Consider the following 57,494-nt stretch of genomic DNA (forward strand, 5'->3'; position numbering starts at 1 on the left):
CCACCACGTCGACGACGGTGACGTACCGCCGGGCACCACGACGTTCCACACCGACGTCCCCGAGTGCGCCCGTGCGGCCCGGGCCGACGCGGGCGACCGTGCCGTCATGGTGCACGGCGCGGGCGCGGCGCAGGCCCTGCTCAGGGCGGGCCAGCTCGACGAGCTGGAGATCCACCTCGTCCCGGTCCTGCTGGGCGCCGGCCGCCGGCTGTTCGACGCCGGGGACGGCCGGCGCGTCGAGCTGGAGCTGGTCCGGCGGCTCGACGGCCGCGACGCGACCCACCTGCGCTACCGCGTCCGGCACTGACCGTACCGAGGCCGCTCAGCCCGGGACGTCGCCGAGCAGGTAGCGCACCGCCGTCTCCCCCAGGTCGGCGACGAACGCGGCGTCGCCGACCGGCTCCGGCGTGGTGAAGCCGGGACCGTAGGCCAGCCGCAGGATCGTCGTCGAGAACGTCGAACCGAAGCAGCTGCGCACGGCGCGCTCCGGGTCGTCGTGCGTGATCGCCTCCCGGGCGCGCAGGACGACGCCGGCGAACAGGCCGGCGAGCTCGTGCACGTAGTGCCCGCCGCGCGCCTGGACGTCGGGGTGGACGCCGGAGACGAGCACGACGGCGCGCAGGAAGCGCCGGTGCCGCAGCGAGATGCCGACGAGCTGGGCGACGGCCTCGCGGACCAGCGCAGCGGGAGCCAGCCCGGACCAGTGCGCGGCGTCGGAGAAGACCGCCTGCTCGGCGCGGATGCCGGCGATGCCGTGCTCGTAGACGGCGAGGAACAGCCCGTCCTTGCTGGTCGTGCGCGCGTAGATGGCGGGAGGGGCGACCTGCGCGCGCTCGCAGACCGCCGCGATCGTGAAGGCGTCGTAGCCGCCGTCCTCGAGGAGCCCCACGCCGGCGTCGAGCACCCGGTTCCACGCCTCGCGGCTGCGGCGCTGCTTGGGCGGGCGCACCTCGAGGTCGGCGGACGGGATCGAGTCGGCAGCACCCATGGCGCCCATCCTCCCCGGCTGGAGCGGGCACTACAGTCCGCCGTCAACAATAGCGCACGCTACTGTTTCAGTCGACACGACGGAGCGTCCCGTGACCCCTTCCTCCCCGTCCGCCGCCCGTGGCCGCGTCGCGGTCCTCGGTGCCGGGCCGGCCGGCATGGCCGCCGCGCTCGGAGCGATCAGGGCCGGCCACGACGTCGTCGTCTACGAGCGCTACCGGGAGGCACGGCCGGCCGGCAACATCCTCAACCTGTGGCCGCCGCCGCTGAAGGCGCTGCGTGCGCTCGGCGTGGACACCGACGACCTCGGCGCGCCGACTCACTCGGAGTTCCGCAACGTCCGGGGCCGGGTCCGCGTCGACGTCAAGCTCGACGAGGACGTGCAGCGGGCCTTCGGCGGTGGCTTCATCGGCCTGCTCCGCCCGGAGCTCTACGAGCGGATGCTCGCCGCGATCCCGGGCGGGGTGATCCGCTTCGACCAGCAGGTGGACCGGATCGAGCAGGACGACCGGGCCGTCACGCTGCACTTCGCCGACGGCAGCAGGGCCGAGCACGACGTGCTGATCGGGGCCGACGGCATCGACTCCCTGGTGCGCCGCACCCTGTGGGGCGACGCGCCCAAGCGCGAGCACCGGCTGCACATCTTCGGCGGCTTCACCTTCGCCGAGGTCCCGGGGACCGTGCCGAACACGTGCGTCCTCACCCACAGCCGGACGACCCAGGGCAGCTGGACGTCGATCCGGCACAAGGGCCGTGACGGCCACCAGTGGTGGGTGCTCACCGCCACCGACCCCGAGGCCCCGGCTCCGGCGGACCTCAAGGCGTCGGCCACCGAGCTCGCCGCGGAGTTCCCCGCTCCGCTCCCCGGCCTGATCGCCGCGACGGAGCCGGAGAACGTCCAGCGCTGGGTGCTGCGCGACCGCCCCCCGCTGAAGCAGTGGTCGAAGGGGCGCGCCACGCTCGTCGGCGACGCCGCGCACCCGACCTCCCCCTACGCCGCGTACGGCGCCGGCATGTCGATCGAGGACGGCTACTTCCTCGGCCGGGCCCTCCGCGGCGTCGACCTCACCGACCTCGCCGCCGTCCAGCGGGCGCTGCAGTCCTACGAGGCCCCGCGCAAGCCGCACACGGCCAGGCAGGTGCAGATGGCCTGGGTGCTCGGAAAGGTGTTCCACCACGCGCCGGCGCCGCTGCGGGCGGTGCGCGACTTCGTCTTCGACCACACGCCGTTCCTGCAGAAGGTGGCCGGCGACTCCAACCCGCGCGAGATCAACAAGCAGCTCGCGCTGATCGGCGACTGAGCCGTGCTCGTCGTCCTCGGCAGCGCCACCGCCGCTCCGGGGCGGGGCGGCCGCGGTCCGGGACGTCCTACCGCGGAGCCGACCGGAGCTCTCAGCCGGGAGGGATGTTCTGGTTGACGTGGAAGACGTTCCCGGGGTCGTGGCGGCGCTTCACCTCGACGAGCCGCTGGTACTTCGCGGGTCCGAAGACCGTGCGGGGGTCGAAGCCGCGGTGGCCGGCCGGCTCGAGGCCCTGGAAGTTGGCGTAGTGGCCCCCGGTCGCGAACGGCTCCATGTCGGCGGACATGCCGCGGACGAACCCGACCCGCTCGTCGTCGTCGGCCGGGTCGGTCCAGAACCCGTAGATGTTGAGCCAGAACCGGGCGGCCCGGTTGGGGAACGGCGTGGCGCCCTCCGCCACCCGGCCGAACGCGCCACCCATGTGGTGGACGTCGAACGCGGTGCCGGACCAGGTCTGCTCCGTTCCGCGGCCGACCAGCACGTCGACCACGTCGGCGTCCAGCCGGTCGAAGGAGGTGTTGCGCCAGTACGCCCGCGATCCCTTGGGGAACAGCGGGTCGAAGACGGCCTGCCACTCGACCCACCGCATGTCGCCGATCTCCTCCTGGTCGGGCGGGGCGAGCGCGCGCAACCGTCCGACGTGGGCCTCGCCCGCGGCACGGTCGGGTGAGGCCCACGCGAAGCCGATGAACAGCAGGGGCTCGTCCCCCATCTCGGCGACGGGTGGCGGGGTCAACGTCGTCGTGATCGCCTGCATCGCGTCCGGCAGGTCGCGCGTCCACTCCTCCAGCGCCGCCCACGCCTGCCGCCAGCGGTCCGGCCCGAACACCAGGTTGCCGGCGAACAGCTGCGGGCCGTGCCGGTGCCCGCGGAAGGTGAAGGCGGTGACCACCCCGAAGTTGCCGCCGCCGCCGTGCAGGGCCCAGAAGAGCTCGGGGTCGTGCGTCTCGTCGACGGTGAGCTGCCGCCCGTCGGCCGTCACCAGGTCCACCGAGACCAGGTTGTCGGCGGCCAGCCCGTGGGCCCGGGTCAGCCAGCCGACGCCCCCGCCGAGGGTGAGCCCCGCGATCCCGGTGCTCGACACCACCCCCATCGGCACGACCAGCCCGTGCGGCTCGGTGGCTGCGTCGATGTGGGCCAGGGTGGCACCCGCCTCCACGCGCACGGTCGCCGTCGCCGGGTCCACCGTCACGGCGGACAGGTCGGCGAGGTCGAGCACGATCCCGTCGTCGACCGAGCCGTTGCCTGCGACGTTGTGCCCACCTCCGCGCACGGCCAGGGCGAGCCCGTGCTCCCGGGCGAAGGCGATGGTGGGTGCGACGTCGTCCGCGCTCGACGCCCGGACCACGGCGGCCGGTCTGCGGTCGATCATCCCGTTCCAGATGGCACGGGCCTCGTCGTACCGCGGGTCGCCCGGCGCGGTCACGGTGCCCGCCACGCGGGCACGGAGATCGTCCAGCTCATGGCGCAGCGTGGAAGTGGTCACGGCACGTCCCCCCGGCACTCGGCCCCCCGCGGGGCATCATGCTTCGCCGGGTGGCCGGGAACGGTCAAGGTCGGACGGTGAGGTGACCTGCGGCCGAGGAGATCCGCCGGAGGCTGTCACGGATCGGCCGCGGCCGGTGTCTCCATGTCGAGACCAGCAGCGAGGAGGAGACATGACCAGCACCACCCGCGTCCCCCCGGCCGAGATCACCGGCGTCTACGGCGCCGTCCTCAAGGGGGTCAGCAGGAAGATGCTCGGCGAGGTGCCCGAGGCCCTCGGCGTCCTGTGGCACCACCGGCCGGTGCTGCGGTTCAGCTTCGGCCTGGGCCGGAGGTCCGCGCGGTGGCACGCGTGCGACGAGGACCTGAAGTCCTACGCCCACATGGCGGTGGCGGCGCTGATCGGCTGCTCGTTCTGCCTGGACCTGGGGTACTTCGAAGCGCACAACAAGGGGCTCGACGAGGCCAAGGCCCGCGAGGTGCCGCGGTGGCGCGAGTCCGACGTGTTCACCCCGCTGGAGCGCGACGTCCTGGAGTACGCCGAGGCCATGTCGCAGACGCCGCCGACCGTCACCGACGAGCTCTCCGCCCGGCTCCTGGACCGGCTGGGCGCGCCGGCCCTCGTCGAGCTCACCACGTTCGTCGCGCTGGCCAACCTGTACGCGCGCTCGAACGTCGCCCTCGGCATCGAGGCCGCGGGCCTCGCGGCCTCGTGCGGCCTGGCGCCGCTGGCGCGGCCGGACGGGGCAGTGCAGCCGGCATGACCGACGACCCGTTCGTCGCCCACCGCAGCCTGCTGTTCACGGTCGCCTACGAGATGCTCGGCTCCGCCGCCGACGCGGAGGACGTCGTCCAGGAGGCCTGGCTGCGGTGGGCTGACCTCGGGGACGCGGCCCGGGCCGACGTCCGCGACCCGCGGGCCTACCTGGTGCGGATCGTCACCCGGCAGGCGCTCAACCGGCTGCGCACGCTGGCCCGGCGGCGCGAGGAGTACGTCGGCGAGTGGCTGCCCGAGCCGCTGCTCACCAGCCCCGACGTGGCCGAGGACGTCGAGCTCGCCGAGAGCGTCTCCTTCGCGATGCTGACCGTGCTGGAGACCCTCGGCCCCACCGAGCGGGCGGTGTTCGTGCTCCGCGAGGTGTTCGAGACGCCGTACGACGAGATCGCCGAGACGATCGGCAGGTCGCCGGCGGCGGTGCGGCAGATCGCGCACCGCGCCCACGAGCACGTGGCCGCGCGGCGGCCGCGGGTGCAGGTGAGCCGGGCCGAGCGGGAGGCCGTCGTGGCACGGTTCCTGGCCGCGGTCCGCGGCGGCGACCTGCAGGGGCTGCTGGCTGTGCTGGCGCCCGACGTCGTCGTCGTGGCCGACGGCGGCGGTGTGGTCGCCGCGGCCCGCCGCCCGATCCAGGGTGCCGCCCGGGTGGCCGCACTCCTGGCCGGCCTGGTCCGGCTGCCGGTCAGCCTGGAGGTCGTGCCGGTGTGGCTCAACGGCGGCCCGGCGGCACGCATCGACGTCGACGGCGAGCTGGACACCGTGGTGAGCCTGGCGATCGAGGACGGCCGGATCACCCGGGTCTACGCGGTCCGCAACCCGCACAAGCTGGCCCGGGTGGACGAGGAGGCCGAGCTCAGCCGGTGACCGGGCGCGGATGAGTAGTTCGGCGGATGTCCCGGACGGGCGGGCCGGTCAAGGTGGAGCCGTCCCGGTGCCCCTTCCGGGACGACCAGAGGGCCCCTCGCGGCCTGCGTTTCTCGGGAGTCGTCATGATCGTCGTGTCAGCAGCCACCGGTCAGTACGGCCGGCTCGTGGTCGAGCGCCTGCTGGAGCGCGTGCCCGCGGCCGAGGTCGCCGTCGCGGTCCGGAACCCCGCGAGCGCCGCGGACCTCGCCGAGCGGGGGGTCGACGTCCGTCTCGGGGACTACGACCGGCCGGAGAGTCTCCGGACGGCGTTCGACGGCGCGGACCGGCTCCTGTACGTCTCCGGTACCGACCTGGGCGCCCGCATCCCCCAGCACCGCAACGTCGTCGCCGCCGCGCTGGACGCGGGTGTCGGCGGCATCGCCTACACCAGCGGGCTGGGGGCCGACGTGGTCGAGGAGGGGGTCCTCGGCGAGCACCACGCCGGTGAACAGGCGATCCTGCGGTGCGGGCTGCCCGCCACCGTGCTCAGGCACCCCATCTACTCGGACTTCTTCATCAGCCCCGACCTCGCCGCCGCGATCGAGACGGGCGAGCTGATCAGCAGCACGCGTGGGCGCGGGCTGAACACGGCGACCCGCGCCGACCTCGCCGAGGCGGCCGCCGTCGTCCTCACCGACGGGAACCGCTTCGGGAGGGCCTACGACTTCACCGGCCGGCTCTGGACGTACCCGCAGCTGGCCGCCGTGCTGACCGGGCTCAGCGGCCGCCCGGTGGTCCACCGCGACGTCGACGAGGACGAGGGGATCATCGGGATGCTGGGGATCGGCCCGTTCATCCGCACCGGCGGGTTCGAGTACCAGACCGGGGATCTCGAGGCGGTCCTCGGTCATCCGGCCACCAGCCTGGAGGACGCCGTCGCGGCGGCGCTCCCGGCCCGCACTCCGGCCTGAGCTGAGCCGGCGGCGGCACTACCCGTCCGCGCGGATCGTCCCCCGCACGGTGCGGACGGCGAGCTGGCTCCGGTTGGCCAGGCCCAGCTTGGTGAGGATGTGCTGGACGTGGTTCTGCGCGGTGCGCTCGGAGAGGTGGAGGCGGCCAGCGATCTGCCGGTTCGTCAGGCCCTCCGCGACGAGGGCGGCCACCTCCCGCTCCCGGGCGGTGAGCGGATCGGCCCGCCCGCCGTCGAGCCGCCGGGCCAGGTCGCGGGCCCGGTCCGCCCACGGGCGCATGCCGAGCGCCGTGGCCCGCTCCGCCGCGTCGGCGGCCAGCCGCCGCGCACGGGTGCGGTCACCGGTCCGGCCGCGGCGGGCCAGCACGGCCGCCAGCTCGTACCCGGCCTGGACGGCGAACCCGGCCGCGCCGTTGGCCGTGGAGGCCCGGACGGCCGACTCGAGGTCGGCGATCGCCTCGTCGTGCCGGCCGAGGTGGCCGGCGGCCATCCCCAGGTACAGGTCCACCGGGCCGTCGTAGGCGATGGCGCCGGCTCCGCTGACGGCGTGCTGGCCGCGGAAGGGGGCCAGCCGCTCGCGCAGGACCGCGACGTCGTCCCGCAGGTCGAGGGCGATCGCGGTGCCGATCCCGAAGGTGAAGCAGACCGTCGTGGTGTGCGGGATCGGCCGCCAGCCGGCGGGTGGCCCCAGCCGGCGGTGGACCGTGGCGGCCTCCGGCAACCGACCGGTGACCGCCAGCAGGTACGCCGCGGCGGCGGAGAAGATCACCTCCTCGGTCGGGAAGTCCAGGTCACCGCCGTCGGCACCCGGACGGCCCGGCGGCCGCAGCCCGGTCAGGTCCGCCTCGTCGCCGGTGTGCAGTGCGACCCCGGCCAGCAGGCCGGTGCGGTTGATGACCGCCGACCCGTGACCGGTGGCGGACGGCGGGAGCGCGGCCAGGGCGTCGTCGGCCAGCCGGCGCGCGTCGGCGAAGCGGGCCCGCGACTGGGCCAGCACGGCGCGGCACTGCAGCACGTGCCACCGCGCCACCGGGCTGCGGACCTCCTCGGCGCACTGCGCCAGCGGTCCGATCTCCCGGTCCACGGCGGTCAGATCCCCGTGCTGGAAGGCGACGTCGATCCGCCACAGGTGCGCCCACATCCGCGTGCGGGGGTCCCGGGTGACGCTGCCGAGCGCGGCCATGCGCTCGGCCAGGTCCGACCGCTCGTCGACGCCGTCCGGACCCGTCGCCACCAGCTGCCGGGCGCGGATCGCGGCCGCCAGGGTGGACGGGTCGCCGGACGCCTCGGCCGCGGTGAGCGCCTGCCCGCTGGCGGCGCGCGCGGCATCGACGTCGCCCAGGTACATGCAGGTGTCGGAGAGGGTCGCCAGCACCCTGGCCCGGAGCGCGGAGGGGTGGGGTTCCATGCCGGCCAGCGCCTCCTCGCACCACCGGCGGAGGGTCACCTCCGACTCCACGTCGGGCAACCCGCCCTCGAGCACGACGGCCGCCTCCGCCAGCAGGTCGGCCCGTCCGAGCCGGCGGGCGATGGCGGCGGCCTGGCGGCTGACGGTCGGCCGTTCGGAGAGGTCTCCGGCCAGTCGGAGCGCCGTGCCGGCGTCGATCAGGAGCCGGCACCGGAGGCCGTCGTCGAGGTCTCCCGCGCCGACCGTCACCGCGAGGCGGTAGAGCCGGGCGGCCTCCTCGTAGGCCAGGCGGTGCCCGGCCTCCTCCGCCGCCCGCCGGATCCAGGCGGCGGCGCGGGCGCGCTCGCCCGCCACGGCGGCGACCGCCCAGTGCCGGGCGAGGTCGGCGAGCCGGCCGTCCGACGTCCCGTCGAGCGGGGGCTCGAGGGCCTCGGCCGCGCGGCGGTGCAGTCGCACCCGCTCGGACGTGCCGAGGTCCGCCTCCACCGCGTCGTGGACCAGGTCGTGCGGGAACCGGAACCGCCCCGCCACCGCGGTGGCCTCCACCATCCCGGCCGCCGCCGCCTCGTCCAGCACGGTCAGGCACGCCAGCACCGGGACGTCGAGCACCCGGGCGACCGTGGGCGCGGCGAACTCCCGCCCGATGACCGACGCCGCGGCCAGCGCCCGCGCCGAGCCGGCCGACAGCCGCCCCAGCCGCGCCGCGATCGCCGCCCGCACGCCGTCCGGGACGGGCGCGTCCGCGGCCCCCGCCCGCGGGTCCCCCAGCGTCCGGGCGACCTCGCGGACGAAGAACGGGTTGCCCCCGGTCCGGGCGTGCACCCGCTCGACGTCGCCGTCGCTGAGGCTCCGTCCGAGGAGCGCGGTCAGCTGGGCGCCGACGGCCGGGGCGGGGAGACCGCGCAGGTGCAGCACCTCGGTGACCGGCTCGAGTCGCAGCTCGGTCACGACGGGCGCGACCGGCTCGGTGTCCCGGTGGGTGGCGACGACGAGGAGCCGCTGGCCGGCCATCGTCCCGACGACGTGCCGGAGCAGCAGGAGCGAGGCCGGGTCGGCGCGGTGGAGGTCGTCGAGGACGACGAGCACCGGCCGGGCGCGGGTGACCTCCCGCAGGAGCCGGGCGACCGCGTCGAACGACCGGAAGCGCGTGACGTCGGAGGGGCCGACCTCGGTGCGGCCCGGCCCGTCGGGGAAGAGGTCGGGTGCCAGGGAACCGAGGTCCGCCTCCAGCCGGGATGCCGCGGCGACGGCCCGGAGGTCGACGGAGTCGGCCAGCGCGCGCAGGACCTGGCGCCACGGCCAGAACGGCGGGGCCCCCGTCGCCTCAGCGGTCGCACCCCAGGCCGTGGCGACGTCCCGGGAACCGGCGAGCGCGCCCAGTTCCTCGGTGAGCCTCGTCTTGCCGATCCCCGGCTCGCCTCGGCACAGCACGAGGCGCGCCCGGCCGGCGATGGCCCCGTCGAGGCAGTCGACGAGCAGGGCGAGCTCGTGCCGTCGTCCCACCAGTTCGGTCCGCATCGCCCCGCCTCCAGGGCTCCCTACGCCCAGCGGCGTCCCGTGGGCTGCGGACCAGGGGACACCGGTGTCCCCGAGCAGCCCAGGGCACATCGTCCCCCTCGGGCACGGGTGGCCCCCCACGGCACGGTCGCCGTGGGGGGCCCGTCGACTGCGGAGGTGCGTCAGGAGACCGGCGCCCGGGGCGTGGACCAGTCCCACTGCGGCTGCCGGTACTGCACCGACGGGTCCTCCGGCCGCCGGGACGCCCGGACCAGCAGGCGCGCGGCGGGGACGGTCAGCACCGAGCCGACGACCAGCGCGGCCCAGCCGACGCCGCCGAGCGCGGGTGCCTCGGCACCGATCCGGGCCTCGACGTCCACCCCCGCCGAGCCGTCGGCGTTCATCACCACGAAGGCCCACTCGCCGTCCGCCGGCTCCCAGGTGACCTCCTGGGTGCCCGCACCGGCGGCCGCCGCGATCCAGAAGTCCTGGTCGCCGGGGAGCGCCGCCGGCGCGCCGCCGGGCAGCTCGTCGCTGCGGCTCGCCGGCCCGTCGAAGCCCAGGCCGTCGACGACGGTCCGCTGGACGCCGTCGAGGTACTCCGCCACGTCGGTGGCCGCGGCGACGCCCACGAACACCTCGCCCGCTCCGGTGCCGGTCACCTCGAGCCGGGCGGTGCCCAGGCTGTCGGGCAGGGGCAGCCAGTCGGGTGCGGCGGCGAGGTCGATGCGGTCGCTCACCAGCGCGTGGCCCGCGGACGTGAAGCCGTCCCGCGGCGAGACGACGAAGCCGTCCGACCGGTCCAGCGAGTGGGCCCACAGCAGGGTCCCTCCGCCGGCGAGCAGCCCGAGGCCGGGCAGGAGCAGCAGGGCGCCCGCGAGGCCGGCGGCGACCCGCCGGGTGCGGGTGGTCCGGCGGGACGGCGCCGGCCAGCCGGGGGGCGCGGGCCAGGCCTGCGCGGTCGGCCACTCGGGTGCGGGGTCGGTGGTCATGGCGTCCCTCCAGTGGGGATCGACGGGTCGAGGAGCGCCGGGAGGGCCGAAGTGGCCACTTCGGCCCTCCCGGTCGGAGCGCTCGAGCGGGCGCAGGGGGTGAGCCGGCTGGAGGTTCCTGTGCCGGGGTCGTGCAGGACCACCCTCTCCGCCGGCGCGGCCCGCCACGAGCCTCGGACGGAGCGATCGGGGGCCCCGCGCGAGTGGTCCGTCCGGAACCGCCGGCACCCCGCGCCGGCCCGTCGCCTCCCTCGCGCGAGGGACCCCGGCCGACTCCCAGGGGTGTCGCCTTCCGCCGCCCGCGGGGACACGATGGGAGGTGTCGACGTCGACGACCCCGATCGCGGCCCCGTCGCGTGCGCGCCGGCCCTGGAGCGGCACCCGCGGGGACGCGGTGCTCGCCGTCGCCATGGCCGTCGTCTCGGTCGGCCTGGTCCTCGCGATGCCTGCCGGGCCTCCCTACGAGCCGACGGACGCGGTCACGCTCGTCGTCGCCGCCGCCGGGCCGCTGGCGCTGATCTGGCGCCAGACGGCGCCGCTGGTGGCGCAGGCCGGAGCCAGCCTGGCCATCGTGGCGACGGCGGCCGCCGGCTCACCGATCGACTTCCTCGCCTGGCCGGCCTGGTTCGCCCTGTTCAGCTGCTTCGTGGTCGGCGGGCGCCGGCTCCGGGCGGCGGCCACCGCCCTCGCGGCGCTGGGCGTCGCCGGCTACGTGGCCTTCGACCACGGCGACCCGGTGAGCGCGCTGCCCTCGATCATGGTCAGCTTCCTCGTGGCCACGCTCGCCGGAGCCCTCGCCAGCCGGCAGACGCGCGCGGTGGCCGCCGAGGCCGCCCACGCGGCCGAGAGCCGGAGACAGGCGCTGGAGGCCGAGCGCCTCCTCGCGCAGGAACGCGGCCGGCTGGCCCGCGAGCTGCACGACTCGCTCGGGCACACGGTCAACGTGATGGTCCTGCAGGCCGGCGTCGGACGGCGGGTGTTCGCGGACAACCCGGCCTACGCGCACGAGGCGCTGGGATCCATCGAGACGGCGGGGCGGGCGGCGCTCGACGAGCTGAACCGGCTGCTCCGGGTGCTCCAGCCCGACCGGGGCGGGACGGCGGAGCCGTTCGCGCCGACGCTGGCCGACCTGGAGGAGATGGCCGAGCGGATCCGGGCGACCGGCCGTCAGGTGGAGCTGCGGACCAACGAGGTCGAGGTACCGGCCGGAGCCGCCCGGGCGGTCTACCGGATCGCCCAGGAGGCCCTGACCAACGCCGTCCGCCACACGCCGTCCGGCCGGATCCGGATCGAGCTGCGGCGGAGCGGTTCCCAGCTCCTGCTCGAGGTCCTCAACGAGTGCCCGCCGCTCCCCGCTCCGGTACCGGGGCACGGGCTGGTCAACATGCGCGAGCGGGCCCGGCTCGAGGGCGGCGAGCTGGAGGCCGCGCCGGTGGACGGCGGGTTCCGGGTGCGCGCGGTGCTGCCCGTCGGCGCGGCGGTGGCCCCGTGATCGGCGTCCTGCTCGCCGACGACGACGTCCTCGTCCGCAGCGGGCTGCGCGCCCTGCTCGACGCCGAGGAGGACATCACGGTCGTCGGCGAGGCGGCCGACGGGCGGGAGGCCGTGGAGCGCGCCCGCACGCTGCACCCCGACGTGGTCCTCATGGACGTCCGGATGCCGCGGGTGGACGGCGTCCAGGCCACCCGGGAGATCGCCTCCTGGCCACGGCGGCCGAGGGTGCTCGTCCTCACCACGTTCGACCTGGACGACGTGGTCGACGACGCCCTGGAGGCGGGGGCCGACGGCTTCCTCCTGAAGCGGGCCACACCGGAGCAGCTCATCGACGGCATCCGGACCGTCGCCGCCGGGGACGCACTGGTCGCGCCGGCCGTCACCCGCCGGCTCCTGGCCGCCTACGCCGGCCGGCGGGCACCCGACCGGGAGCGGCTCCAGCTGGCCGCGCACCTCACCGAGCGCGAGGCCGACATCCTCCGCGCCATCGCCGACGGCCTGTCCAACGCCGAGATCGCCGGCCGGGTCTGGCTCTCGCCGGAGACGGTCAAGACGCACGTCAAGAGCATCCTGGCCAAGCTCGGCGTCCGTGACCGCACCCAGGCGGTCGTGTGGGCCTACCGGACCGGCTTCGTCGACCCCTCGGCGGGCGACGACCAGCGGCGCTAGCGACGGGCGCCGGCGGCGGTGGCCCGGTCACGGGAAGAGCGGGTCCCGCTTCCAGAAGAGGTCGTGCCGGGTGATCTTCCCGTCGACGACCTCGGTGATGCTGACGCCTTCGCCCTCCAGCCGGTACGGCCGCTCGTTGCCGCCGCGGTCGGTGAAGGTCTTGTCCCTCGTGGTGCCGCTCGGCTCCCACACGGTGATGACCGCACCGGCGTCGGCGACCATCCGCCGGACGGTGAAGCGGAGGCCGTCGTAGAGGGCCTGGTACTGGCGGATGTGCTCCGCGAACGCGTCGGCGCCGCTGAGCCGCTCCAGCCCGCCCACCACGTCGGTGTCGGTCGAGAAGAACAGGCCGTCGTTGGAGACGTAGCCCTCGTCGATGATGTCGCTGACCGCCGCCGCGTCCGCGGCGTTCCAGCCCTCCTCGAAGAAGCGGCGGACGATCGCCTGCCGGGCGTCCTGCTCCACTGCCACTCCCCCCTCCGACTCCTCCGGACGCTAGGGCGGCGGCGTCACCGGAACGTCACGGCGCCCCCGCCGGCGAGTCGCCACGCCGGGAGTGCCCGCTGTCGCCTTGTGGCGCGAGCGCGAGGCGAGGACGCTGTGTCGCCTTCCCCGCCTCTCCCGCCTTTCCGCTCTGGACGGTCGACATGGCGCTCTTCACGGTCGGCACGGTGCGTACACGCGAGCGCGCTCCCCGCGGGCCGGTGCCCGCACTCGTCCCGGTCGTGCTGCTGGCCCTGAGCCTGCTGGCCGGTACCGCGCCCGCGGCGACCGCCGCGCCCTCGGCCGGCCACGCAGGCCCGGCCGCCTACACGGCCGAGCTGACGGCCGACCAGCTCGCCCTCGTGATGGCCAGCGGCGTCGAGCGCCGCGAGGTGCTGACCGCCCCCGGCTCGGCACCCGGCTCGATGCGGGTGGAGATCGTGCTGGGCCGGCGCGCGGCGGCCACGCTGATCGCGCAGGGGGTCCCGTTGCAGGCGCGCGCCGCGGCCGCCCGGGCCGCGGCCGCGACCGGCGTGTTCCGCCCGTGGAGCGGGGCGGGCGGGCTCCGGGAGGAGTTCGTCGCGCTGGCGGCCGCGCACCCCGACCTGGTGGAGCAGGTCGTCATCGGCCGGTCGGTCAACGGCCAGGAGATCCTCGCGTTCAAGGTGACGGCGGACGCCGGGCTGGTGCCCGACGGGCAGCGCCCCGCCGTGCTCTACGCCTCGGCGCAGCACGCCCGCGAGTGGATCACCCCGGAGATGACCCGACGGCTCATGCGCCACGTGCTGGACGCATCCGGCAGCGACCCGGAGATCCGCGGTGTGCTCGACCGCACCGAGCTGTGGTTCGTCCCGGTGCTGAACCCGGACGGCTACGACCACACCTTCACCACCGACCGGCTGTGGCGGAAGAACCTGCGGGACAACGACGGCGACGGCGCGATCACCGGGGTGGACGGCGTCGACCTCAACCGCAACTTCGCGACCCGGTTCGGCTACGACGAGGAGGGCTCCTCCTCGGCGCCGGAGAGCGAGACCTTCCGCGGTCCGGCCCCGGCATCCGAACCGGAGACCCAGGCCCTGGACGGCCTCATGCGCCGGATCGGCTTCGAGTTCCTCGTCAACTACCACTCCGCGGCGGAACTCCTGCTCTACGGCACCGGCTGGCAGGTGGCCACCCCCACGCCGGACGACGTGCTCTACGAGGCCATGGCCGGGGACGACGCGAACCCCGCGGTCGCCGGCTACGACCCGGACATCTCGGCCGAGCTCTACACCACCAACGGCGAGACCACCGAGCACGCCCAGCAGGTCTACGGCACGCTGGCGTTCACGCCGGAGATGTCGACCTGCCAGACGGCCAGCGGCGCCGACCCGGCGGACCCCTTCGAGCCCGACGCCTGCGCCAGCGTCTTCGAGTTCCCCGACTCCGAGCCGCTGGTGCAGGCGGAGTTCGCCAAGAACCTGCCCTTCGCGCTCGCGGTCGCCCGGTCGGCGCAGGACCCGTCCCACCCCGTCTCGGTCGTGGGCCGCACGGTGCCGGACTTCGTCCTCGACCCGTTCACCGTCTCCTACGGCAGCCCCCAGACGGTCGCCGTCACCGCCCGGCGCGACCTGCGCACGCTCGACCTGCGGTACCGCGTCTCCGGCGGCGCCGAGCAACGCGCTCCCGTGCAGGAGTGGGAGGGTGGCGAGCGCTACGGCGACGAGGGCGACGTCTACTACGCCGAGTTCCGCGGCGAGGTCACCGGTGCCCGAACGGGCGACACGGTGGAGGTGTGGTTCACCGGCGTGCGGCCCGACGGCGGTCCGGTGAGCAGCGAGCGGTTCACCTACACCGTGGCCCGGGAGGGCGGGGAGGTGCTCGTGCTGGCCAACGAGGACTACGAGGGCTACAACCCCGGCACCCCGGGTGCGGTCACCGCCCCCCGGTACGCCCAGCAGCACGTCGACGCGCTGACGGCGGCCGGCACGAGCTCGGCCGTGTGGGACGTCTCGGCCCAGGGCGTGCCGCACGACCTCGGGGTGCTCGGCCACTTCGACAGCGTCGTCTGGTACCTCGGCGACAACCGGCTGACCCAGGACGCCGAGGACGTCGTGACCGTGGTCCTGGGGGAGGAACTGGAGGACGCGGCGGTCGCCGAGCGCCAGCAGTTCCTGACCCTCGCCGTCCGGGACTACCTCAACGGTGGCGGCACCCTCGCGCTCACCGGTGAGACGGCCGCGTACCACGGCACGCTGGGCACGGCGATCGGCGGCATCTACTACGGCCTGGACGGCGCGCCGGAGCAGGACTGCGTGGTGACCGGCGATCCGTTCAGCGACTGCCTGCTGCTCGCCGACGACTTCGCGCAGTACTACCTGGGCGCCTACACCCGGTCGCCGCGGGCGGCGCCGCAGACCGTGGAGGCGACCGGGGTGCCGATCACCGGCACGAGCACGACGGTGCCCGGCACGCCGACCAACGCCGTCGACGAGGCCGGGACGTTCCTGCCGACCAGCGCCGTCCTCCCCGTGGCGCGCTTCCCCCAGTTCGCGAGCGCCGTGTCGGCCCTGTACCGGGGCGGGTCGCCGAGCAACCTGGAGACGTTCGAGGGCAGCTGGTTCGCCGCCGCGGCGCACGCCGACGGCGCCTACATGCGGCTCAGCCGCACGGTCGACCTCACCGGGGTCACCGCCGCGCAGGCGCCGGCGCTGGAGTTCGCGCTGTCCCACGACGTCGAGGCCGGCTACGACAACGTCATCGTCGAGGCCCACCCCGTCGGCACCGACGCCTGGACGACGCTGCCGGAGGCCGGCGGGCGGAGCGACACCACTCCGCCGGCGGAGTGCGAGTCCGGGGCCCTGCTCGAGCTGCACCCGTTCCTCGGCCACTACCTCACGGGCGGCGCTCCCTGCACGCCGACCGGGACCACGGGCGCGTGGAACCGGATCACCGGCACCTCCGCGGGCTGGCAGGAGGTCCGGTTCGACCTCTCCGCCTACGCCGGCGGGCAGGTCGAGGTGGCGATCAGCTACGTCACCGACCCGTTCATCGGCGGAGCCGGGGTGTTCGTGGACCGCACGCGGGTGACGATCGGCGGCACGGAGGTCGAGCCGGAGGCCTTCGAGACCGGCCTCGGGCCGTGGGCGACACCCGGCGCCCCGGCGGGCAGCCCGGGGAACGCCGACGACTTCCAGCGAGCGCAGTCACAGGTGGGGGCGGCGATCACCACCGACGACACCGTACTGCTCGGGTTCGGCATCGAGCAGGTGCCCGCCGCGGACCGGGTGACCCTGCTCGGGGGGATCGTGCAGCACCTGACCGACGCGACACCGCCCGTGGCGCGCTGAGCCGGCCCGCCGCCCCCGCGGAGGCGGACCAGGGACGCGTGCGCGCACCGCGGCACCGATCAGCCGGGAGCGTCGCGATGCAGGTCGGCGGTCAGGGCGTCGAGCAGCCGGCGGTGCGCCTCGGCCAGCGCCGACAGCTGCCGTCGCAGCCGGCGCACCTCGGACTCGAGGGCCTCGAGCCGGGCGGACGGCACCGGAGCGGACGGCACCGCGGCCGGCGCGGTGGGAGCCTCCCGCCCGGGCGCCGACGGCACCGGCTGCGGAACGGACGGGGTCGCCGGCGCGGAGGAGCGCGCCGCCTCCGGATCCCGCGGAGTCCGGGGCGGGGATCCTCCCGACGTCTCCGGGGAGCGCCGGGCCGCGCCCGCCGGGATCCGCCAGACCGTCCGCTGTCCCTGGAGCACCTGGTGCCCGGCGAGGGTGCCGGCCCGCAGCTGCGCCCGGATGGCGGCAGGGGTGACCCGGCGGAGCTGGGCCATCTGCTCGACCGTCAGGAAGTCCCCGTCGCCGCCGACGGCCGCCCCGTCATCGGCCGGCGGATCGGTCATGGTGCGCAAACCCCCTCGTCCACTGTTGCGCAACAGTCTTCCGCAGAGCCGTACCGGGAACAACGCGGCACAGCCAACCCCACAGCGTTTACGCAATGGACCAGCATTCGCCTCTTTGCGTAACTGGGGTCGATCGCCCTCCGACACCCTTGCGTAATACTCCCCTTCGTTGCGCAACTCGGGGACATCCTCCCCCGAGCAGCCGCGCGTGTGCGGACGGCTTCCGGGGTGAACCCCCCGAGTGGGACGAGAGCCGACCGGCACCGGTGAACTACCGGGACGGGCCCCGCGAGTCGCGCCGGGCTGCCCCGCGGCCCGTGCCAGGATGCGGGGGAATGATCAACGCGAGTCGAGGAGGTCCCTTGGCGACCAGCACCACGGCCCCCACCCGGGCCCGCCGCACCTCCCGTGAGCCGGGCTTCTACACCCGCGCACAGGTCGAGACCGACCTCGGGCTGACGGCGACCGAGCTGGACACCTTCGAGCGCGCCGGCGTCCTCGGCGCCGAGCAGCGCCGCAGCCGCGGGGACACCCGTCCGGTCCTGTACTCGACCAGCGACCTGGCCGTCGGCCGCTTCGCGATGGCCGCGCACCGGCTCGGTGTCCGCGGCGAGCAGCTGCGCCGGCTCAGCGACGCGCTGCGGCTCAAGCGCAAGCGGCTGCGGCCCGGCTGGAACGGTCTGGTCGTCATCGACCGGGACGGCGACGTCGAGCTCCTCGACGACCCGAGCGGCCTGGTGGAGTACCTGCGCGACTACCCGGAGCCGGTCGCCTCGCTGCTGGTGACCACGCTGACCGTGCCGGACGTCGTCACCGACGCCGCGTGATGCGGGCCGCCGTCGTCCCGAGAGGGACGTCGTGAGCTGACATCCCTCCAGAAACGAGACGTGGCACCAGCCCCAAGCTGATGCCACGCACGCCCGACGGACTCTGAGAGCCTGCGGAGTCGACACCACGAGGCTAGCAGTGGTCCGTCCGGGATGTCTTCGTTGTTCCTTCAGGACGCACGTGTCCGCTCCCGCGGTGCCGTGCGCCCTGCGCCCGGAAAGACGCCAATGACGCCCCACTCCGCTCCCCCGCGCCCGGGGGACAGCACGCCGACGGTCGCCCGGCCGTCGCTCGTCTTCGAGGTCACCAAGACCATCGCGGCCTACACCACAGACGGGCTCGCTCCCGGTGGCGGGCTGAAGGTGACCGTCATGCCCGAGGCCGCCCTGCAGCTGCAGAAGGCGCTGGGTGTCCGGTTGTTCTCGGCGCTGTTCACCCTGATCTGCATGGCCGGCGACGACGGCTTCCGGCTCGTCGTCGACACCAACGCCACGAAGCTCGCCGAGCAGCTGGGCTGCAGCCGGCAGAAGGCCGGCGAGCTGGTCACCCAGCTGGAGCAGGCCGGCTTCCTCGACCGCCAGCAGGCCCGCGGCGTGGGCGGGCGTCCCGACCGGTTCGGCCGCGGCCGGTACGTGCTCTGCCCCGAGCTGTACCGCGCGGTCGAACGCCGGCAGACCCTCACGCACAGTGACCGCCCGCTGGGTGACCCCTCCACCGTCGTCACGGGAGCTGACACCGGTGTCCCGACAGCCGGTGTCGGGAAAGCTGACATCGGGCCGACCGGTGTCAGCGAACCTGACGTCGGGCTGGAACCCGCAGGTCGCACCGGTGACAGGTTCTCCGACACCGGCGTCCGCAGTCACCGTCATGAGGATGGGATGAATGACGATCATTCATCCCTCTCGTCCGCCGACGCGCGGCTGACGCCGCCGTCGACCGGGTCTGCGCTCGACGGGTCCCGTCCGGCGATGCCGCCGGCAGCGACCGCCGTCGCCGGGCTGCCGATGGCCGAGGTGGTCGCCCTCCTCGGGCAGTGGGGCGTGTTCGACGCCGAGTCCGTAGTCCGGACCGCCGACCCGGACGTGCTCGACGCCGCCCTGCGGGAGATCTCCGCGCGGTTCTCCGAGATCAAGAACCCCGGTGCCTACCTGCGCAGACTGCTCGCGGGCGGGGGTCCTGCGGCGCAGCGGCCCCGGGCGGCGGACGCCGCTCCCCCGCCGGTGACCGCACCGGTGCCCCTGCCGCCGGCCGCCGTCGTGGGCCCCGTGGACGATGCGGTCGCTGCGGTGACCGGCGCGCGCCGGCTGCCGGAGCTGACCGGCGCGCAGCTCGTCGAGGTCTACGCGCAGCTGCCGGAGGACGCACGAGCCGCGGTCGACCGCGCGCTCGGCCGGATGGCGGAGGTGGCCGGCTCCGGGTGGTGCAACGTGCCCGGGTTGATCCGGCCCCGGCGGCTGTACCTGGTCGGGGTGCTGGAGCGGCTGGGGCTGCTGGACGCCGGCTGACCCGTCTCAGTCGTGTCCTCCGTGTGTGGACGAGAACCAGCCGTCGACGACGTGCTCGGCCACCCCGCGGCCGAGGTGCCGCCCGTCGTTCAGCCGACGCGCGGCTGGTCGAGCGTCGGTTCGCCGTCGCCCTCGACCGTCACGACCGCGTTGTGTAGACGGCCGTCGACACGAGGCCGAGGTAGAACTGCGCCACCGGCGCGGCCTTCTGGCCCTCGACACCGATGGTGCGCCAGGCGATCGCGTTCCAGGCGAGGACCACCCCCGGGTCCCGTGAGCCGCGCGGACCGTCGGGGTGGGCGGCCGCCGCGGGCGGAAGTCCGAGGAGGAGCAGGGCTGTCGCGACGACGACGCCGCGACGACGTGCAGGAGTGGAGCGAGCCATGGTGTTTCCCGATCCGCATCGTCGGTCGGAGGATGTCGGCCGGCAGCGCGGCCGGTCCGGTGCCCGGGTCGGCGGGTCGCGGGCGCCCGGGGGGCGAGTCTCGACGGCCTGGGGGTCGACCTCGGGGCGAGGTACCCCGGGCGACCGCCGGGGCGAGGTACCCGGGCGACCGCCGCGGCGAGCCCTGCGCGACGCGCTGACCGGTGCAGAGCCGGCGCTCCCCCACCGATCCCACGTCGCCGGACGAGACGTTCCTCCGTGCAGCGCGCGCGAGACGGTGCGTTTTCGGAACGATGGCTCTCCCGACCTGACGCGACCAGAGCCGTTGGACTCTGACCGGTCGTGGCCGCTGCGCGGGGCCGGCGCGGCGGGGGTTGTGCCGATCCCCACCCCCGAGGAGCCTCGGGCGATGGGAGACGCTCGATCAGGCGCCGTCCGGACCGCCGACGACGTGGTGGAACTGGACGCGGCCTTCTTCGCCGATCCGTACGCCCTCTACGCCCGGCTCCGCGCCGAGGGCCCGGTCGCGCGGGCGCGCACGCCGGTGGGCCTCCCGGTCTGGATCGTGACCCGCTACGACGACGCGCGGCGGGCGCTCAACGACCCGCGCCTGGCCAAGGACGCCACCGGCTTCGCCAGGGTGCTGGACCGGCACCCCGTGCCACCGGAGCGCCGCGCCGTGTTCGCCCAGGAGCTCGGCCGGCACATGCTCAGCTCCGACCCGCCGGACCACACCCGGCTGCGGAAGCTGGTGAGCCGGGCCTTCACGATGCGCGCGATCGCCGGGATGCGACCGCGCATCGAGGCGCTCGCCGCCGACCTCGCCGACCGGATGGCCGCCGGGCCGCCGGAGGTCGACCTGCTCGACGCCTTCGCCTTCCCGCTGCCCATGAGCGTCATCTGCGACCTGCTCGGGGTGCCCGACACCGAACGGACGACGTTCCGCCGGTGGTCCAACACCCTGCTGTCCTCCGACGGCACCGGCGCCGACCGCACCGCCGCGGGTCTGGCCATCGCGCAGTACCTCGGTGGCCTGGTGGCGGAGAAGCGGGCGCGGCCGGCCGACGACATGCTGTCGGCGATCGTCGCCGCCTCGGACGACGCCGACCGGCTCTCGGCCGACGAGACGGTGTCGATGGCGTTCCTGCTGCTGGTGGCCGGTCACGAGACGACGGTCAACCTGATCGGCAACGGCGTGCTCGCCCTGCTCCGGGCTCCCGACCGGCTCGCCGAGCTGCGCGCCGACCCCGACCTGGTCCCGCGCGCGGTGGAGGAGTTCCTCCGCTTCGACGGCCCCGTCAACCTGGCCACCTTCCGCCACACCACCGAGCCGGTGGAGATCGGCGGGTGCACCATCCCGGCCGACGAGGTGGTGCTGGTCGCCCTGGCGTCCGCCGACCGCGACCCCGACCGGTTCCCGGCCGCCGACGACCTCGACCCGCACCGCGACACGACCGGTCACCTGGCCTTCGGCTTCGGGCTGCACCACTGCCTCGGCGCACCCCTGGCCCGGCTGGAGGGTGACGTCGCGTTCCGGACGCTGCTCGCCCGGTTCCCCGACCTGGCGCTGGCCGCCGGGCCGGACGAGCTGAGCTGGCGCACCAGCATCCTGATGCGCGGGCTGACCCGGCTGCCGGTGCGACTCCGGGGCTGACCTCCGCGGGCGGACCTCAGAGGTTGATCATGTGGCCGGTCAGGCCGTGGAACGCCTCCTGCAGAGCCTCGCTGAGCGTCGGGTGGGCGTGCACGTTGCGCGCGAGCTCCGTGGCGGTCAGGTCCCACTTCTGCGCGAGCGTCAGCTCGGGCAGCAGCTCGGTCACCTCGGGGCCGATCAGGTGGCCGCCGAGCAGCTCGCCGTAGGTCTCGTCGGCGATGAGCTTGACGAAGCCACCGGGGTCGGCCAGGCCCTGGGCCTTGCCGTTCGCGGTGAAGGGGAACTTGGCGACCGTCACCTTCCAGCCGTTCTGGTCGGCCAGTTCCCGCGCCTGGGCCTCGGTCCAGCCGAAGCTGGCCACCTGCGGCTGGCAGAACGTGGCCCGCGGCATCATCACGTAGTCCAGCTCCTGGGTCTCCGCGCCCGCGATGGTCTCGGCCGCGACGACCCCCTGGGCCTCGGCCACGTGCGCCAGCATCAGCTTGGCCGTGACGTCGCCGATCGCGTAGGCGTGGGGGACGTTGGTGCGCATGTGGTCGTCGATCGCGATGGCACCGCGATCGGTCACGTCCACACCCAGCTTCTCCAGGCCGTAGCCGTCCACTCGCGGCCGGAACCCGATCGCCTGCATGACCTTGTCCGCCTGCAGGTCCCGGGTGCCCTTGGCGTCGGAGACGGTGACGGTGACGGTGTCCCCCGAGTCCTCGATCCGCTCGACCTTCGTGGAGGTCAGGACCTCGACGCCCAGCTTGCGGTAGCGCTTGGCGAGCTCCTTGGAGACCTCTTCGTCCTCCAGCGGCAGCACCCGGTCGAGGAACTCGACGATGGTGACCTTCACGCCGTAGTTGGCCATGACGTAGGCGAACTCGACGCCGATGGCCCCCGCGCCGGCGATGATCAGGCTCCGCGGGAGGTCCCGCGTCATGATCTGCTCCTCGTACGTGACCACCCGCTCCGACAGCGAGGTGCCCGGGAGCAGCCGGGTGGCCGCGCCGGGCGCCAGGATGACGTTGTCGAAGGTGACGTTCTCGAAGCCGCCCTGGGTCAGGGCCACGTGCAGGCTGTGCGGGTCGGTGAAGGTCCCCCAGCCGTCGAACTCGGTGATCTTGTTCTTCTTCATCAGGAAGTGCACGCCCTTGACCCGGCCGTCGGCCACCACGCGGCTCCGGTCGTAGGCGGCGCCGAAGTCGAAGGAGACCTCACCGTTGATCCCGAAGGTCTTCGCCTCCGTCGTCACCAGGTGGGCGAGCTCGGCGTTGCGCAGCAGCGCCTTGGACGGGATGCAGCCGACGTTCAGGCACACCCCGCCCCAGTACTTCTCCTCGACGACGGCAACGCTCTTCCCGAGCTGTGCAGCCCGGATCGCCGCCACGTATCCCCCAGGGCCCGCACCGAGGACGACCACGTCGAAATGAGGCATGCCCGGAGCCTAGGTTCGCGGCCGCGATCCTGCGCCCCGTGCGTGGCGCCGGACTCCGGTGGCCGGCGCCACGCCGGAGGTCAGGCGCGGTGCACGCGGTCCGGGTCGGTGTCCGCCCGCCGGAGCGCCGCGATCCGCTCGAGGGCGTAGTGGACGCCCGGGTAGGTCACCCACTGCTCGGTCGGCGTCGCCTCCTCGGGCACGTCGTCGTCGGCGGGCGGGCGCGGAACGGGGATGACCGGGCGGGTTCCGCGGGGGTCGCTGTCGCGCCGCCCGGCGGACGTGCTGGGCATCGTCATCGGGATCTCCTGTCTCTCTGTGGTGGGGCCCGGACCGACCCCGGGCGGAGTCGGGTGCGGGCTGCTCCCCCGCTGGGCGCGGGCGGTCGCCAGGGCCTCGCGGAAGCCGTGCGCGTACCAGAGCGGGGCGTTGAGCAGGACCCCGGTGGGGGCGGTCCCCGCTCCGGCACCCCAAACGAGGCCGGCGAACTCCTCCGGGTCGAGCCCGTGGCACACCGGCCCCGCCGCGGCCGGCTCGCCGTCCGGCTCGACGTCGACCGCCAGGCGCCCGTCCGCACGGCCCAGCGCGAGCGCCACCTCGAGGGCGTGCTGGTACGTCGGCTCCGGCGGTGTTCCGCCGGCAGGACGCTCGCCGGGTGCCACGCCGGCGGATGGGCTGCGGTCCATGCCATCAAGAGGCGGCGCGGGGTTCCGGTGATACAGCGCGGGCGGACAGGTCTAGGCGGCCCGGCGGTTCCGGTGTCCCATGGGCCCCATGTCCGCCGAACACGTGGTCGTCGGGACCGGCCCGGTCCGGCCCGAGGACGTGGTGTCCGTCGCCCGCGACGGCCGCGGCGTACGGCTGGACCCCGCAGCCCTCGCGGAGATCGCCCGGAGCCGCGCCGTCGTCGACGCCCTGTCCCGGGACGACCGGCCGCACTACGGCGTCTCGACCGGCTTCGGAGCGCTGGCCACCCTGCACATCCCGGTCGAGCAGCGCGCCCGGTTGCAGCGCAGCCTCATCCGCTCCCACGCCGCAGGCTCCGGGCCCGAGGTGGAACGGGAGGTCGTGCGGGCACTGATGCTGCTGCGGCTGTCCACCCTGGCGACCGGCCGCACCGGCGTCCGGCCGCAGACGGCGCAGGCCTACGCGGCGGCGCTCGACGCCGGCCTCACGCCGGTCGTGCACGAGTACGGGTCGCTCGGGTGTTCCGGTGACCTGGCCCCGCTGGCCTCCGTCGCGCTCGCCCTGATGGGCGAAGGGCGGCTCCGGGACGACGCGGGTGCGCTGCGCCCGGCCGCGGAGGCGCTGCGGGCGCACGGCATCGATCCCGTCCGGCCGGCCGAGAAGGAGGGGCTGGCACTGGTCAACGGGACCGACGGGATGCTCGGGATGCTGGTCCTCGCGCTCGCCGACCTGCGCCGGCTGCTGACGACCGCCGACGTCGCGGCGGCCATGAGCGTCGAGGCCCTGCTCGGCACCGACGCCGTCTTCGCCGCGGACCTCCAGGCGCTGCGGCCGCACCCGGGGCAGGCGGACTCGGCCGCCAACCTGCGCCTGCTCCTGCGCGGCAGCGGCGTGATGGCCAGCCACCGCGGGCCCGAGTGCACGCGCGTCCAGGACGCCTACTCGCTGCGGTGCGCCCCGCAGGTGCACGGCGCGGCCCGCGACACCGTCGCCCACGCCGCCGCGGTCGCCGACCGCGAGCTCGCCGCCGCCATCGACAACCCGGTGATCACCCTCGACGGCCGGGTGGAGTCCAACGGCAACTTCCACGGCGCGCCGGTCGGCTACGTCCTCGACTTCCTCGCGATCGCGGCCGCCGACGTCGCCGGGATGAGCGAGCGGCGCACCGACCGCTTCCTCGACGCCGCGCGCAGCAACGGGCTGCCGCCGTTCCTGGCCGACGCACCCGGGGTCGACTCCGGGCACATGATCGCGCAGTACACGGCGGCCGGGATCGTCGGCGAGCTCAAGCGGCTCGCCGTGCCGGCCAGCGTCGACAGCATCCCCTCCTCCGCGATGCAGGAGGACCACGTCTCGATGGGCTGGGCGGCCGCCCGCAAGCTGCGGCGCGTGGTCGACGGGCTCACCCGCGTCCTCGCCGTCGAGGTCCTGACCGCTGCCCGGGCCCTGGACCTCCGGGCCCCGCTGCAGCCGGCCCCGGCGACGGCCGCCGTCCGCGACGCGGTCCGCGCCGCCGGCGTCGGCGGTCCCGGACCGGACCGGCACCTCGCACCGGAGATCGAGACCGTCGTCGGCCTGGTGACCGACGGGGCCCTGCTCCGGGCCACGGGACTGCCCCTGACCTGACCCCGCCGAGACGAGGAGAGCCACCATGGACGGCGCACGACCCGTACGGTCCCCGCGCGGCACCACCCTCACGGCCCGGAGCTGGCAGACCGAGGCCCCGCTGCGGATGCTGCAGAACAACCTCGACCCCGACGTCGCCGAGCGCCCCGACGACCTGGTCGTCTACGGCGGCACCGGCCGTGCCGCGCGCGACTGGCGCAGCTTCGACGCCATGGTGGCGACCCTCACCACGCTGGCCGACGACGAGACGATGCTCGTCCAGTCCGGCCGCCCGGTCGGCGTGCTGCAGACCTCCGAGTGGGCGCCCCGGGTGCTGATCGCCAACTCCAACCTGGTGGGCGACTGGGCCACCTGGCCGGAGTTCCGGCGCCTGGAGCACCTGGGCCTGACCATGTACGGCCAGATGACGGCGGGGTCCTGGATCTACATCGGGACGCAGGGGATCCTGCAGGGCACCTACGAGACCTTCGCGGCCGTGGCGGCCAAGCGGTTCGGCGGCACGCTCGCCGGAACCCTGACGCTGACCGGCGGCTGCGGCGGGATGGGCGGCGCCCAGCCGCTCGCGGTCACCCTGAACGGCGGCGTCTGCCTGGTGGTCGACGTCGACGGCGCCCGGCTGCGCCGCCGCGTCGAGCACCGGTACCTCGACGAGGTGGCCGACGACCTCGACGACGCCGTCGCGCGCTGCCTGGCCGCCAAGCGCGACCGGCGGGCGCTGTCGGTCGGGCTGGAGGGCAACGCGGCCACGGTGGTCCCCGAGCTGCTGCGCCGCGGCGTGGAGGTCGACGTCGTCACCGACCAGACCTCCGCGCACGACCCGCTCAGCTACCTGCCGGAGGGCGTCGACCCCGGCGACTGGCACGACTACGCCGAGGCCAAGCCCGAGGAGTTCACCGACCGCGCCCGCGCCTCGATGGCCCGGCACGTGGAGGCGATGGTCGGGTTCCTCGACGCCGGGGCCGAGGTCTTCGACTACGGCAACTCGATCCGGGACGAGGCCCGCCAGGGCGGCTTCGAGCGGGCGTTCGCGTTCCCCGGCTTCGTGCCCGCCTACATCCGGCCGCTGTTCTGCTCCGGCAGGGGCCCCTTCCGGTGGGCGGCGCTCTCCGGGGACCCGGCCGACATCGCCGCGACCGACCGCGCCGTCCTCGACCTGTTCCCCGACGACGACCACCTGCAGCGCTGGATCCGCGCGGCACAGGACAAGGTCGCCTTCCAGGGGCTGCCGGCCCGGATCTGCTGGCTCGGGTACGGCGAGCGCGACGTCGCCGGCCTCCGCTTCAACGAGCTGGTCGCCTCCGGGGAGATCTCGGCGCCGATCGTCATCGGCCGCGACCACCTCGACGCCGGCTCCGTCGCCTCGCCGTACCGGGAGACGGAGGCCATGGCCGACGGGTCGGACGCCATCGCCGACTGGCCGCTGCTCAACGCCCTGGTCAGCACCGCGTCCGGCGCCACCTGGGTGTCCATCCACCACGGCGGCGGCGTCGGCATGGGCCGGTCCATCCACGCCGGGCAGGTCAGCGTCGCCGACGGCACCGACCTGGCCGCCCGCAAGCTGGCGCGGGTGCTGCGCAACGACCCCGGAACGGGCGTCCTGCGGCACGTCGACGCCGGCTACGAGCTCGCCGCGCAGGTCGCGGAGGAGCGCGGTCTCCGGGTTCCGATGACGGAGGGCCCATGAGGGCCGACGTGGCCACTTCGGCCCCTGGGGACGCCGGGTGAGCACGTTCGCGGCGATGTGGGCGGACCTGGCACCCGTCGGGCGGGACGCCGCCACGGGCGGGTACCGCCGGTTCGCCTGGACGCCCACCGACGCCACGCTGCGCGAGTGGTTCGGCGGCGAGGCCCGGCGGCGCGGTCTGGACGTCGTGCCGGACCGGGCCGGCAACCTCTGGGCGTGGACGGCGGACCCCGACGCCGGGGAGCCCGGGCTGGTGCTGGGCAGCCACCTCGACTCCGTGCCCGACGGCGGCGCCTTCGACGGACCGCTGGGCGTCGTCTCGGCCCTCGCCGCGCTCGACCGGGTCGACCGGGCCGCGCTCCGGCGGCCCGTCGGCATCGCCAGCTTCGCCGACGAGGAGGGCGCCCGGTTCGGCGTCGCCTGCGCCGGCTCCCGGCTGCTCACCGGCGCGCTCGACCCCGACCGGGCACGGGCGCTGACCGACGACGACGGCACCACCATGGCCGAGGCGATGGACCGCGCCGGGGTCGACGCCGGGAGCGTCGGCCGCGACGACGCCGCCCTCCGCCGGATCGGCGCCTTCGTGGAGCTGCACGTGGAGCAGGGCCGCGCGCTGGTGGACGGTGCCGAGGCCGTCGGCGTCGGGTCGTCGATCTGGCCGCACGGCCGCTGGCGGCTGGACCTGCGCGGCCGGGCCGACCACGCCGGCACCACCCGGCTGGCCGACCGGCAGGACCCGATGCTCGCGCTGGCCGCGACGGTCCTCGAGGCCCGGGCCGCGGCCGCGCGGTACGGCTCGCTGGCCACCGTCGGCAAGGTGCGGGTCCGACCCAACGGCGTCAACGCCATCCCGTCCGAGGTCACCGCCTGGCTCGACGCCCGCGGTCCGCTGGACGACGAGGTGCGCGCCGTGGTCCGGGACGTGGGCCGGGCGGCGGGCGCCGAACCGGTCGAGGAGTCGTGGACGCCGGCCACGCCCTTCGACCCCGCGCTGCGCGACCGGCTGGCCACCCTCCTCGGCACCGACGGGGGCTCCTGCCCGGTGCTCGCCACGGGGGCCGGCCACGACGCCGGCGTCCTGGCCGCGGCCGGCGTCCCGACGGCGATGCTGTTCGTCCGCAACCCGACCGGCGTCAGCCACTCCCCCGCCGAGCACGCCGACCCGGACGACTGCGCCGCCGGGGTCGCCGCGCTCGCCCGGGTGGTCGAGGACCTCGCGTGCTGACCACCTGGTGGTGCGAGTCCGCGCAGCTGGACGACGGCCCCGGGGCGGGCGTCCGGGTCGTCGTCGACGGCGGCCGGATCACCGCGGTCGGGCGAGCGCCCACGCCCGCGGCCGGGGACCACGTGCTCGCCGGCCAGGTGCTCCCCGGCCTCGCCAACGCGCACTCGCACGCCTTCCACCGGGCCCTGCGCGGCCGAACGCACGACTCCGGCGGCACCTTCTGGACCTGGCGCGAGCGCGTGTACGCCGTCGCCGCCCGGCTGGACCCCGACCGCCACCTCGCCCTGGCGCGGGCGACGTACGCGGAGATGGCCCTGGCCGGCGTCACCTGCGTCGGCGAGTTCCACTACCTGCACCACCCGCCCGGCGGCGGGCGGTATCCCGATCCCAACGCGATGGCCGAGGCGCTGGTGCAGGCCGCCGCCGACGCCGGCGTCCGGCTGACCCTGCTGGACACCGTCTACCTGACCGGAGGGCTGTCGGCCGGCGGGTACCTGCCCCTGGACGAGGTCCAGACGCGGTTCTCGGACGGGGACGCCGAGGCCTGGGCCGAACGGGTGGCCGCGCTCCCCGAGCGACCGGGGATCCGGATCGGCGCCGCCGTGCACTCCGTGCGCGCGGTGCCCGCCGCGCAGCTCGGCCGGGTCGCCGAGGCGGCCCGAGGCCGTCCCCTGCACGTGCACCTCTCCGAGCAGCCGGCCGAGAACGAGGCCTGCCTCGCCGTCCACGGCAGCACCCCGACCGCGCTCCTGCACCGGCACGGCATCCTCGGCCCGAGCACCACCGCCGTGCACGCCACCCACCTGACCGACGACGACGTGGTCCTGCTCGGGTCCAGCGGCACGACGGTCTGCGGATGCCCCAGCACCGAGGCCGACCTCGCCGACGGCGTCGGCCCGTTCCGCCGGCTGCGGGACGCCGGCTCGCCGCTGTGCCTGGGCAGCGACCAGTCCGCGCTCACCGACCTGCTTGGCGAGGCCCGGCTGCTCGAGAGCCACCAGCGGCTGGTCACCGGCGAGCGCGGCCGGTTCCGCCCGGCCGCGCTCGTCGCCGCGCTCACCGTCGACGGGCACCGCGCCCTCGGCTGGCCCGACGCCGGCCGGATCGCGCCCGGGCAGCGGGCCGACCTGGTCGCCGTCCGCACCGACACGCCCCGGACGGCCGGCTGCGCCCCCGACCAGCTGGTCATGGCCGCCGGGGGCGCCGACGTGCACACCGTCGTGGTGGACGGCCGGGTCGTCGTCGAGGAGGGCCGGCACGTCCTGGGCGACGTGGGCCACCTGCTCGCCGCGGCCATCGATCCGCTGTGGGACGACGCGTGAACCGACCCCGGGTGAGCACCCTGGTCACCGGCATCGCGGAGCTCGTCACCAACGACCCCGCCGCCGGGGCCGGGCCGCTGGGTCTGGTCGCCGACGCGGCCGTGGTCGTCGAGGACGGCGCCGTCGCCTGGACCGGGTCGCGGCGGCACGCCCCCGCGGCCGACGCTCGGATCGACGTCGGCGGCCGCGCGGTCGTCCCCGGCTTCGTCGACAGCCACACCCACCTGGTCTTCGCCGGCGACCGGGCCGCCGAGTTCGAGGCCCGGATGGCCGGCGCGCGCTACGACGGCGGCGGCATCTCGGCCACCGTCGCCGCGACCCGCTCCGCCTCCGACGACGTCCTGCGCGGCCGGCTCGGCGGCCTGGTGGCCGAGCTGCGCGGCCAGGGCACGACGACGGTGGAGGTCAAGAGCGGCTACGGGCTGACCGTCGAGGACGAGGCGCGGTGCCTGCGGCTGGCCGCGGAGGTCACCCCCGAGACCACCTTCCTCGGCGCGCACGTGGTGCCGGCCGAGTACGCCGGCCGCACCGAGGACTACGTCGCCCTCGTCACCGGTCCGATGCTCGACGCGTGCGCCCCGGTCGCCCGGTGGATCGACGTCTTCTGCGAGCCGGCCTCCGCGCACGCCTTCGACGGCGCGGCGGCGCGGGCCGTGCTGGAGGCCGGCCGGGCCCGCGGGCTGCCGCTCCGGGTGCACGCCAACCAGCTCGCGCCGGGCCCCGGCGTGCAGCTGGCGGTGGAGCTCGGCGCGGCCAGCGCCGACCACTGCACCCACCTGACCGACGCCGACGTGGACGCGCTCGCCGGTGGGACCACGGTCGCGACGCTGCTGCCGGGCGCCGAGTTCTCCACCCGGTCGCCGTACCCCGACGCCCGGCGGCTGCTGTCGGCGGGGGTTCCCGTGGCCCTGGCCACCGACTGCAACCCGGGCAGCAGCTTCACGACGTCGATGCCGTTCTGCATCGCGCTCGCCGTCCGGGAGATGGGGATGACGCCGGTCGAGGCGCTGTGGGCAGCGACCGCCGGCGGAGCGGCGGCGCTGCGGCGTCCGGACGTCGGGCACCTCGGTCCCGGCGCCCGGGCCGACCTCGCCGTCCTCGACGCGCCGTCCTACCGGCACCTGGCCTACCGCCCCGGCGTCCCGCTCGTCCGGGCGCTCCTGCCGGACGACAGCGGCCGCCCGGCCGACTCCTGACTCCGAACCGCCGGCGGGAACGAGCACTGGCAGTCGGCCGCGTCACTCCGTAGGCTGCGGAGGTGCACGGACGACGGATTCCCTGCGGGCTCGCCGCGAGCTGACTCTCGCGACGGCGGGTCCGGCGACACCACGACGAGAGAACCCCGTCCGATCGCAGAAGCCCGTGGGGCTCGGAGAATCCAGTGTTCCGTCACCACCGCCATGTCGCCGTCGACCACAGCCTGAAGGTCTTCGTCACCGTTTCCGACCTGATCAGCGTGCAGCGGGTCGTCATGATGCTCAACGGGCGCAACCACCAGATCACCCGGCTGGAGGCCGAAGAGGCCGGCCAGGGGCAGTGGCGCCTGTGCATCGGGTGTACCGCCGACGACGACGAGGCCGACCTCATGCAGGCCCGCCTGGAGCGCCTCCCGAGTGTGCTGACCGTTCGGCTGGATAGGGGCATCCGGCTCGCGGCACAGAACTGACCGCTGCCGAGTCCGGCCCGGCGTGCGACTCGTCGGGGCTCCGGGGACTGCCCGACGGGTGACGAGCCCGGGCGCGCCGCCGTCCCACGCGATCCGCTGCTGACGCGGACGCGTGGGACGGCTCGGTGCGATCGATGAGCGCCCCGGTCAGTCCAGGCCGGCCATCAGCCCGTCGACGTCGACATCGCCGGTGACCATCCCGTACTCGGTCAGGAGGTCGACGTAGAGCTCGATCATGTCGCGCGGCACGTCCGCGGCCAGCTGGGGGAAGACCATCTCGTTGATGACGTCCTCGGAGATCTCGGTGTAGTCGCCCACCGCGGCCCGCAGCTCGTCCGGGTTCTCCTGGGCGTACTCCACCGACTGCGCCAGGGCCCGCTGGAACGCCGCGGCCGTGTCCCCGTCCGACTCCACGAAGGACTCCGTCGTGAAGTACACCGCCCCGGTGAGCGAGGGAGTCGTCTCCTCGTAGGGGGTGGCCACGACACGCGCGTTCCCGCCACCGAGGATCTGGGTCGCGAAGGGCTCGATGACGAACGCCGCGTCGACCTGCCCGGAGTCCAGCATCGCCGGCATGTCCGGGAACGGGATCTCGACGAGGTTGACGGCGAAGGGGTCCACGCCGGCCTGATCCAGCGATTCGCGCAGCGTCATCTCGAGGATGTTGCCGAGGGCGTTGACCGCCACGGTCTTGCCGGCCAGGCCGGCCGCATCCTGGATGTCGCTGTCCATCGGGACGAAGACGCCGGCGTTCGCCTCGGACGCGTCCGCCCCGGCCTGGGTCGCGGGCGCGACGATCGTGATCGGGAGCCCCTGGCTCCGGGCGATGACCAGGGAGGCCACGTTGGAGAAGCCGATGTCGGCCTCGTCGGCGACCACCGCTGCCGTCACGGCCGCCCCGCCGCCCAGCATCTGCGTCTCCAGCTCGAGCCCCTCCTCCTCGAAGAACCCCTGCGAGATCCCGAGGAAGATCGGGGCGACGTCCGCAGCCGGGAACATGCCCACGCGGACAGTCGTCAGCTCGGTGCTCGCCGCTGCACCCGAGGACTCGGCGGGGTCGTCGCCGGATCCGCAGCCGGAGACGAGTGCGAGCGCGACGAGGCCGGCCAGTGCGGGTCTGCCGACGGCCCGGAGCGGGGTTCGGGAACCGATCATGCGAACTCCTAGTGAGTCATTCGAGGGACCGGCGCGAGACTGCGACCGGGTGGAGCGGATCCCGCGCATGCCGTTCGCCTTCGTGACGACCACGGGACGGGGAAGACCGGTGCCGGCTTCAGCGCGGCGAGTGGGGTGACCTGACGACCGGGGACACGAGCGTCCCGACGCCGGTCAGTGAGACCTCGACCAGGTCCCCGGGCACGAGGTACTCCGGCGGTGTGAAGCCGAAGCCCACCCCGGACGGAGTGCCCGTGGCGATGATGTCCCCGGGCTCGAGGGTGACGCCGCGACTGATCCACGACACGAGTTCCTCGACCCCGAAGACCATGTCGCCGCAGAGCTCGTCCTGCCGCAGTTCCCCGTTCACGTGTGTCGTCAGGCGGAGCTCCCGCCAGTCCGCGATCTCCTCCTTCGCGGCCACCCACGGACCCAACGGGGCGAACCCGTCCAGCGCCTTCCCCCACGACCACTGGCTCCCGGGATCGCTGTGCTGGAGGTCCCGGGCACTGACGTCGTTGAGGATCGTGAAACCGAAGACGTGGTCCAGCGCCTCGGACTCGCTCACGCGGCTGGCCCGGCGGCCCATCACGATGGCCAGCTCGGCCTCGTAGTCCAACTCCGCGGTCAGCCCGAGATCGCTGATCGGCACTCCGTTCCCCACCAGGGAGTTCGGCCACTTGGGAAAGAGGATGGGCCGGGCCGGCGGCTCCAGACCGGCTTCGTGGGCGTGTTTCGTGTAGTTGAGGCCGACACAGATGATCTTGGAGGGCCGGAGGACCGGTGCGTCCAGCAGCACGTCGGCGACGTCGAGGGTGTGCGCCGAGCCGTGGGCCGAGCCGAGGACCGAGCGGGCCGCCTCGACCGCCGGCGGTCCCGCCGCGAGCAGGGCGCCCACGTCGGTGATCCCACGGAGGACGTCGGGCCCGCCGTCGTCGGCCATCGCCGTGAGGTCGAGGACACGGTCCTGATCGACCGCGGCCACCAGGTGCGCGCTTCCGCCTGTGCGCGTCGAGCCCAGTCGCATCCCCCTACACCCCCCACGCCAGGCCGGAGCGAGCGGCGCCGACCCGGCCGCAACCAGCACGGTCCGCCGACCTGGAGACGTGCCGGCCTCCGGCGTTGCGTTCGACCACCACGGAGGTCCTCACCGGCCGGAGATCCGCGACTTCCAGGCCAGCCCGTCGGGGATCACCTCGTCGACGCGCTCGATCTCCCGGTAGCGACCACTCGACTCCCTGATCGCCGGGGGGTCACCCTCCTCGGACGCGCGGATCGCCCGGAGCATCATCCGCCGCATCCGGGCGACCCCGAGGTCGCTGGATCCGAGGTGTTCGGTGGACCGGTCGGAGATGGAGCCCTGGCTCTCCTGGATGACGCAGTCCTCCTCGGCGATCCCCCTGATGCCGGAGAAGTGACCGGCCGTCATGGCGGCGCGATCCTGCGGCCAGCCGTCCTGTCGCAACGAGGTGCGACGGTGCTGGTGGTCGACGATCTCCAGCCCGAGGCGGTCGAAGAGCAGGTCGTGGTCGAGCTCGTTCTCGTGGTCGTAGAAGAGCCAGTACTGCCAGCAGTGGTGGTCGTCGATGGGCACCCACGCGCACAGCACCTTGTCCTCCCCGGGCAGGAAGGTGAAGCACGTATAGGCGAACGCCGTGATCCGCAGGTACTCGGTTCCCGCCTGCGGCCCCGGCCTGCGGGCCGCCAGCCGGAAGCCGAACCAGGACTCGTCCACCTCCAGGCTCGGTGCGGTGCTGGACATCGTCATCCCCAGCGAGCTCCCGGCCGCGGCCCCGGTCGTCTGCGAGCTGTGGAGTGCCGACACGTGGGCCGGGTCGAGGCTGCCTTCCACTCCCTGCAGGTAGTTGCACTCGAGGTGGAGCTTGGAGGCGTGCCAGTGCCCCGGTCCGGCGGAGAAGGGCGCGAAGTCGGGGAACTCGGGCTCGCTCCCGGGCGGCCCCAGGTAGGCCCACACGATCCCGCCGGCGATCCGGGTGCGGAACGACCGCACCGGGATCCTGTCCTTGAGCCGCTGACGGCCCTCCGGCTCGGTCGGGAGGTCGAGCACGTTCCCGTCGGGTCCGAACTTCCACCCGTGGAAGAGGCAGCGGATCCCGTCCGGCTCGCACCGCGCCAGCCCCAGGGATGCTCCCCGGTGCGGGCAGCGCTCGTCCTGCAACCCGATCGAGCCGTCCGCCGTCCTGAAGGCGACCAGGGACTCACCCAGCAGTCTCACCCGGACCGGCTGGTGGTCGAGCAACTCCGCTTCCAGCAGGGCCGGCAGCCAGTACCGGCGCATGAACCGCCCGCCCGGCGTGTCCGCCCCGGTCCGGGTCAGCAGGTCGTTGTCTTCTCGGTGCAGCACTCTCGACTCCTCGCTCCGTTGGTCGGGGTCGTGCTCTACTCGGCGAACCAGGCCTCGAAGTCGGGCCGCCGCGATGTCTCCTGCAGTTCGATGCGCACGCCGGCCTCGGTGAAGTAGGCGAAGCGAGCGGGCTCGCGTCCGCTGTCGGGATCGACGCCGTGGGCCTCGGGCACCGCTCCTCGTTCCAGGAGCGCCGCCGAGACGGCGGCCAGGTCGTCGACCCACCACGCGAGGTGGTGGAACGCCTGGCCGTCGGACACCTCCCACGGGCTCCCGGACGCCGACGAGATGAGCTCCATCCGGAACGGGTCGTGCGTGGAGAAGCAGACGTCGACGTCGACCTCGCGGACCAGCCCGGACGGGAACTCGCGGTAGGTCTGGTGCCGCGTGCGGATCGGAGTCCAGGTCCACCCGTACCGACGCGTCATCAGATCGGCATGACGCCGCACGTCGTCCACCACGAGTGCGACGTGGAAGGGGCTGTCGGACAGCTCGGGGATCACGGGGTGCTCTCGAACGGCTGCGGCGCCGCGAACGCGGGATCGACCTCGTGGCCGCCGCACGCGAACCTGATCGAGGTCCGCAGGTTGGCGGGATCCCTCGTGGGGGCGAGCTCGGCGACCAGGGTCAGCGCCACCCGGGCCAGGTGGTACGCCAGCCTCTGGGCGGCCGCCTCCGCGTCGCCCGCCTCGCAGGCGCTGAGGATCGCCCGGTGTTCCTGCGCGGCCAACGCGTAGGCGCGCGGCTGGGTGGACTGCAGCCGGCGATACCTGGTGGTCAAGGCGTTGTACTCGTCGAAGGCCGACACCAGGCTGGGACCCGCGAGACTCACCAGTCCCCGGTGGAAGGCGACGTGGGGCACCTCGCGCTGCGCGAAGTCGCCGACCCGGTCGAACTCGTCGATCGCATCCAGGTGCGACCTGAGCATCTCCAGGTGCGCGGGCGTCATCTTCGGGACGGTGATCCTCGCGCCCAGCGACTCCATCGTGATCCGCATCGTGTACAGGTCGTCGAGGTCGTCGAACGACATCGGGCGGACCCGGAGCCTCTGCTCCCTGACGTCGACCAGGCCGTCCGCCTGCAGCAGCCGGAGCGCCTCGCGCAGCGGCGTCCGGCTCACGTTGTGGTCGCGGGCGAGCGCCGCCTGGGTGAGCACCGCGCCCGGCTCGATGTCCCCGCTGAGGATCGACTCCCGGAGCACCTGGTGCAGGTAGGTGACCCGGTCCGGGGAGGACTCCGACTCCAGCGCGGGGCTCGACACGCCACCGAACGTAGGAGGTGTATCCAACCGGAGTCAAGAGTGGATGCAGCAAGTCGCTGCACGACCGAGCGCCGGCGCTCGCCAAGGCGGCGAACTCGGGGATGGAACCGCCGCTTCGCCGACGTCCCGCGCGGACGGGCGGCTCGGAACGGTGAGGGCTGCACACAGGTCTGCCCATCGCGGGATACACCGCTGCCCGTTCGGTCCGCCGGTGTCCACCCCGGCGTCCGGAACCGTCCGGACGTGACGCGGTCGTGACGTCGGGATGACGGCCCGGATGGAGGGTGCTGCCATGGGCCGCAGGCTGACCGCTTCCCCACCGTCACCGGCCGTCGAGGCCGAGATCGCGCTCGCCCGAGCCGCCGACCGGGCCGTCGCACGCGTGCTGACCACGCCCGACGTGCCCGAGGACGCGGCCGTCGCCCGGGTGCTGGCGGACCTGGCCGACGACGGCGGGGCCCGGGGCGCCGGCGACCAGCCGCCACTGGTGGCGCTCGACGGGCTCGAGGTCACCCAGGTGGTGCAGGACCTCGACCACTCGGTGCCCCTCGTCGCGGGCAAGGCGACGGTCGTGCGGGCGTACCTGTCCTGTCCGCAGCCGGTCACCGTGCGCGGGGAGCTGGAGGTCGCCCGCTCCGCCGGCGGGCCGTGGCTCTCGGTTCCCGCGCTCGGCACGGCGGAGCTCGACCCGTCCCGGTCGGGGACGACACCGGCCCAGCTCCGTTCGCGGCGCGCCGACCTCGCCTGCAGCCTGAACTTCCTGCTGCCGGCCAAGCTCACCGCGCCCGGCACCGTGTGGCTGCGGATGGGCGAGGTGCAGCGCGCCACCGGCACGCCGCTGCCGTCGCTGGGGAGGCTGCGCCGGCGCAAGGTCGCGTTCAAGCGGGCCGCCCCGCTGCGGCTGCGGCTCGTCCGGCTGCGCTACCGGACGGGCAGCCCCGCCCGGGTCCACCTGCCCTCCGGCACCGACGGCACGCTCATCGCCTCCTGGCTGCGCCGGGCCTACCCGATCGCGCGGCTGGACCTGACGACGACGACGGTCGACGCCGCCCCGGCCCCGGAGTTCGAGGCCGCGCAGATCAACGCCCAGCTCCTCGCCCTGCGGGCGGTCGACGTCGCGACCGGCACGGACGCCCGCACGCACTACTACGGGATGGTCGCCGACAGCGGCTTCTTCATGCGCGGGCGCGCGTCCGACATCCCGCAGACGCCGCGACCGGGCACGGTCGCCTCCGGTCCGACCGGCGCGGCGACCTTCGGCTGGGACTTCGACGGCTCCTACGGCGACTGGTACGGCGGCCACGAGCTCGGCCACACCTTCGGCCGGTTCCACGCGGAGTTCTGCGGGGCCGCCGGCGGCGCCGACTACCCGTTCCCGGGCGGCCAGCTGTCCGGTCCCGACCAGAGCTTCGTCGGGTTCGACGTCGGCGACCCGGGACTGGGGCTGCCGATGCGGCTGCTCGACGGGACCGATGCGCACGACCTCATGACCTACTGCGACGACCAGTGGCTGAGCTCGTTCACCTACCGCGGCATCTTCGACCGGCTCGTGGCGGAGAACGCCCTCCCCGCGGGGCGCGGACCGGATCCGGCCGGCCCGGGCGACCTGCCGGCGATCGGCAGGCGGGAGGCTCCGGAGATGCGGCTGATCGCGGCGGTCAACCTCACCCGCGCCTCGGGGTCGATCACCGCGGTGCTGCCCCTGGCCGGGGAGGCGGCGAGCGACGCGGAGGGGCGGGCCGGAGCCCACGACGTCACCGTCCGCATCCGCGACGCCGCGGGGGCCACCCTCGACGAGCGCCCGGCCGCGTTCGTGCCCAGCGCGTGCGAGGACCCGGACGAGGACGTCACCGGCGTCGTCGACATGGGCCTCCCCACGCCGGCCGGCGCGGCCAGCGTCGAGGTCCTGGTCGACGGGGCGGTGGTGGACAGCCAGCCGGTCGGCGGCGAGGCGGCCCCGCTGGGAGCGCCGGCCGGCGACGATCTCGGCGCGGATCTCGACGCGGCGCCCGGCTCGGTCGTGCTGCGCTGGGAGGCGCCCGACGCACCGGCCGGCCAGCGGTACGTCGTCCAGCTCCGCGACGACGCCGGCGGGACCTGGCGGACGGTCGCGGTCGGCCTCCCCGAGCCGGTCGTGAGCCTGGCCGTCGACGACGTGCCCGGCGACGAGGTCACCGTGCGCGTGCTGGCCACCACGGGCTCCGGGACGACGCTGGTGCGCACCGACACGGTGCGGGTGCGCTGACCCGGCGACCGGTAGCGTCCGGCAGGTGCCGGACGCCGCGGTCCAGCGGGACGCCGTGCGACGGCGGCTCGACGCCCTCACGTTCGGGCTGTTCACGGTGGCTCTCGGCACCAACATCCCCACGCCGCTGCTGCTGGTCTACCGGCGCACCCTTGGCCTGTCGGACGCCGACCTCACCGCCGTCTTCGGCTGCTACGCGGTCGGCCTGATGGCCGCGCTCACCGTGTCCGGTGCGGCGTCGGACCGGTTCGGACGGCGGGCGCTGGTCCTCCCGTTCGCGGTCGTCGCCGGACTGGTCTCGCTGCTGTTCCTCCCCGCAGTCGACCACCTGCCCCTGCTCTACGCGGGCCGGCTGCTGCAGGGCGTCGTGTCCGGGGTGGTGTTCTCCGTCGCCAACGCGTGGCTGCAGGACCTCGCCGGTCCCGACGGGCAGCGCTCCGCGGCCACCCGCGGTGCGGTGTCCACGTCCCTCGGCTTCGCCGTCGCCCCGGCGATGAGCGGGGTGCTCGCCCAGTACGGCCCCGCGCCGACGACCCTGCCCTACCTCGTGCACGTCGCCGTCCTCGCCGTCGGGGTGGGCGCGCTGGTGACCGTTCCCGAGACCGTGCACGTCCGCCGGCCGGGCCGGCTGATGACGCTCGGCCTGCCGCCGGAGGCGCGGCGGCCGTTCTGGGCGGTGCTGGCGCCCACCGCCGTCGGGGTGTTCGCGTTCCCCGCCATCGCCGCGACCCTGCTCCCCCTGCTCGTGGTGCCGGACGGCGTCGGCGTCGCCTACGCCGGGTTGATCGGCGGGCTGGCTCTGGCGGCCAGCGCGGTCGCGGCCCGCGTCGGGCGGCGGGCGGAGCGGGGCGCCGCGCCGCTCGGGATGGTCCTCGGTGCGCTCGGCCACGGCCTCGGCGTGGTCGGGATCGTGACGCACGCCGAGCCGCTGCTGCTGCCGGCGGCGGCGCTGCTCGGCGGCGGGGCCGGGCTGTGCCTCACCGCCGGGCTGACCCTGACCGCCCGGCTGGCGCCCCCGCACACCCGGGGCGCGATGAACAGCGCGTTCTACGCCTTCGCCTACGCCGGCTTCGGGACCCCACTGCTGCTCGCGTGGCTGGGCTCGGCCGTCGGCACCGTCCCGGCGATGTCGGCGTTCACCGTCGTGCCGCTCGCGCTCGCCGGCTGGCTCTGGGCAGCGGCGCGCCGGTCGTGACCCGCCTGGCCGGGCGCCCGTTCACGGGATGGGGACGCAGAGGAAGGTCATCGCGAAGCTGCTCACGACGACGCCGGAGAGGTCCAGGCCGTCGATCGTGTACGGCCCCGCGAACTGCCCGACCCGCAGGCGCGGGCATAGAGGACCGGCACGGGCAGTCCGACCTCGAGCCCGGTGTGCGGGAACTGCAGCCCGCGCTCGCCCGCCGTCGCGTTGACGAAGGAGGCCGAGGACCCGCCCGGGACGTCCTGGAAGTCCATCGCCGCGAACGTGAACCCCGGCCCCAGGATGGTGTCGTCCGGGAAGAGGGTGAAGTCCGCGCACAACGTGAAGGCCATCGCACACCCCTCGCTGCCGGTCACCCGCCGATGCCCGGCAGGAACTGGTCGCTCTGATCGTCACCGTCGGGCATCACGCGTGCGTCGCCGGTTCGTCATCGGCCGTGCGAGGGGGCGACGGTGGTGCCGCACCTCGCATGCCGGCCGCCCAGTCGGCGTTCTCCTTCGACGTCACCGCCCACAGGACGGAGTTGAGCAGCTCGCGACGGGTCGAGCTGACGTCATAGGGAACGACACCGGCCGCGAACGAGAACCCGTGCTGGCGCAGGGTCTCTGCCGTCGAGCGGTAGGAGATCCAGTGCGGATGGAGCTGGAAGACCTGCTCGATGCCTTCGGCGACCACCGCTCCGGCGGCCAGCGAGGCGGTCAGCACCGCAGGGGCGCCTGCGGCGGCCAGGACGGTGACGGTCGCACCGGCCGCCAGCGTGATGGTCTTCAGCGCCAGACAGGCACGTCGACTGCGCGCGGCGGCTCGGTCGTACCACCGCAGCCGCGCCTCGAACTGCTGCCACAGCAGGTCCCGGCCCTCCGGATCGTGACAGGGTGCCGGGAGGCGGCCGGTCAGGTCCCGCCAGTCCTCGGGGCGGCGCCGGCTCCTTCCTCCCCCTCGACCAGCAGCCGCGGACACGTCCTCCCCTTCCGGCCGGAGTTCACGCGAGCGGCAGGGCTTCCACCTGCTGGAGCAGGCTCCGGCGCGCGGCCGCGATCCGCCTCAGGCCGCTCTCCGCCGCGAGCACTCCCCGCAACCCCCGCTGGAGGACCGCCCCGCCGGCCGTGCGGACGGCCGCCTCCTGCGACTCGGGCGGCGCCGTGTCGGCGACCGCGGGCCGCGCCGACCCCGCGGTGTAGAGCGTCCGCAGAACCAGCTCGACGCCGTCCAGGCGCCCCCACAGGTAGTCGTTCTCCCGCCACTCCGGCTTCACGAACCCGGCGAAGTGGTGCAGGGACACGCCCTTGAGCTTGCCGCCCTCCGGCGGGACCAGCGCCCCCGCGGCCAGGGGGCTGAACTGGGCGACACCGATGGGTGAGAACTGCGGGACCTCCGACAGGGCGACGGTCGGGAAGATGAGGCCGTCCCAGAAGGGGAAGGCCAGGTACCGCGACAGGAGCGCGCGGCGGTACGTGCGCCCCCAGCCCTTCGTCGAGGTCTCGAAGGCCTGCCACAGCTGCGCACCGCCGTCGCCGAGGCGCCGGGTGAGTGAGTCTCGGTAGGCCTCGAACAGCTCGGGGAAGTCGTCCGCGTGTTCCTCGGCGAACACCTGGGGGTCCTCGAGCAGGGCAGGGTCGACTCGGTCGGCGGAGAGGAACTGCACCAGGGCGTCGGGCACGCCCGCGACGGCCTCGCCGGGGACCCGGTGCAGCTGGTCCATGAGGTCCCAGGCCAGCCGCTTGAGCGTGTCCAGGTCGCTGCGGGTGGGGGCGTGGGGGCCCTCGCCCAGGCAGTCGTACAGGTCGTTGACGCCCGCCAGCAGGAACAGCAGCCGCCGCTCCCGGTAGGGCAGGTCGACCGGACCGAGCATCTCCATGAGCCGCGTCGGGTCGGGATCGTTCCACTCCTCGCGCCCGCGGGCCCACGCCCCGATGGCCGCCCGCACGAAGGCGGTGCGGCCGGCGTCCGGTGGCCAGACGAAGCGCCGGGCCACCTCGTCGGCCATCCGGCGGGCCGCCGCCCCCGCCTTGAGCCGGCAGTACGAGGCGTACGACGCGCCCAGTTCCCGCTGTGCGCCCCGGTGGACCTCGTCGGAGACCGCCTGGAACCCCTCCCTGCTCACCTCCCAGCTGAGCGCGTCCTCGTCCGCGCGGGGAACGGCATCGTCGAGCAGCCGCTGCGCCTGGGCCATCTGGTTGGCCGCGATCGAGCCGACCTCACTGATCCGGGTGTTCAGGTCACGGAGCGCGAAGAGGTCGCGCAGGACCCCCTGGGACCCGCGCACGCCGAGGACCGCCTTGCCGACGCCCTGGAGCCAGGACGGCGCGGGGGGCGGGGCGCCGCCGGAGTCCGCGGGCGGCGCGGTGGCCAACGGCTGGCCGGGATCGGGCTGGATGTAGATCAGCGACCGGATCACCTCGGACTCGGCCCGCTTCCGGCCGATGGCGTGGACCACCAGGTCGAACGGGGCGTTGTCGAGGACTCCGCCGTCGACGAACCAGGCGTTCACCGCCCGGGCGCCCTGCTCGTCGTAGCGGTAGACGAACCGCTGCGACAGCGTCTCGCGATCCATCCGGGTGTCGCACTCCTGCCCGAAGGACGTGACGCTGACCGGGGCGAACGCCCCCGGGAAGCTCGACGTCGCCCGGGCCGCGAAGGCGAGGTCCGGCGTCGCCTCCGGGCCGAACTCGCCGGTGTCGCCGTACCGGGCGGAGAACCGGAGCACCTGGGCGTGCTGCCGGTCGCGCTGGCTGGCGCCCCCCGCACCCGACGGTACGAGCACCTGGAACCCGTGCAGGTCCGTGAGCGTGACGAACAGGTCGAGGGATCCGGACCGCGGCAGCAGGGTCGCGTCGCCCCGCGCACCGACGTCGATGTCCCGCATCGCTTCGATCAGCAGGCGGGACATGCGCTCTCCGCGCAGCGGAGAGGTGGCCTTGTCGCTGCCGAAGAGCTGCAGCCCGGCCAGTCGGAGGCCTGCCAGCGCGGCCCGCAGGCGCAGGCCCCCGACGCGCGGGCCGCGCAGCAGTTTGCGGAGGTCGCCCTCCTCGATCCACAGCTTCCGCAGGCCGTCCTGGTCCCCGTCGCGCGCCAGGACCTTGCCGAGGACGACGCCGTTGATGCCCCCGGCGGAGGTGCCGGCCACGATGTCGATGGTCACCGACAGCCGGCGCCCGCCCTGCGCGAGCTCACGGAGGGCCTCGAAGTAGGCCGCCTCGGTGTCGTCGTCCGGGAACGGGTTGGGCGCCTCGAGGTCGTCGACGTCGTCGAAGCGGCGGGAGGCCCGCACCAGCTTGTGCAGCTCCTTGGTGACCCCGTGCATGTAGACGGCGAGCGAGACACCGCCGTAGCAGACCAGGGCCAACCGCAGCTGGATGCGGTCCTCGGGACGGCCGGTCGTCATCGCGGTTCCCTTCAGCGGGCCCGCAGGACGCGGCCGGCGACCAGCTGGTCCCCGTCGAAGCCCGCGAGCCGGACCGTGGTGGGGGCTGCCGCGGTGGGCAGGTCCACCTCGGTGGTCCCGTCCGTCACGGCCGAGGACACCGCGGGCCGACCGTCGACGTAGACGTCCACGCTCGAGAGGGCACGGGTCTCGAGGGTCAACCGGAGCGTGGCGCCGACGACGCCGGCGGTCGCGGACAGACGTCGCGGCCGGCTGCCGGCGAGGATCCGCCCGGCGTGCGCCATGAGGTCCTCGTTGTCGCCGAGGAGGTCCCGCCGGGTGAGCTCGTGGACCTCGTCGGGGACGACGCCCAGGTCCTCGACCGGCTGCCCCGCCCGGGCGCCCACCCGGAGGCTCCGCCGCAGGGCGACCCGGAAGTCCGCGCCGCCGGGCAGGGCTCGCAGTGGACCACCGGTCCACTCCTGCAGCAGCTGCCCGTGCTGGACGACGTTGGCCCCGCCGGCCCCGGTGTTCTGGTCGACGCCGAGCACCCGCCCGATGCCGTGGTCCTGGAACCCGGCCGAGAAGATGTCCGTCGCGCTGTAGCAGAGCGCGTCGGTCACCAGGACGACGGGGCCGTGGTACAGCTGGCCGACCGAGTTGACCAGGTCCGTCGGGTAGAGCGGGATCGCGCTGGAGTACTGCGCCCCGGTCTCCACCGACTCGTCGATGGACCGCCGCCAGGACGCGTAGTCGTCGACGGCGGCGCACAGCTGCGCGGTCCCCGGTGTGGTGACGAACTGCATCGGTTCGGGCTGGACGAGCTGCGGGGTGAGGAACTGCAGCAGGAACTCCGCGGCGATGACGTATCCCCCGCCGTTGCCCCGGACGTCGAGGACCAGCCCCTCCTCGGGCAGCACGGCCAGCAACCGCACCACCTCGTCGAGGAACGCCTCGATGTCGCGGTCGGCCATGAAGAAGGTGAAGATCCGCAGGTGGCCGAACCGGCCCGACGACGTCGTGATGACCCGGGCCCGCAGTTCGGCCGGTCGGGTCGTGGGGATCACCCCGGCCTCGGCCTGGCCCTCCGTCGGGGGCGGCACCTCCTCGGCTGCCGAACGGACCCGCTCCTCCTCGGCGAGGGACTCCGGCGCGAAGAACTCCCGCTTCGCCCGCCGGGTCAGCTCGGTGCGCAGGTCGAGCCCGACGAGGTGGTCCAGGTCGACGCCGGTGCCGAGGGCACCTGCCCGGGTGCCGCGGGAGGTCGACGGCGCCGCCGCGGTGACCCCCACGCCGAAGTCGCGCACCTCCTGGGCACTGGCGAACACCCGCCACGGCACCCGGGTCTCGTGGGTCGTGGAGCCGCCGTCCCCCGCCGGGACGCGGTACGTCAGCTCGACCCAGTCCTCGTCGGGCGGCAGGGACATGCGGACCGGACGCATCGTCATGTTCTCGAGGCCGCGGGCGCGGCGGGCGGCCGGGTTGCTGCCGGCCTCGCGCTCGGCGTTGCGTTCCACCGCGATGGCCATCGGGACGCCGTTCCAGTGGGTGATCTCGGCGCCGCGGACCAGGTGGGGGTCGCCCACGATGTGGTCGTAGACCTGGGAGACGAGCCAGCGGTCCTCGCCGGACTCGCGGTAGCGCTCGACGAAGATGCCGAGGAACGCGAAGCCCTCGTACCCCGCCGGCAGGATGTAGTTGGTGTGCAGGTCGCGCAGCTGCTGGAAGATGCGCAGCAGCTCGCGGTGGAACGCGGCGTCGCTCATGGTCGCCAGCCGGTGCCGGAGCAGGCGCAGCGACTGCTCGGGGTCGATCGCGTGCATGGCCCGTTTGAGCGGCAGGTGCACGTAGACGCCGTCGACCAGCGCCTCGGCCTGCTCGACCAGGAGCCGGCGGTCCGCCTCCGACATCGTCGCCTCGGCCAGTCCCGCCCGGAACTCCGGCATCGTCCGGACCGCGCCCAGCGGGTGGTCCTCCGCCAGCTCCACCCGTGGCACCCCTGTCATCCCTGCCTCCTCCGCTCGGACCCGGACGAGCCTGCGTGCACGAGCGTCACCAGGCCGTCACCCCGCTGTCACGGGTCCGGCCCCGTCGGCCCCTCCGCAACCGGGGCGGCGGAGGAGCCGCTCCCCCGCGGGCGTCGACGCCCCGTCGTAGGCGGCACGGCGGGTCACCCGGCCGCCTACTCCGTCCTCATCCGCGCCTGGTACTCCTCCTTCGTCGCCCACCGCTCCACGGACGCCAGCCGGCGCCGCTCGAGCTCGGCGAGGCTGCTCTCGGGCGCGGCCACGACGAGGGAGCCGGCGGAGCGCTCCCACACGTCGAGACCCAGCGGCAGGTCGAGCAGGTCGGCGACGCTGCCCCCCGCGGGCGGCGTCAGGCGGGCGATCCAGATCTGCTCGGCCGCCGCCATCCGTCGCTCCCGCCGGTCCGGGTCCGCCGTCGTCAGCCCTCGGGTGCCGCCAGGACGTGCCGGATGAACTCCAGGGCAGCGGGGCGGTTCTCCTCCCAGCACGGCTCGATCTGGTCGGCCGGGAGGATGAAGCCGCCGTCCATCGCGGAGGCCGGCCGCAGTTCGATGGTCAGGGACGGGACGTCGTACTCCCCGTGCGTCCAGTCGGTGGTGTCCCCCGCGGTCGGGTACAGCTGCGAGGACTGCTTCGCCGTGTACGTCTCCCCGTGCACGCCCTTGACCAGCTGCGCCATCTCCTCCGCCAGGCTCCGCATCTCACCGAGGTCGGCCGCGTCCCTGATCGGCCCGGTCGTGTACCCCCACGGGTACAGGATCAGCTGCGAGTAGCTGTGGTAGGTGAGGACGCCGCCGAAGCGCTGCCGGGCGACGAGGTCGCGCACCGCGCGCACCTCCGGCTCGGAGAAGGCGCGGGGGCCGACGTAGGTCTGGTCCGCGGGGACGTGGCTGGCCGTGTTGGTGTCCAGCGTGCCCCACATGTAGCCGTAGTTGCGATTGGGGTCGACGCCCACGGTGCCGTTCGGGTTCCGTCGCCGGTTCTTGCGCCAGAGCCGGTTCTCGGTCCGCGTGTGCTCGTGCCCGTCCGGGTTGACCATCGGCACCACCCAGACCTCACCCTGCTGCAGCCACTGCTGCACCGGGTCGGAGGAGGAGTGGTCGAGCAGGTGCTCGGCGAGCCGGTAGGGCACCTCGACGGAGATCCACTCGCGCGCGTGGTGGCAGCCGAGGAAGGCCACCCGGCGATCGCTCCCCCGCCGCTCGCCGAGGCGCAGGGCCCACAGCGGCCGGCCCTCGACGCTGCGGCCGATCTCGTGCAGCTCGGCGATCTCCGGGTGCCGCTCGGCCAGCTGCCGCAGGTCGGCCTCCAGGGTCGCCACGGTGTGGTAGCCGGCCGCCGCCGCGTCGGTCGCGAACCGCGACACGTAGCCCTCGGTCACCTGCAGCTGCTCGACGGCGTACCCCATCGACTCCAGCCGGCCGGCCTGGGCCTCCTCGAGCTGCAGCACCACGTGCTCGGGGGTGACCTCCCAGACGTCCAGTCCGAGCGGGGCGGTGAGCAGCCCGGCGAGCGGGGCCTCGGCACCCGTGGACGTCACCCTGGCGACGATGCCGGTCATCGGTCCTCCCGCGGCGCGGTGGTCAGCGTGCTTCGACGGCGCGCGCCACCAGGTGCTCGAGCACCTGGCGGGTCTTGCTCTCGGGCTTCGCGCCGGGATCGGCCGGCAGGGGCAGGGAGCGCACGAAGTCGGTCAGGGCGGCCTGCGTCCGGCGGGCCTCCGCCAGGTCGGCGACCACCGAGAACTCGAGGAAGTCGAGGTCGCCCACCGTCCACCGCTCGGCCCGGAGGCCGAGCTCGGCCGGGGCCTCGGCGACCTTCTTCCACCGCGTCGCGGTCACCGGCGGGAGCGCGGTGAGGGTGGCGAGGTTGACCGCCGTCCCCGCGCAGTCGCGGAGGAAGTCGAGCTGCTCCCGGGTGAAGAGCTCCGCGACCGGCCGGTCGCCGCCCCCCGCCTCCCGGATCAGGGCGCCGGGTCGCTCGTAGGTGTGCGACGCCGCCAGCAGTCTCCGGTCGCCCGACCAGTCGGCCTCGACCTTGAGCTCCCACTTGTCGCCGTCGTCGGTCTCGCCCTTCTTCGCGGCGAGCCAGTGGTCGGTCAGCTGGGAGCGCCGGCACGGCCGCAGCTTGATCGTCGCGTCGTCGTCGCCGTCCCGGTCGCGGGCCCGCAGGATGACGCCGAGGTCGAGCAGCGGCGTCCCGGGACCGCTGCCCGGCGTGACGTCCTCCCAGAACCAGATCTGCCACGGATCCACCGAGGGCAGATCGAGCGCCTGGACGGCGGGACCGGTCTGCTTCCCGCCGAGGGTCACCTTGATCTCGACTCCGTCGAAGCGCATCTCATCCTCGTCGTCGTGCGTGGACCGCCAGCGGTGGACGACGGGAGGGTAGGGAACGCCGCATCACGGCGCCGTCACGACGCCGTCACCCAGCACCCGGCCGCGGACATCCCGCGCGGGGAGTCCGTCCCGCACCGCACTTTCCGCGCGGAAGTCCACTCTCCGGCCGGGCTCAGGGGCCGACCGTGACGTCGACCGCGGCGGTGAGCACCACCTGCGGGACCTCCGCGAGCAGCGGCAGCACCTGCGCCCGGTACGGCTCCTGGCCGAAGCGGCCCATCCACGCCTCCGGGCCGCCGGTGGTGTCCAGCTGGAGCGCGAAGCGGTACGCACCGGGCCGGTCCGGCCGGAAGGTGCTGAAGGTGGACAGCGGCAGGCCCCCGCCGTCCGACCGCGCCGACGGGTCGAACTCCTCCCCCGGCCCCAGCAGCCGGAGGTCCTCCGGTCGCACCGGCCCCACCAGGGGGTCCTCGGCCGCCGGCGGGCCGGCCACCTGCTCTGCACCGCGGAGGACGGCGGGCCGGTAGTGCGGCAGCCGCGTCGCGGTCTCCGACCCGTCGAGGACGCGGGGCATCCGGATCGGCGCCGCCCCGGTGTTGGTGATCCGCACCTCGACCGGCACCGGGACACCGACGGGGTGCGGGCCCGCGGCGACGTGCAGGGCGAGGTGGACGCCGTCGCCCCGGCCCGCGGCTGAGACGGTCACCCGGTCATCCTGGCCCGCCGGACGGCGCTACCGGCGGGCGGACCGCTTCGCCCCCGAGCGCGGGGCCGACTCGCCCTTCCGCTGCCCCGGGATGTCCTCCCGCCGCGCGGGCGGCTCCTCGCCGGTCAGCGCGGTGACGGCGGCCGCCGTCGCCTCGGCCTGCTGCCGGATGGTCTCCAGCACCGCGGGGTTGAGCTTCTTCTGCGCGAACACGTCGACCATGCGCTCGGTGACCTCCCGGGCGCGCTCGGGGTTGCCGGCCCTCGCCTCGGCCATCGCCAGGGTCCGCATCGCGGTGTTGAGGGTGATGTTGTCGACCCCGCCCGCGCCGGTGGACGCCTGCTCCACCTCGGACAGCAGCCGGATGCTCTCCCCGGGTTCGGCGTCGTGGACCCGGAGGACGCCGTCCGCGCCGAGGTCCTTGAAGTCCCGCTCGGCGTTGACGCCCTTCACCAGCCGCGCGTAGACGGCCAGGGGGTGCCCGGCGTGCTCCTCCAGCACGGTGTCGAGCGCGGTGTTGCCCTGCCGCAGCAGGTCGCTGCTCGACCCGAGGAGGGCCAGCACCTGCCCCTGTTCTCCGCCGAGCAGGAGGTCGCCGATCTCCTCGTCCTCGGCGGTCAGCGGCCGGCGGACCCGCAGCTCGGTGGGAGCGGAGAGCACGCGGGACCCGTCGGTGCCGGAGTAGACGGCGCGGAGGGTGTAGCGGCCGGGCTCCTCGAACAGGTGGCCGTCCCGGCCGAACCCGATGTAGGCGCTGTCGTAGACCGCCGGCCGCCCCGGGTCCAGCAGGAGCCGGCGGTCCTCGTCCACGCAGTGCCGCAGCAGGGGCCGGAACAGCACCGTCCGGCCCGACGGCTGCCGGACGGCGACCGAGACGAACTCGTCGTTCGGGTGCAGATAACCGTGGGTGGTGGTGCCCCGCAGGTCGGTGGCGCTGAGCTTGATCTCCACCACGACCGGCTCGCCGTAGGCGAACGCGGGCCGGGCCCGCAGCTCCAGCGCGAGGCCGGACCGGTCGGCGACGGGTTCGGCGAAGACCTCGGGGTCCAGCTCCGTGTCGGCGGCGCCCGTGCCGAACGGGTTGGCACTCATGACGACGTCCCGGTAGAAGCCGTGCCGCAGGTGCACCGTCTCGTTCGTCGTGAACTGGAACGGGAACGCGCTCCAGTACGCCTGCTCGCCGCCGGGTGCCGGAGGCGGCGGCTCGTACCGCCAGGGGTAGTTCATCCACGACAGGTCGCCCAGGCCCGCGTTGGGGCCGAGCGGCGCGGGCGGGCTCGCCCCGTTCTTCTGCCAGGAGTGCAGCAGGTTGAACGCGTGTCCGAGCTCGTGCACGTAGGTGCGCAGCGCGGCGCGCCGGCTGGCCGGGTCCTCGCCCTTGATCGCGTCGTAGAAGACCGCGCAGCCCTGCCGCTGGAACGCGTCGGCGTAGTCGAACATGATCCCGCGGTAGCCCTGGTCGTGGGCGGTGGCGACCAGCAGCCACACCTGCCAGCGGGGGGCGTCGGCGAACAGGCTGAAGTGCTTGGCCATCGCGTTGTGCAGCTCGCTGTCGCTCCACCGGGGGGAGGTGCCGGCCCCCGCCTCGGAGAGCGGCAGCACGTTGACCATGCCCGAGGACAGCAGCTGGACACCCGCGTCGGCGTACGCCTCGGTCACGCCGAGGACGCGCGCCGGGACGCCGGGCGGCCGGGGCAGCAGGCCGGTGTCGTAGGAGACCAACGGGACGGCGCCGGCGACCGAGTCCTGCTCCCACACGACCGTGCGGAACCACGGCGAGGCGAACGCGCAGGGGAAGGTCGCGCCCGGGCCGGCGGCCTCCGGGCCGCCGGGCGCCGGATCGCCCGCCACGGTCGAGAACCGCAGCAGGGCCGGCGCCCGGGCGGCTCCCGCGGGCACCCGCGGGACCACCACCGTGACCAGCCGGGCGGTCGCGCCCCAGGTGAACCGGCCACGGCCGCGCACGCGGACCAGGGCGGGCGTCTCGGTGATCTCCGGCGTGTCCACGACGAACGAGCCGAAGTAGCTCGTCGTCGCGCCGGTCGTGGCGAAGAAGTCGCCGCTCACCCGGCGGGTCGGCCGGTCGCCGTCGACGTCCACGCGCAGCTCGACCTGCCAGCCGGCGACCGTCGCCTGGTAGCGCCCGCTCACCGCCGCCCGCGGCACGGCGGCGGCCGGGCCGTCGCCGGGTGCGCTCGAGGACGGGGCCCCGGGGTCGAGGGCGTCCTCCGGCGTCCCCACCAGGCCGTCGTGGACGGTGGGGTCGAGGGCCATGGTCATGGCGGGGCCTCCCCTGCGGTCGCGGCACGACCAGCGTCGGCAGGCACCGTCACCGCGCCGTCACCGGCGCCCGGCGGGGCGCCGGTGGGGGCTCAGGAGGCGGCGAAGCTCTCGACGACGCCGGCCAGCGACGTCGACGTGGCCGGCGGTGCCACCGCGCCCACACCCATGCCGCGCTTGGCGAACCCGGCCCACACATCGGGCAGGTCGCCCGGGTCGAGGGCCGTCACCGCCGTGACGATGCCGTCGCGGGCCTGGGTGAACGTGGGCATCGACGGGGTGAGCTTGAGCCCGCCGATGACGTACTCCAGCACCCGCCGCTCGGCGTCGGCGTGGCCGTGCCGCTGCACGAGGTTGACGAAGACCTCCCACAGCGCCGCGCACCAGATCTCGCCGGCGTTGTGGACCGCGCTGTTCGACCCGCCCCCGTTGGGGTTGCGCGGCGGGCCGGCCGGCAGCACGACGCCGTCGCTGATGTGCCGGAACGTCAGGGGGTTCTTCGCCGTGTCGACCGAGTACGGGTAGCGCCGGATCGAGAAGTAGTAGTTGTCGGTGAACCCGGGGGTCAGGTCGGTCCACCCGCCGACCGGGAAGACGCCCCCGGCGAAGTCGTCGCCGGCCTGGGAGGTCATGCAGATCGCGAAGAAGTCGCCCCAGCCCTCCCCCATCGCCCGGCCCTGCCGGTTGGCCAGGCCGCTGGCGTTGCCGACCAGCCGGTTGGTCACGTAGTGACCCATCTCGTGGAAGGTGATCAGCGCCTCGTGGTTGCTGGTCCGGGACGGGCTGATCCCGCGGAACTCGAACATCTGCATCCGAGGGCTGTCGCCGTCGGCCGGCGTCTGCATGTTGGCGTTGTCGGTGCCGCTGAAGTCGTTGCCCTCCGCGAGGACCGGGTCGCCGCCGAGGCCGCCGGCCCCGAAGTTGTCCTGCTGCGCGTTGCCGGCCGCCTCGTCGAACCCGGCCTCGTACCAGCGGTCGTGCAGCCAGTTCACGTGGAAGAACATCCCGACCAGGCTGGCCTGCAGGTTCTCCGGGTCGGTCGCCGGCTTCGCGTGGTCGTAGACGTGGTCGAAGACGTGGTCGCCGGTCACCTCGCCGAAGACGTCGCCGGGGCCGAGCCCGTCGGGTGCGGCCAGGTCGGCGTAGGCGGTGCAGTTGTTGCCCACGGTCGTCGTCGCGCCGTCCGGCAGCCACGGCCGGCCGGGCAGCAGGCCCTCCAGCGTGACCAGGCGCTCGGGGATGGTCGGCGCCTGGAACCCGTCCGGCACGCCGGTCGGGTGCGGCGAGCCGGGGGCCGGCCCGTCCTCCGGCCGGCACACCGCGTCCTCGGTGTTGTGGACCCGGTAGCCGAAGGCGACGTCGGCCCGGAGGTTCTTGCGGAACAGCACGTCCGGTTCGGCGGCGGCCTCCACGACGTAGCTGAAGGCCGGGAACGTCCGGATCCACAGCTCCAGGTAGTAGGCCGGGCTGAACGTCTGCGCGCCGAGCGGGAAGAGCACGTCCTTGATCCGGACCGGGCGCTCGAACGCCGGCCGCTCCTCGGTCGCGGGTGCCTCGCAGCGGTAGCTGCGGTACGCGCCCGGCCCGCCGGACCCGCTGTCGTTCCGGACGAAGGAGGCGGCGTCGTACTCCACGCCGGTGAGGTCACGGGCCGCGGCGGCGATCGCCTGCTCCGGCGTGATCCCGCCGGACCGGTCGGCGCGGGAGGCGTCCGCGGCGCCGGGGAAGAACTGCCCCGCCACGGAGACGACCTCGTTGTCCGGGCTGATCGCGGCGGTGACCTCGGAGTTGAACACCTCGACGCCGTCGGCGCGCTGCACGAGGTGGGCGGTGCGCAGCCGGGAGCCGCTGACCGACTCGACCGCCACACCCGCGGCGTCCTGCGGCGACAGGCGCCAGAGGCCGCCGTGCTCGGACATGAACCGCCCGACCGCCTCCTCGGGGGACCCGCCGGCCCGGTCGGCCGGCGCCGCGGCCGGCGTCAGGCCGGCGATCCGGTTGGGGAGCCCGGTGGCCTCGTCGAGGTCGACCTGCACCCCCTCGCCGACGGGTGCCGGCGGCGGCTCCTCGGCCACCGTCGGCGCGCCGACCCGGGTCCGCCGGACCCCGGGGTCGTAGAGCGCGTGGAAGTCCTGCGGCAGTTCCCTGGTGGCCATGTCGTCCCCCTGTCCGGGCGCCGGGCGCCCTCGTCGTCGTCCCCCGTGAGAAGGCCGGTCGGCCGGCCGTCAGCGTCCGGTGCCCGCGCCCACCGCGACCGGTGCGGTGGTGGGCCGGCCGATCCGCAGCGGCACCTCGGTCACCCGCGGCTCCCGGTCGAGGTAGGCGACCAGCCGGCGGGGCGCGTACCTCGCCCGGCGGTCCGCGCGCCGCCGGACCGCGCTGGAGGCGACCGACTCCGAGGCCGGGTCGTGGGCGCCCACCGGGCGCGCGTAGGGCCGCACCAGGCGGAAGAACCACCGCCGCGAGTCGTGCAGCTCGCCGAGCGGATCGGGGTCGACCGGGAAGGTGCGGCCGTCGAAGCTCTCCGGCCCGCCGTCGGCCGGACGCCGGTAGGCGTCCTCCCGGAACGCCAGCCCGCAGGACCGCGCGCGGTCGAGCATCCACAGCAGCGCGATGTCGGCCAGGGCGGAGTCCCGGTGCCCTCCGCCGACGTCGCAGTGGTCGCCGCTGAACCACACCTGCTCCACCCGCCGGCCCCCCTCGACCGGCGCGGGGTCCCAGAGGGCAGGTTCGAACGGCCGGCGCCGCTCGTCGATGGCCAGCGCCTGGAAGGCGGCGTCGACGATGCCGCTCAGCTTGGTGTCGTGGAACTCCCACCGGCGGTTGACCAGCCCCGCCAGCCCCAGCCCGACCGACGGGATGCCCAGCGACCCCACGGTGTCCCAGACGCCGAGGAAGCGGACCCTGGGCTCGGCGCTGTAGGACCGCCGGAACAGCTGCGACTCGATGTCGCGGGGGCGCACGGCGCGGGTCCGGTAGAGCGTGTAGGCCTCCTTGAGCCGGCCGGCGTGCTCCCGCCGCAGGACGCCGCAGTTGCGCACCAGCCCGACGGTGCTCCGCGCCGTGTACGCGCCGCGGCTGAAGCCGAGGAGGAAGATCTCGTCGCCGGGCTCGTAGTGCTCGACGAGGAACCGGTAGGCGTCCTGCACGTTGCGCGACAGCCCCACGCCGAACGCGCCGCCGCGGATGCGCTCCCCCGGCTTGGTGCCGACCCCCTGCTGGTAGTAGACGCGCTGCTCGACGCCGTCCTCGTCCCGGGCGGCGATCCCGAGCGCGACCTTGCTGACGTTGGTCGGGCACAGGTGGCCGTCGCGTTCCTGGTCGGCGGTGTTCCAGGTGCCGTCGCAGCACAGCACCAGACGCTTGGGCATGGCCCCTCCTCGGCTGGTCCGGTCACCTCCGGGCCGCTGCACGGACGCTAGGAGGGGTCGCGTCACGGCACCGTCACGCGACCGTCACGCCGGGCCGTCGCCCCCGGCGCCGTCGCCTCCGGCGAGCGTCTCGGCGACGAAGGCGACGTTCATCCGGAGGATCTCCATCGCCAGCTCGGTGTCCAGGGCCGGCAGCGTGTCCTGCTCGGTGTGCACCCGCGCGTTGGTGCCGTCGGCGCCCTCGATGGTGAGGACGGCGGGGATGCCGACGTCGATGAACGGCACGTGGTCGCTGTTGGCCGGGCTGGTGCTCGTGCTCACGGCGAGGCCGGTGTAGGTCGCCGCGGCCCGCGCCAGCGCGTCGACGACGTCCTGGGAGACGGCGGCTCCCTCGAGCAGCACCCCCGCGGCCGGGGTGTTCCGGCCGGCGATCATGTCCATGTTGACCACCGCCCGGATGCGGGCCCGCTCCGGGCCGGCGAGCTCCGCGACGTAGCGCCGGCTGCCGAACAGCCCCTGCTCCTCGCCGCCGAACAGCACCAGGCGCAGGTCGAGCGCCGCCTGCGAGTCCCCGAACACCCGCGCGAGGGCGAGCACGCCGGCGCTGCCGGACGCGTTGTCGTCCGCCCCCGGCGCGGGGGCCTGCGACCCGAGCCGGTTCACCGAGTCCAGGTGAGCGGTGACCAGGACGACGTCCCGGGGCTCCGGGCCGGTGCCGGGCCGGTCGGCGATGACGTTGCGGCAGCGGCCTCCGCCGCGCGGGACCGGCTGGGTCGTGACGGCGTACCCCGCCGTCTGCAGCTGGTCCGCCGCCCGGCTCGCGGCGGTGTCGAAGTCATCGCTCGCGGAGTGCCGGGTGGGGTGGCCCACCAGGGTCTCCAGGTCGGCGGTCAGCCCGTCGCGGGACAGCCGGTCCACGAGGCAGCGCACCTCGTCCCGCTCCTCCGGCGCCCGGTCGAGGACGGGTGCGGCGGCGACGACGACGGAGCCGCCGGGCAGCGGCCGCATCGACCAGCAGACGCCGTCGCCGGTCCCCAGCCGCTCCGCCGCCGCCGGCTCCAGGTCCACCACCAGGTTGCGGCCGGTGTCGACCAGCACCGGCACGTCCGGGTGCTCGGTCTGGAACAGCCGTCCGTTCTGGGTGACCAGGAACAGCCGCTCGGCGGCGTCGGCCGCGTGCACGTGCACCCGGCCCGCGCGGGGCGCCTCCCCGGCGTCGGCCGGCGGCGCGTCCCCGGTGACGACGACCTCGTCCCCCAGCCGCGTCCAGGCGCTGTCCGGGGCCGGACCGCGGGCGTCCTCCCCCGTCGTCCCCTCCACGAAGGCCCGCACGAGGGGGACGAGGTCGGGCAGCTCGGCCACTTCGCCGCCGGTCCCGCCCGGCGGCCGGAGGTGGACGCCGGCCATCCCCAGCTCCCGGGCCGCCCGCACGTGCCCGGCGTTCTCGGTGACGAAGAGGACGTCCGAGAAGGCGAGCGCGGGCTCGGCCTTCGCCACGGCGGCCCGGAAGACAGCCGGGGCGGGCTTGCGCACCCCCACCTCGGTGGAGAGGGTCACCCGCCGGGACAGCGGCTCGAAGAACCGGCGGATGCGCAGCTCGTCGAGCAGGGCGTGGTACTCCGCGACGATCTCGGGGACGTCCGCGGGGTCCGCCGCGTCGCGGAAGTCCGACAGCAGCCCCAGGACCACCGCCGGGCGCCCGCCGGCGCACAGGCCGGTGAGCTCCTCGAGGGTCTCCAGCGCTCCCGGCCTGAGGACGCCGTCGGACTCCAGCGTGTCACCGAGGTCGAACAGCACCATCTTCACCGGCCCCACCCCTTCCCTGACCGGCCGGTCCCCCGGCTCTCCCAGCCGCCGCCCGTGTGGGCGAGGGTCGCTGTCCGGGTCACCCGCCCGGCGCCCCGGCGGGCGCGGGGGCGGTCACCGGGCGGGGCCTCGGGACACCCGCGCCCCGGCCGCCGCCCGCGAGGCGCGCCTGCCCCCGGGCGACCAGGTCCTCCATCTGCCGGGTGGGCGGGACGCCGAGCTCCCGGAGGAGCGCGTCCCGGAAGGCGCGGTAGGCGCGCATCGCCTCGGCGAGGTTCCCCTCGGCGAGGTGGACCCGGACGATCGCCCGGTGCGCGCTCTCGCGCAGCGGCTCGTCCCGGACGGCGGCGTAGGCCGCCTGCACCGCCTCGCCGTGGCGCCCGGCGACGACCAGCTTGTGCGACAGCACCTCGAGGGCGTGCATGCGCAGCTGGCGCAGCCGCTCCCGCTCCAGGAGGACCCAGTCGTCGTACCAGCCGGGCAGGAGCTCTCCGGCGAGGGCCGTCGCCGGCGTCTGGATGCGGTCGACCCGGATGCCCGGGTCCAGGACGGCGTGCGCCCAGTCGACGAACTCGCGGACGTCGACGGAGACGCCCTCGGCCAGCGTGACCGCGCCGCCGGACACGTCGACCAGCCCCGGCACCGCCTTCTGCACGCGCCACAGCGCCGAGCGGAGGCTGCCGTGGGCGTGCGTCTCGGGGACGTCGGGCCAGAGCTGGCCGGCGATGGCCCCGCGCGCCGGGCGTCCGCACAGGCTGAGGTGGGCGATCAGGCGCTGGACGCCGTGCGGCAGGCCGCTCACGGTCGACTCCGCGCGGACGTCGTCGACCGAGACCCGGAAGCCGTCGAGCAGGGAGACGCGTGCGGTCGGAACGTTCATGAAGCCCCTCTCCAGCCCTCTGGGCGGTCGGCGGGTCTCTGCACGGCGTGGTGACGAAACGCAATCGTTCCGACACGGCCTGGCGGGCGTCAATGGACGTTGGACCCTGATCACGGGGCCGCGGGCGGGATCCCGGGCGGTCAGGAGGCGATCCGCCGCAGCCGTGGAAGACCCTGGACCAGCCCGGTCATCCGCGCGGTCGGAGGCACGCCGAGCTCGTCGCTCAGCAGGTCGCGGAACACGTCGTGGGCGCGGAGCGCCTCGGCCACGTTGCCCTCGGCGAGGTGCACCCGCACGACGGTGCGGTGGGCGCTCTCCCGCAGCGGCTCGGCCCGGATGGCCAGGTACGCGGCCTCGAGGGCCGCGGCAGGACGACCGGCGGCAGCGAGGCGGGCCGCCACGGTCTCCAGCGCGTGCAGCCGCAGCTGCTGGAGCCGGTCCCGCTCCAGGAGGACCCAGTCGTCGTACCAGCCGGGGAGCAGGTCCCCGAGGAGCGCCGCGTGCGGCAGCGTCACCCGGCCGGTTGCGGTCCGGGGATCGCAGACGCGCTCGGCCCACGCGTGCAGCTCGCGCACGTCGGTGCCGACGCCGGCGGCGAGCCGGAGCAGGCCGCCCGACGCGTCGACCAGCTCGGGCGCGCACCGGCGCAGTCGCCACAGGGCCGACCGCAGGCTGGCCTGGGCCCGGTCCTCGGGCACGTCGGGCCACAGCCGGCCGGCCACGGCCGCCCGCGCCGGCCGGCCGGCCAGGCACAGGTGGGCCACCACCCGCTGCACCGCCCGGGGCAGCTCGCCGGCGACCGGGGCGCCGGGCGTCCGTGCGCCGCGGACGGAGAACCCGTCGAGCAGCGTGACCCGCGGCCTGCTCGCGAGGACCTGGTCCATCGGCGTGCCCCTCCCCAGTGCGGTCGTCGACCAGCAGAGGCGGGCAGCGGTGCCGCTGATACACCGCGGCGGTGACGGGCGGGTGACGCGGCGGTGATGACCCGGAGGGAGGGTCGGCGGCACCGAGCCGCCCCGGCAGGGGGCGCGGGACACGAGACGAGGGATCGGCCATGACCGGACCGAACGCCGCCGACGACCCGGTGCAGAACCCGCTCACCCTCGTCATGACCCTGCGGTCACCCGAGGAGCGCCGGACGCTGCAGGGGAAGCTCGAGGCGCTGCAGTCACTGCCCCGCGAGCAGAACCCCATCATCGCCGCCCTGGACAAGATCGCCACGGTGCACTTCGCCCGGTTCGTGTTCCTCGACGAGCAGAAGCTCGCCGTGATCACCACGTACGACGGCGACTTCGACGCCTACGTCAACGAGTTCGTCGACCACATCGGTGACGTCTTCAACGACCTCCTGCAGCACATGGACAGCGCCCCGCCGCTTCCCGTGCAGCGCCACCGCCAGGAGTTCCTCGACTACGTGCGTCGCAACGACCTGCGGTGCCTGCCGCCGTTCTACAGCGCCTACCCGGACCGGACGGTGCTGGACATCCTCGCCGCCGACAGCGGCAGCTGACCCGGCCGCGGGCAGGTCCCGGTGCTCGACCTCGCCGACGTCCAGGGCCTCGTGGTCCGCGGGTACACCATGCCCCGCGCCCGGCACCTGGTGCTGCGGGTGGACTCCGCCCCCGCCGCACGGGAGCTGCTCGGCTCCCTCGTCGACGGGGGCTCCCGCCGTCCCCAGGTCACGACCGGCACGCCCTGGACGGAG

49 protein-coding genes (2 of these 49 cut by a window edge) are annotated in these 57,494 nt (G+C 74.8%); 21 read left to right on the forward strand and 28 right to left on the reverse strand.

Annotated elements, in window-relative coordinates; translation table 11 throughout:
• Positions 1-307, forward strand: partial view of a dihydrofolate reductase family protein gene (locus tag MY526_RS02070; RefSeq protein WP_436703127.1) — the 3' portion only. 263 nt of this gene lie to the left of the window's left edge; only the last 307 of its 570 coding nucleotides appear in the window; the start codon falls outside the window, past its left edge; it ends in the stop codon at positions 305-307.
• Between the two features lie 15 nt (positions 308-322).
• Here the strand turns inward: MY526_RS02070 and MY526_RS02075 are convergent, their stop codons facing one another.
• Complete coding sequence (locus tag MY526_RS02075) at positions 323-988, reverse strand: TetR/AcrR family transcriptional regulator (RefSeq protein WP_436703128.1); 666 nt, start codon at positions 986-988, stop codon at positions 323-325.
• A 91-nt stretch (positions 989-1,079) separates the two neighbouring features.
• On the opposite strand from MY526_RS02075, the gene MY526_RS02080 reads away from it, so the two are divergent.
• Positions 1,080-2,288, forward strand: a complete 1,209-nt coding sequence (locus MY526_RS02080) for an FAD-dependent oxidoreductase (RefSeq protein ID WP_436703129.1) — start codon at positions 1,080-1,082, stop codon at positions 2,286-2,288.
• A 91-nt stretch (positions 2,289-2,379) separates the two neighbouring features.
• On the opposite strand, the gene MY526_RS02085 is transcribed toward MY526_RS02080, so the two are convergent.
• Complete coding sequence (locus MY526_RS02085; protein WP_436703130.1) at positions 2,380-3,774, reverse strand: FAD-binding oxidoreductase; 1,395 nt, start codon at positions 3,772-3,774, stop codon at positions 2,380-2,382.
• 172 nt (positions 3,775-3,946) lie between these two features.
• On the opposite strand from MY526_RS02085, the gene MY526_RS02090 reads away from it, so the two are divergent.
• From MY526_RS02090 to MY526_RS02100, 3 genes are all read left to right on the forward strand, one after another.
• Positions 3,947-4,537, forward strand: coding sequence for a carboxymuconolactone decarboxylase family protein (locus MY526_RS02090; protein WP_436689473.1), 591 nt, complete (start codon positions 3,947-3,949; stop codon positions 4,535-4,537).
• Positions 4,534-5,412 (forward strand): RNA polymerase sigma-70 factor, encoded by an 879-nt coding sequence (locus MY526_RS02095; RefSeq protein WP_436703131.1) that lies wholly within the window; start codon positions 4,534-4,536, stop codon positions 5,410-5,412. The genes MY526_RS02090 and MY526_RS02095 overlap by 4 nt, the downstream gene beginning before the upstream one ends.
• A gap of 125 nt (positions 5,413-5,537) precedes the next feature.
• Entirely contained in the window at positions 5,538-6,365 is an 828-nt protein-coding gene (locus MY526_RS02100; protein ID WP_436703132.1) for an NAD(P)H-binding protein, read from the forward strand.
• Between the two features lie 18 nt (positions 6,366-6,383).
• Here the strand turns inward: MY526_RS02100 and MY526_RS02105 are convergent, their stop codons facing one another.
• Both MY526_RS02105 and MY526_RS02110 read right to left on the reverse strand, forming a co-directional pair.
• Complete coding sequence (locus MY526_RS02105; protein WP_436703133.1) at positions 6,384-9,290, reverse strand: ATP-binding protein; 2,907 nt, start codon at positions 9,288-9,290, stop codon at positions 6,384-6,386.
• Positions 9,291-9,451: 161 nt separating this feature from the next.
• A complete protein-coding gene (locus MY526_RS02110; protein WP_436703134.1) occupies positions 9,452-10,261 on the reverse strand; it encodes a hypothetical protein in 810 nt (269 codons plus the stop codon).
• A gap of 319 nt (positions 10,262-10,580) precedes the next feature.
• Here MY526_RS02110 and MY526_RS02115 point away from each other — a divergent pair, with 319 nt between their 5' ends.
• Positions 10,581-11,753 carry a sensor histidine kinase gene (locus MY526_RS02115; RefSeq protein ID WP_436703135.1) on the forward strand — a complete coding sequence of 391 codons (1,173 nt, stop codon included), beginning with the start codon at positions 10,581-10,583 and terminating at the stop codon, positions 11,751-11,753.
• A complete protein-coding gene (locus MY526_RS02120; protein ID WP_436689462.1) occupies positions 11,750-12,424 on the forward strand; it encodes a response regulator in 675 nt (224 codons plus the stop codon). The genes MY526_RS02115 and MY526_RS02120 overlap by 4 nt, the downstream gene beginning before the upstream one ends.
• Before the next feature lie 27 nt (positions 12,425-12,451).
• Here the strand turns inward: MY526_RS02120 and MY526_RS02125 are convergent, their stop codons facing one another.
• On the reverse strand, positions 12,452-12,895 hold the full coding sequence (locus MY526_RS02125) for a nuclear transport factor 2 family protein (RefSeq protein ID WP_436689460.1): 444 nt from the start codon (positions 12,893-12,895) through the stop codon (positions 12,452-12,454).
• 176 nt (positions 12,896-13,071) lie between these two features.
• On the opposite strand from MY526_RS02125, the gene MY526_RS02130 reads away from it, so the two are divergent.
• Positions 13,072-16,239 (forward strand): M14 family zinc carboxypeptidase, encoded by a 3,168-nt coding sequence (locus MY526_RS02130; RefSeq protein ID WP_436689458.1) that lies wholly within the window; start codon positions 13,072-13,074, stop codon positions 16,237-16,239.
• A 59-nt stretch (positions 16,240-16,298) separates the two neighbouring features.
• On the opposite strand, the gene MY526_RS02135 is transcribed toward MY526_RS02130, so the two are convergent.
• The gene (locus MY526_RS02135; protein ID WP_436703136.1) at positions 16,299-16,787 is read right to left on the reverse strand and encodes a hypothetical protein; all 489 of its coding nucleotides are present in this window, start codon (positions 16,785-16,787) and stop codon (positions 16,299-16,301) included.
• A gap of 362 nt (positions 16,788-17,149) precedes the next feature.
• On the opposite strand from MY526_RS02135, the gene MY526_RS02140 reads away from it, so the two are divergent.
• Entirely contained in the window at positions 17,150-17,614 is a 465-nt protein-coding gene (locus MY526_RS02140) for a hypothetical protein (RefSeq protein ID WP_436689454.1), read from the forward strand.
• A gap of 228 nt (positions 17,615-17,842) precedes the next feature.
• On the forward strand, positions 17,843-19,120 hold the full coding sequence (locus MY526_RS02145) for a hypothetical protein (RefSeq protein WP_436703137.1): 1,278 nt from the start codon (positions 17,843-17,845) through the stop codon (positions 19,118-19,120).
• A gap of 139 nt (positions 19,121-19,259) precedes the next feature.
• On the opposite strand, the gene MY526_RS02150 is transcribed toward MY526_RS02145, so the two are convergent.
• Positions 19,260-19,505, reverse strand: coding sequence for a hypothetical protein (locus tag MY526_RS02150; RefSeq protein ID WP_436689451.1), 246 nt, complete (start codon positions 19,503-19,505; stop codon positions 19,260-19,262).
• Positions 19,506-19,914: 409 nt separating this feature from the next.
• Between MY526_RS02150 and MY526_RS02155 the strand changes: the two genes are divergently transcribed.
• Positions 19,915-21,159, forward strand: a complete 1,245-nt coding sequence (locus MY526_RS02155) for a cytochrome P450 family protein (RefSeq protein ID WP_436689449.1) — start codon at positions 19,915-19,917, stop codon at positions 21,157-21,159.
• A gap of 16 nt (positions 21,160-21,175) precedes the next feature.
• On the opposite strand, the gene lpdA is transcribed toward MY526_RS02155, so the two are convergent.
• Both lpdA and MY526_RS02165 read right to left on the reverse strand, forming a co-directional pair.
• Positions 21,176-22,579: a dihydrolipoyl dehydrogenase gene (gene lpdA, locus MY526_RS02160; protein WP_436689447.1), complete on the reverse strand. Its 1,404-nt coding sequence runs from the start codon at positions 22,577-22,579 to the stop codon at positions 21,176-21,178.
• Positions 22,580-22,659: 80 nt separating this feature from the next.
• Positions 22,660-23,265, reverse strand: a complete 606-nt coding sequence (locus MY526_RS02165; RefSeq protein ID WP_436703138.1) for a hypothetical protein — start codon at positions 23,263-23,265, stop codon at positions 22,660-22,662.
• Between the two features lie 88 nt (positions 23,266-23,353).
• On the opposite strand from MY526_RS02165, the gene hutH reads away from it, so the two are divergent.
• The 6 genes from hutH to MY526_RS02195 all read left to right on the forward strand — a co-directional run bounded on the left by hutH (position 23,354) and on the right by MY526_RS02195 (position 30,789).
• Positions 23,354-24,892, forward strand: a complete 1,539-nt coding sequence (gene hutH / locus MY526_RS02170; RefSeq protein WP_436689443.1) for a histidine ammonia-lyase — start codon at positions 23,354-23,356, stop codon at positions 24,890-24,892.
• Between the two features lie 25 nt (positions 24,893-24,917).
• Positions 24,918-26,576 (forward strand): urocanate hydratase, encoded by a 1,659-nt coding sequence (hutU, locus tag MY526_RS02175; protein ID WP_436689441.1) that lies wholly within the window; start codon positions 24,918-24,920, stop codon positions 26,574-26,576.
• 37 nt (positions 26,577-26,613) lie between these two features.
• Positions 26,614-27,801: an allantoate amidohydrolase gene (locus MY526_RS02180; protein WP_436689439.1), complete on the forward strand. Its 1,188-nt coding sequence runs from the start codon at positions 26,614-26,616 to the stop codon at positions 27,799-27,801.
• A complete protein-coding gene (locus tag MY526_RS02185) occupies positions 27,795-29,123 on the forward strand; it encodes a formimidoylglutamate deiminase (protein WP_436689437.1) in 1,329 nt (442 codons plus the stop codon). Before MY526_RS02180 ends, MY526_RS02185 begins: the two co-directional genes overlap by 7 nt.
• Positions 29,120-30,319 (forward strand): imidazolonepropionase, encoded by a 1,200-nt coding sequence (gene hutI / locus MY526_RS02190; protein WP_436703139.1) that lies wholly within the window; start codon positions 29,120-29,122, stop codon positions 30,317-30,319. Before MY526_RS02185 ends, hutI begins: the two co-directional genes overlap by 4 nt.
• Before the next feature lie 185 nt (positions 30,320-30,504).
• Positions 30,505-30,789 carry a hypothetical protein gene (locus MY526_RS02195; protein ID WP_436689433.1) on the forward strand — a complete coding sequence of 95 codons (285 nt, stop codon included), beginning with the start codon at positions 30,505-30,507 and terminating at the stop codon, positions 30,787-30,789.
• 147 nt (positions 30,790-30,936) lie between these two features.
• On the opposite strand, the gene MY526_RS02200 is transcribed toward MY526_RS02195, so the two are convergent.
• The 5 genes from MY526_RS02200 to MY526_RS02220 all read right to left on the reverse strand — a co-directional run bounded on the left by MY526_RS02200 (position 30,937) and on the right by MY526_RS02220 (position 35,570).
• Entirely contained in the window at positions 30,937-31,944 is a 1,008-nt protein-coding gene (locus MY526_RS02200; protein ID WP_436689431.1) for an ABC transporter substrate-binding protein, read from the reverse strand.
• A 118-nt stretch (positions 31,945-32,062) separates the two neighbouring features.
• Positions 32,063-32,929, reverse strand: a complete 867-nt coding sequence (locus MY526_RS02205; RefSeq protein WP_436689429.1) for a fumarylacetoacetate hydrolase family protein — start codon at positions 32,927-32,929, stop codon at positions 32,063-32,065.
• 162 nt (positions 32,930-33,091) lie between these two features.
• The gene (locus tag MY526_RS02210; RefSeq protein ID WP_436703140.1) at positions 33,092-34,309 is read right to left on the reverse strand and encodes a Rieske 2Fe-2S domain-containing protein; all 1,218 of its coding nucleotides are present in this window, start codon (positions 34,307-34,309) and stop codon (positions 33,092-33,094) included.
• A gap of 35 nt (positions 34,310-34,344) precedes the next feature.
• Entirely contained in the window at positions 34,345-34,812 is a 468-nt protein-coding gene (locus tag MY526_RS02215) for a VOC family protein (protein ID WP_436689425.1), read from the reverse strand.
• Positions 34,809-35,570, reverse strand: coding sequence for a GntR family transcriptional regulator (locus MY526_RS02220; RefSeq protein WP_436703141.1), 762 nt, complete (start codon positions 35,568-35,570; stop codon positions 34,809-34,811). The genes MY526_RS02215 and MY526_RS02220 overlap by 4 nt, the downstream gene beginning before the upstream one ends.
• Positions 35,571-35,862: 292 nt before the next feature.
• Between MY526_RS02220 and MY526_RS02225 the strand changes: the two genes are divergently transcribed.
• Entirely contained in the window at positions 35,863-37,815 is a 1,953-nt protein-coding gene (locus MY526_RS02225) for a fibronectin type III domain-containing protein (protein WP_436689421.1), read from the forward strand.
• Positions 37,816-37,840: 25 nt separating this feature from the next.
• Positions 37,841-39,010 (forward strand): MFS transporter, encoded by a 1,170-nt coding sequence (locus MY526_RS02230; protein WP_436703142.1) that lies wholly within the window; start codon positions 37,841-37,843, stop codon positions 39,008-39,010.
• Between the two features lie 62 nt (positions 39,011-39,072).
• Here MY526_RS02230 and MY526_RS02235 read toward each other — a convergent pair whose 3' ends face one another.
• The 14 genes from MY526_RS02235 to MY526_RS02300 all read right to left on the reverse strand — a co-directional run bounded on the left by MY526_RS02235 (position 39,073) and on the right by MY526_RS02300 (position 56,673).
• A complete protein-coding gene (locus MY526_RS02235; protein WP_436689417.1) occupies positions 39,073-39,348 on the reverse strand; it encodes a hypothetical protein in 276 nt (91 codons plus the stop codon).
• 73 nt (positions 39,349-39,421) lie between these two features.
• The gene (locus MY526_RS02240; protein WP_436689415.1) at positions 39,422-39,976 is read right to left on the reverse strand and encodes a DUF4231 domain-containing protein; all 555 of its coding nucleotides are present in this window, start codon (positions 39,974-39,976) and stop codon (positions 39,422-39,424) included.
• A 22-nt stretch (positions 39,977-39,998) separates the two neighbouring features.
• Positions 39,999-42,401 (reverse strand): patatin-like protein, encoded by a 2,403-nt coding sequence (locus tag MY526_RS02245; RefSeq protein ID WP_436689413.1) that lies wholly within the window; start codon positions 42,399-42,401, stop codon positions 39,999-40,001.
• An 11-nt stretch (positions 42,402-42,412) separates the two neighbouring features.
• Positions 42,413-44,386, reverse strand: coding sequence for a S41 family peptidase (locus MY526_RS02250; protein WP_436703143.1), 1,974 nt, complete (start codon positions 44,384-44,386; stop codon positions 42,413-42,415).
• 176 nt (positions 44,387-44,562) lie between these two features.
• Entirely contained in the window at positions 44,563-44,793 is a 231-nt protein-coding gene (locus MY526_RS02255) for a hypothetical protein (RefSeq protein WP_436689409.1), read from the reverse strand.
• A gap of 32 nt (positions 44,794-44,825) precedes the next feature.
• Positions 44,826-45,968: a M14 family metallopeptidase gene (locus MY526_RS02260; RefSeq protein ID WP_436703144.1), complete on the reverse strand. Its 1,143-nt coding sequence runs from the start codon at positions 45,966-45,968 to the stop codon at positions 44,826-44,828.
• Between the two features lie 22 nt (positions 45,969-45,990).
• The gene (locus tag MY526_RS02265) at positions 45,991-46,746 is read right to left on the reverse strand and encodes a hypothetical protein (protein WP_436689405.1); all 756 of its coding nucleotides are present in this window, start codon (positions 46,744-46,746) and stop codon (positions 45,991-45,993) included.
• Positions 46,747-46,918: 172 nt separating this feature from the next.
• Positions 46,919-47,452: a hypothetical protein gene (locus MY526_RS02270; protein ID WP_436703145.1), complete on the reverse strand. Its 534-nt coding sequence runs from the start codon at positions 47,450-47,452 to the stop codon at positions 46,919-46,921.
• Between the two features lie 27 nt (positions 47,453-47,479).
• The gene (locus MY526_RS02275; RefSeq protein WP_436703146.1) at positions 47,480-49,732 is read right to left on the reverse strand and encodes a hypothetical protein; all 2,253 of its coding nucleotides are present in this window, start codon (positions 49,730-49,732) and stop codon (positions 47,480-47,482) included.
• A 92-nt stretch (positions 49,733-49,824) separates the two neighbouring features.
• Entirely contained in the window at positions 49,825-51,888 is a 2,064-nt protein-coding gene (locus MY526_RS02280; RefSeq protein ID WP_436689400.1) for a M36 family metallopeptidase, read from the reverse strand.
• A gap of 69 nt (positions 51,889-51,957) precedes the next feature.
• Positions 51,958-53,103, reverse strand: coding sequence for a DUF2235 domain-containing protein (locus MY526_RS02285; protein ID WP_436703147.1), 1,146 nt, complete (start codon positions 53,101-53,103; stop codon positions 51,958-51,960).
• Between the two features lie 84 nt (positions 53,104-53,187).
• The gene (locus MY526_RS02290; RefSeq protein ID WP_436703158.1) at positions 53,188-54,903 is read right to left on the reverse strand and encodes a M20/M25/M40 family metallo-hydrolase; all 1,716 of its coding nucleotides are present in this window, start codon (positions 54,901-54,903) and stop codon (positions 53,188-53,190) included.
• Positions 54,904-54,988: 85 nt separating this feature from the next.
• Positions 54,989-55,789, reverse strand: coding sequence for an AfsR/SARP family transcriptional regulator (locus MY526_RS02295; RefSeq protein ID WP_436689396.1), 801 nt, complete (start codon positions 55,787-55,789; stop codon positions 54,989-54,991).
• A 140-nt stretch (positions 55,790-55,929) separates the two neighbouring features.
• Positions 55,930-56,673: an AfsR/SARP family transcriptional regulator gene (locus MY526_RS02300; protein WP_436689394.1), complete on the reverse strand. Its 744-nt coding sequence runs from the start codon at positions 56,671-56,673 to the stop codon at positions 55,930-55,932.
• A 170-nt stretch (positions 56,674-56,843) separates the two neighbouring features.
• Between MY526_RS02300 and MY526_RS02305 the strand changes: the two genes are divergently transcribed.
• Entirely contained in the window at positions 56,844-57,299 is a 456-nt protein-coding gene (locus tag MY526_RS02305; protein ID WP_436689392.1) for a hypothetical protein, read from the forward strand.
• Between the two features lie 21 nt (positions 57,300-57,320).
• Positions 57,321-57,494: the 5' portion of a Dyp-type peroxidase gene (locus tag MY526_RS02310; protein ID WP_436689390.1), read on the forward strand. 1,140 nt of this gene lie beyond the right edge of the window; only the first 174 of its 1,314 coding nucleotides appear in the window; its start codon is at positions 57,321-57,323; the stop codon falls past the right edge of the window.

Origin of the sequence: Geodermatophilus sp. CPCC 205761 (genome assembly GCF_051383655.1) — a bacterium.
Classification (GTDB): Bacteria; Actinomycetota; Actinomycetes; order Mycobacteriales; family Geodermatophilaceae; genus Geodermatophilus.

Bases quoted from the DNA above. Each gene is read 5' to 3' on its own strand.
- MY526_RS02165 (WP_436703138.1), bottom strand. From the start codon at position 23,265: ATGGACCGCAGCCCATCCGCCGGCGTGGCACCCGGCGAGCGTCCTGCC.
- MY526_RS02155 (WP_436689449.1), top strand. From the start codon at position 19,915: ATGGGAGACGCTCGATCAGGCGCCGTCCGGACCGCCGACGACGTGGTG.
- MY526_RS02300 (WP_436689394.1), bottom strand. From the start codon at position 56,673: ATGGACCAGGTCCTCGCGAGCAGGCCGCGGGTCACGCTGCTCGACGGG.
- hutH (WP_436689443.1), top strand. From the start codon at position 23,354: ATGTCCGCCGAACACGTGGTCGTCGGGACCGGCCCGGTCCGGCCCGAG.
- MY526_RS02145 (WP_436703137.1), top strand. From the start codon at position 17,843: ATGACGCCCCACTCCGCTCCCCCGCGCCCGGGGGACAGCACGCCGACG.
- MY526_RS02235 (WP_436689417.1), bottom strand. From the start codon at position 39,348: ATGGCCTTCACGTTGTGCGCGGACTTCACCCTCTTCCCGGACGACACC.
- MY526_RS02225 (WP_436689421.1), top strand. From the start codon at position 35,863: ATGGGCCGCAGGCTGACCGCTTCCCCACCGTCACCGGCCGTCGAGGCC.
- MY526_RS02260 (WP_436703144.1), bottom strand. From the start codon at position 45,968: ATGACCGGCATCGTCGCCAGGGTGACGTCCACGGGTGCCGAGGCCCCG.
- hutU (WP_436689441.1), top strand. From the start codon at position 24,918: ATGGACGGCGCACGACCCGTACGGTCCCCGCGCGGCACCACCCTCACG.
- MY526_RS02295 (WP_436689396.1), bottom strand. From the start codon at position 55,789: ATGAACGTTCCGACCGCACGCGTCTCCCTGCTCGACGGCTTCCGGGTC.
- MY526_RS02280 (WP_436689400.1), bottom strand. From the start codon at position 51,888: ATGGCCACCAGGGAACTGCCGCAGGACTTCCACGCGCTCTACGACCCC.
- MY526_RS02110 (WP_436703134.1), bottom strand. From the start codon at position 10,261: ATGACCACCGACCCCGCACCCGAGTGGCCGACCGCGCAGGCCTGGCCC.
- MY526_RS02245 (WP_436689413.1), bottom strand. From the start codon at position 42,401: ATGACGACCGGCCGTCCCGAGGACCGCATCCAGCTGCGGTTGGCCCTG.
- MY526_RS02090 (WP_436689473.1), top strand. From the start codon at position 3,947: ATGACCAGCACCACCCGCGTCCCCCCGGCCGAGATCACCGGCGTCTAC.
- MY526_RS02135 (WP_436703136.1), bottom strand. From the start codon at position 16,787: ATGACCGATCCGCCGGCCGATGACGGGGCGGCCGTCGGCGGCGACGGG.
- lpdA (WP_436689447.1), bottom strand. From the start codon at position 22,579: ATGCCTCATTTCGACGTGGTCGTCCTCGGTGCGGGCCCTGGGGGATAC.
- MY526_RS02100 (WP_436703132.1), top strand. From the start codon at position 5,538: ATGATCGTCGTGTCAGCAGCCACCGGTCAGTACGGCCGGCTCGTGGTC.
- MY526_RS02255 (WP_436689409.1), bottom strand. From the start codon at position 44,793: ATGGCGGCGGCCGAGCAGATCTGGATCGCCCGCCTGACGCCGCCCGCG.
- MY526_RS02305 (WP_436689392.1), top strand. From the start codon at position 56,844: ATGACCGGACCGAACGCCGCCGACGACCCGGTGCAGAACCCGCTCACC.
- MY526_RS02275 (WP_436703146.1), bottom strand. From the start codon at position 49,732: ATGACCATGGCCCTCGACCCCACCGTCCACGACGGCCTGGTGGGGACG.
- MY526_RS02290 (WP_436703158.1), bottom strand. From the start codon at position 54,903: ATGGTGCTGTTCGACCTCGGTGACACGCTGGAGTCCGACGGCGTCCTC.
- MY526_RS02250 (WP_436703143.1), bottom strand. From the start codon at position 44,386: ATGACAGGGGTGCCACGGGTGGAGCTGGCGGAGGACCACCCGCTGGGC.
- MY526_RS02265 (WP_436689405.1), bottom strand. From the start codon at position 46,746: ATGCGCTTCGACGGAGTCGAGATCAAGGTGACCCTCGGCGGGAAGCAG.
- MY526_RS02200 (WP_436689431.1), bottom strand. From the start codon at position 31,944: ATGATCGGTTCCCGAACCCCGCTCCGGGCCGTCGGCAGACCCGCACTG.
- MY526_RS02150 (WP_436689451.1), bottom strand. From the start codon at position 19,505: ATGGCTCGCTCCACTCCTGCACGTCGTCGCGGCGTCGTCGTCGCGACA.
- MY526_RS02095 (WP_436703131.1), top strand. From the start codon at position 4,534: ATGACCGACGACCCGTTCGTCGCCCACCGCAGCCTGCTGTTCACGGTC.
- MY526_RS02075 (WP_436703128.1), bottom strand. From the start codon at position 988: ATGGGTGCTGCCGACTCGATCCCGTCCGCCGACCTCGAGGTGCGCCCG.
- MY526_RS02130 (WP_436689458.1), top strand. From the start codon at position 13,072: ATGGCGCTCTTCACGGTCGGCACGGTGCGTACACGCGAGCGCGCTCCC.
- MY526_RS02285 (WP_436703147.1), bottom strand. From the start codon at position 53,103: ATGCCCAAGCGTCTGGTGCTGTGCTGCGACGGCACCTGGAACACCGCC.
- MY526_RS02105 (WP_436703133.1), bottom strand. From the start codon at position 9,290: ATGCGGACCGAACTGGTGGGACGACGGCACGAGCTCGCCCTGCTCGTC.